The organism is Microbulbifer pacificus (assembly GCF_002959965.1).
Lineage (GTDB): Bacteria > Pseudomonadota > Gammaproteobacteria > Pseudomonadales > Cellvibrionaceae > Microbulbifer > Microbulbifer pacificus_A.
The window spans coordinates 115,344-173,014 of sequence record NZ_PREV01000027.1 but is presented as its reverse complement, the minus strand read 5'-3'; the positions used below and the strand labels follow the sequence as shown (position 1 = coordinate 173,014).

Here is a 57,671-nt window from a genome sequence, read left to right as displayed (position 1 = left end):
CTTCCAGGGTGAACTGGGTACCCAGTTCTGCCAGGGTTTCGTCGTCCACCACTTCCCAACTGCGGAACGTTTCGTAATCACCGGTGCGACGATCAATGATCACCTGAATGGTGGAATCTTCGTCGTAGCGCTTCTTGGTGGCCGTTGCCAGGGCCGCCTCGATTGCCTGGAAAATAATATCCCGGTCAACGCCTTTCTCGTTGGAAACCGCCTCGGCTACCAGCAAGATTTCTTTGTTCATGCAGCTGCCTCTTCAAAAACGCTACGTGCTTTTAATTCAATGCCATGGTGAGCGACACGTGTGCCATTCCCACCTGCTACTTCTGCATTGCCCTACAAAATAATCCCGGAAAGCCCGGGCCCAAATACCGTTATACCCGCATTGGCAATTACCTGAGCGGGCAGTGCGGCGAATGCGTTACTTCTTTTTTCCGCTCTCGAACTGCGGAATCACATTCGCCCGCTCGATGCTATCGATCGGCAGCAGGTATTCATTTTCACTGTCGATGCGCAGGACGACTTCGTCGCCCTCAACACCCGCCAGCAGGCCACGCCACTTGCGCTGACCCTCCAGAGGCATGCGCAGGCGGACTTCCACCTGAGCACCAGTGAAGCGCTCAAACTGTTCAAGCTTGTACAGCGGACGATCCATACCCGGAGAGGAAACCTCCAGGGTGTAATTACCGCTGATGGGGTCTTCCACATCCAGCACCGCACTCGCCTGGCGGCTGACCTTCTCGCAGTCTTCCACAGTGACGCCCTCTTCCGCATCAATGTAAATGCGCAGCAGGGCATTGCGGCCGTGGGTCTGATACTCAATCCCCCACAGTTCACAACCCAGTGATTCAACCACCGGAGCCAGAAGCTCTTCCAAAAGTTCGCGTTTGCTTGCCATATCACCACTTTGACCCGCGATCGTGCCGGCTGTATTGCCGACCACCGGGGCGGATACGCAACTGCCGGAGCAGATTGCAAAAACAAAAAATGGGCAGCGAAGCTAGCCCCACGGCCCGAATGAGAAACCGCGGCGCCGACTCCCGGCCCATTCGGATGGCAAACCGGGACGCACCCGTTTGCCGCAGATACGAAAAAGCCCCTAACAGGGGCTTCAACTGCGTAGTCACAAATTATTGTGCCTACAGAATTTGGTAGCGGGGGCAGGATTTGAACCTACGACCTTCGGGTTATGAGCCCGACGAGCTACCAGGCTGCTCCACCCCGCAACAACAACTCTGGGATCTCACAACCACTTACAACTTCAGAAGTATAAATGGAAATTTGGTAGCGGGGGCAGGATTTGAACCTACGACCTTCGGGTTATGAGCCCGACGAGCTACCAGGCTGCTCCACCCCGCACCAACAACCCTGGAAATCGACCTGGTAAGACTTCGACTTCCTGCGGTGGGTGACCCCAACCGCTCAGAGGCTGCGCATTCTATTGATCGACCCCGGGGGAGTCAAGTCACTTCTGGCATTTAATTACACGCACCGGCCCATCAACAGAAATTAAAGACTCAGCAGACATCCGCTCTCAAATGTTAATTGTTAAAGATTCTCATTTTCTTTATGATCGCGACCCAAATTTACCGGGTCCAATGGACACCCGGGCGGGTACATCATCTATCCCCGCCAGTGTGACGCAAGTCGATCTGCCACACCCACACCATAAACCGTGGTTCACAACGTTATTTACTAACCGATTCCCCGAGGAGTTCAGCATGCGCGGGACACGCACTTCACTCGCCCTGGCAATTACCGCCGCCAGTTCCATCACCGGCACCATAGCCAATGCCGCAGAGTCCGACGCGCACATCGCCGAGGAAGTCGTGGTCACCGCCAGCCGCACCGAAAAGCCCCTGAGCGCCATCCCCAACACCGTTACCCTGATCGACCAGCAGGAACTGACCAAGCAGATGGCCGCCACCAGCGACCTGTCCACCATCCTCGGCAATCTGATTCCGAGTTTCTCCCCGAGCCGACAGAAAATGACCAGCGCCGGCGAGAGCCTGCGCGGTCGCAAGCCCCTGTACCTGATTGACGGTGTCCCCCAGTCCAACCCTCTCCGCGACGGCGGCCGCGACGGCCACACGATCGACCCGCTCATGCTGGAGCGTGTGGAAGTAATTCACGGCGCCAACGCCATCCACGGGATGGGCGCCTCCGGCGGTATCATCAACCTGGTGACCCGCACCCCCAGCGACGAATTCCAGCAGAGCCTGCGAGTGGAATCGAGCCTGCAGCCAGAGGAGATCGGCGACACCTTCGGCTATAACGGCAGCTACAGCCTCTCCGGCAGGGTAAATGACATCGACGTCCTGGCGAGTGTGACCTACCGCGACACGGGTATCAGTTACGACGCCAACGGAGAAATTGTCGGCTTCGACAATACCCAGGGCGATACCATGGACAGCGAAACCGTCAATGCCTTTATCAAGACCGGCTACAGCTGGGATGACCAGCGCGTACAGCTCACCATCAACCACTATCTGGTGGAAGGTAACAACAACTGGCTGAGCGTCGACGGAGACATTTCCGAAGGTATTCCCACGACAGCCATCAAAGCGGAGGTGCCGGGCAAGTCGCCGTCCAATGAAGTCACTACGATCAATTTCCAGTACGCCAAGGAAGATTTCTTTGGGCAGAAACTGCGCGCACAGGCGTTCTCCCAGGATTTCGCCGGTACCTACGGCGGCACACCCAGTGGAACCTTTCAGGACCCGGCTTACGGCGAAGAGGTATTCGACCAGTCCCAGAACAATTCGGAAAAACGCGGTCTGAAACTGACCCTGATCAAGGACGACATCGCCGGCGCACCGGTAAGCCTCGCCTACGGTGTCGACCTGCTGCAGGACGAAACCTGGCAGCAGCTGATCCTTACCAACCGCGCCTGGGTTCCGCCCACCAAATACAAAAGCATCGCCCCTTACGCACAGGCGGAATTCAGCGGCATCGAACGCATGACCATCACCGCGGGTGTACGCCACGAGATTTCCGAGCTACAGGTGGACGACTTCACCACGCTGTATTCCTACAACGGCGGCCAGTTTGTCGAAGGCGGCAACCCGGAGTTCAGTGAGACCCTCGGAAATATCGGCGCGACATACGCGTTCAACGACGCCCTGCGGGTCTACGCCAACTACTCGGAAGGTTTCTCCATGCCGGACGTGGGACGCGTACTGCGTGGAATCGATGAGCCCAATCTGAGTGTGGAGAGCTTCCTCGACATGCAGCCAATCCTCACCGAAAACCAGGAAATAGGCCTCGACTTCCACAACGATACGTTCACTGCCCAGGTGGCCTATTACACGTCGGATTCAGATTTCGGCCAGCGTTTGAATCTCGGAAACGACGGTATCTACAGCGTCAGCCGCGAGAAAACCGATATCGACGGTCTGGAGTTGCGCGGCCAGTGGTTCGCCACCGACGCCGATACCATCGAAGCGCGTTACGCCTATACCGAAGGGCGCTACGACTCCGATGACGACGGCAAGGTGGATACCGATCTGGACGGCCGCAATATTGCCCCCAATCGCTTCAACCTGAGCTGGGCGCGTAACTGGAGCGACGATTTCAGTACCCGCGTGCAGGCCAACTGGCTGCTGGACCGGGATTTCAAAAACAGCGCGGGCGTGGTAACCAAGGAATTCGACGGTTACACCACCATCGACGCCAGCGCACAGCTGAAAGCGCTCGGCGGGGAGTTCGCACTGGGTATCCAGAATCTCACCGACGAAGACTACTTCACCTACAACTCCCAGACTGCGGGTAACGATATCCGCAACTTCAAGGGCCTGGGGCGCGCGGTGAACCTGTCTTATTCGAAAGTGTTTTAATTTTTTACCTGCAACCCGTTCGCCTGTGAGCAGGCGAACCCGGTTGGACGCTTACACTGATGCGCAAAACCCTTTTCGTCCTGCACAAATACGCCGGTCTCACCCTCGGTCTGCTACTCGCACTGATCGGACTCACCGGCAGCCTGCTGGTGTTCGATCACACGCTGGATGAAAAACTCGCACCACACACCACAGTGTTCAACCCAACCCGTCAGCCAGCCCGTTACGCGGATATTCTCGCTGCGGCGCAGGCGGCGGTGCCGGGTAATCCCGCCCCCACGAGACTGATGACCCAGTACCAGCCCGGCAGCCCGTATGTGGTGCGTCTTCCCTCCCGGGAAGGCTCTCCCGGTCCAGTGGAAGTCAGCGTGTCGCCTACCGATGCGGAGGTGCTTGCGGTGCGCACCTGGGGTACCACCAGCTACACCATGACCTGGTTGTACCGCCTCCACTACACCCTGCTCGCCGGGAAAACCGGCAAGACGGTGGTCGGCTTTATGGGCTTGTTGCTGATGGCGTTCTGTATCACTGGCGCGGTACTGTGGTGGCCGAAGGCGCTCAAAGCCGGTACAGGCCGCTGGAAACGCGCCTTTACCATCTCCCGCCGCGGCAACCGCTTCCGTTTCTATTTTGATCTCCACAAGGTGTTTGGCATCTATTTTCTGCCATTGCTGTTGATGACCAGCTTTTCCGGCGTGGCGCTGGTATTCCCGTCCCAAGTTGAAACGGTGGTGGGCAGTCTGTTCCATGTCGCCCCTCGTCCAACCCTCCCCGGCTCGCACACAGACAAGGGCGCGCCAATTTCTGCGGACCAGGCTGTCGCCATCGGCGAACAGGTATTTCCCGGCGGGGTGCTGAAACGCATCTATCTGCCGAGGGACAACAAAGACAGCTATGGCCTCACCTTCCGCGCCGCTGGCGAAGTCTGGTCCAACTACGGCGCCAGCATCGTGCGTATTGACCAGTATTCCGGCGAAGTCCTGATGCACCAGAACGTCACCGAAATCCCTCTCGGCAACAAGATCCTGCGCTGGCAATTCCCACTGCACAACGGCGACGCCCTCGGCATCGTCGGGCGCTGGCTGGTGTTGCTCACAGGACTCACACCCACACTCCTGTTTGGCACCGGGCTCTACCTGTGGTGGCAGAAGCGCAGGCTTCGAGTCGGCGCCAAAACCCGCCTGTCACACAGTTCCCGTAACGCCGACAACACCCCCGAAAGCGTTCCCTCTGACAAGCCCGTGGAAGTCTGAGCCAGGTCACAGCCGACGGGTGCCCGCTCAACTAAACTGCGACCGCGTCTGCAGAATTACTGCCGAAACATAGGCAGTATCTGGCGCGGAAATTGAATCACGGATGTAGATACTCAGGACTACCACCAAGGATATGGAGTTCCCGCGTGAAAGCTGTCGGTCTTTTTCAGTACCTGCCCATTGATTGCGAAGAATCCCTTGTCGACCTCAACGTCGATCAACCGGAACCCGGCCCCAGGGACCTGCTGATTGCCGTTAAAGCCATCGCGGTCAATCCGGTCGACACCAAGATCCGCGCGCCCAAGCCGGATGCCGTTACCGAAACGTCCCCCAGAATTCTCGGCTGGGATGCCGCTGGTGAGGTCATTGCGGTAGGCAGCGCGGTGAAAAACTTCCGCACGGGCGATCAGGTGTATTACGCCGGTGACGTCACACGCCCTGGTTGCTACAGCGAGTATCAGTTGGTGGACGAGCGTATCGTCGGCAGAATGCCGCGCACGCTGGATCACCCGGCGTCTGCGGCCCTGCCGCTGACCAGTCTCACCGCCTGGGAGGCCCTGTTCGACCGCCTGGGAATTTCCAGCGCCGGCGCCGACGCGGGCAAGTCTATCCTGATCATCGGCGGCGCCGGTGGCGTGGGTTCCATCGCCATTCAGCTCGCCCGCTCACTGGCCAAACTCAAGGTCATCGCCACGGCCTCACGCACCAAATCCAGTATCTGGGTAAAACAAATGGGTGCGAGCCATGTGGTCAATCACCGCAACCCGGTGGATGAGGAATTGAAAGACATCGGCATTCCGGAGGTGGACTACATCCTGTGCCTCGCCGATACCGACCAGCACTTCCCCGCCATGGCCAGCGCCATCAAACCCCAGGGAAAAATCTGCTGCGTCGTGGACAACCGCGAACCGCTGCCGCTGAATCTGCTGAAACCCAAAAGCGCCACCTTTGTGTGGGAATTCATGTTCACCCGCAGCAGGTTTGAAACCGAGGACATGGACCACCAGGGCTGGATACTGAACCGGATCGCGGAACTGGTGGATAACGAGACTCTGGTGACCACGGTCGGCGACACCGTGGAGCCCATCAACGCTGCCAACCTGCGCCTCGCCCACCGACAACTGGAAACCGGGCGCACCATCGGCAAGATAGTTCTGGCGGGATGGAATTGATTTTATTTGGATAGAGTCTTTGGAAAGCGCACCGCCGGGCGCCGTATGACGCCCGCGCAGTAGCTTTGCAATGACTCTTAGAATTTGCCGATCATGTTGATGAATACCCCCTGGCTGTCGTAATCCAGATCCGTCAGGTCATCGGAGAAGTCGGTAAAGTTGTAACCGATACCCGCCTTGAAATGCCGTCCCATCTGGCGGTACAGCGCCACTAACGCACCACTGCGGCTATCGCCCGCTTCCGGCAGGTCGAGCAGGCGGCCTTCGATCAGCAGATCCCACTGATTCACAAAGTGCCAGTCCGCGCGCAGGACATACAGATGCGCGTTGCTGTCGAAAAACTCCGGATTTTCACGCTCCATACTCAACTGCCCCAAGCGGTAGGCGTACTTGGCGCCGAGAGTCCAGCGCTGGGTCAGGTCGTAGTTGGTGTCCACGGAGAAAATGTGGCTCTTCTGCACGAAATCGATGGCACTGCTGTTGCTGCTGGAGGTCACCAGCACCTGATCACTGGTGGGCACGTTGTAGAAATAGGTGTACTTCAGCAGCGTGTTCCAGCGGTCGTTCTCCACCGGGCGGTAGGCATAGCCCATTACACCCTCGGTGAATTTACCGTCGTAGAACTGTCCCGCCGAGCTCTGGCTGTCGGAGTAGTTGAGTTTGCCGACGAGACGCCAGTCCGGGCTGATCTGGAAGCTCAGGGCATTTTTCAGCAGCCAGGTTTTGCGCTCGTTTTCCAATACCGTCTCGGGATCGGACAGGGTCTGCATATTGTCGATGCGGTATTCCAGTGCGCTCGACAGACGCAAGTCGCCATCGTTGAAACCCATACTGGCCCCCATGGCACGGCGCTCGGTCTCGGCACCGGTGCGAGGATCTTCCAGGGTTCCCGCCTCGAGAGAGGTGCCGTAGTTCCACTTGTCGCTCGGCGCCAGGTCGATACCCAGGGCGTGAGTAAGGCCAGTGGACACATCGCCGTGGGTGTAGCGCTCCTCGCCGTAGATACTCGTGGTGTCGGAGAAGCGGCTGCGGAAACCGCTGTTGAGGTTGCCCTTACGCGCGCGTACGCCGGTGTCGGTGCGCTCGTTGTCGAGGGTATAGTTCAGGTAGAGATTGGTGCGGTCGGTCACCAGGAAATCCGTACCGAGACGCGCGGCGTTGCCGGTGTCTCCACCGGAGAGTTCGCTGTCCACGGTCAGACGATCACTCACCCGGTAGGCGCCACCAAAACCGACGCGGTTGTTTTCATCCCGGTTGCCAGACAACTCCGCGGTGCGCTGCACAAAGCCGAACGCACTCCAGTTCGCGCCGGAGTCATAACCGGCCTGGATGGCCACGTCGGTGCGATCGCCCTGTTTCTGGGTAACCGGCACCACCGGTGACAGGTCCTCGCGGGAATCGGAACGCGCAGCGGCCGCGAGACGCCAGCGCTCGCTGAGGCGATAGCCCAGCTCCACATCGGTTGCCGCCGTCTGCAGTCCCTGCTGCTGTTCCTTGTTGTCCATTTTCAGACCTACATCGAAACGCTCACCGATGGGCAGATTGATTACCGCTCCATACTGTTCGGTTTCCTGGGTAGCCAGCTGGCCCGGCGCGGAGAACCCCGCATCCCGCTGCTGGGCGTAAATGGACATGGAGCCGCGCGCGCCCTCAAAGAAATCTCCCATTTGCAGCGCGGCTTCGACCTTGTTCGCACCGGCCTTGGCATCCGGGTCAAACGGGGTCGGATCAACGCCGCCCTGTTCGAACCCACCCTGGTTGAAGCTGTACCCGCCGTCGAGGGAAGAGAGGTTTTCCAGGGTATTGCCCTGACTCTCAGCCACTTCCACTTTCATCCAGGTACCGGCGGTTTTGCGCAGGGTCAGGTCAACGCCATTGAGTGACGACTCGTTGTCTTCCTCATCCTGCTGGCTCGCGCTCATGCCAATACGCACATGATCACCCACCCAATACTGGGCGCGCCCGCCAACCGCCAGGGTATCGAGATCATCAAAGCCCGGGGTGTACTCGTAGCGGGCCACCAGATACTGCGGATTGCCGTTGTAGGAACCATCCTGCACGATCAGGTTGTCATTCGCGATGGCAGACAGCGGACGGTTCAGCAGTACGCGGCCCTGAATGTAATCCACGTCGTAGTCGATTACCGGGGTAAGGTTTTTCACCCCCAGCACCAGGCCTGAGTTCTTGTCCCGCACTTCCACACGCAGGCGCTCGGAGCCGGTGAGAATATCCTGGTGGCGCAGGTAGTAGAGGGAACCGCCGGTACCGCGGAACTCATCGCGACCGGCAATGGTGCCTGGCTCCGCGCTGAACGCATCCATTTCGAAACGCTTGTCGCCGAAATCGGTGACGTCATCGGTCTCGAAGTGGAAATTGGCCCCATAGAGTGCGCGATCGATATGCGCCAGTTCGTTGTCGGTGTAAGACGCCTTGAAGTTACCCCAGAGGGCGTAATCGTCGTAGTTTTCCAGCTTGATGAAAAACTTGCCGGACGTGGGCGCGTCTTCCACAACCGTGGAATCATCGCCGAAGGTCGGATAGTACAGATCGCTGTCGAGACGGCGGAACAGCGCACTGGGGTCCTTTTCCATGAAATTCGTGAAGAGCTGGTCGATGGGCCCCTCTTCCGTATCCGCACTGGCGGACAGACGCCAGCCGTCGCCGAAACTGCCGCTGGTGTAGAACGCCAGGCGGCCATCGTAGCTCGCAGAATTGTCGTAGTGGGTCTGGTCGCCGGTGACCAGCGCCGCCGGGCCATTGGTGTCGTCGCGGGCGATGGTTACGTCGGCAATGCCCACGGTAAACCAGTCGTCGCGATTGAACTCCAGGTCGCGCAGGAACAGCTCGCCGTTACCCTGCTCATCCAGCACCGCCACTTCCACCGTGTGCAGGCCCTTGGTAAAAATTTCCTCGGCGACGAAATCGCCACTGCTGCTGACCGGAATTTTACGGCCCGCCAGCCACACGCTGTGGTTGGCCGGGATCTCCGCACCGTTCACCAGCACCGCGTTGCCGTTTACCGGAATATTGCGCTCCGCCAGGCGATTTTCACCATAGCCGACGAGCAGTTCTTTTTCGGTGGTGGCTTCCTGCAGTTGCGGTTCGAAGTTATCCACCAGCCACAGGGTCTGCGGGCGGGTTTCGTCGAAGCGCTGTTTCCAGTCGTATACGCGCAGTACGTACTGCAGTTTTTTCAGCGGAGCCTGGAAGCTGTCGAAGTCTGCGTCCCAGCTGCCCTCGCCGTTCTGGTCCAGGGTCACCACCGCCAGCGGTGCGTCGCGCAGGGATTGCTGCTCCTCGAAAATACGCACTTCCGCGCGGGTAATGAACGAGGGGTAGTTGGTGTAGCGCTTGAACTGCACGCGACTCTCCACCAGCTCTGTTTCCGGATCGTCCGCGTAGCGGATGGTGCTGGGGAAGGCGGTGACGTTGAGGCGCGGCTGCATCGACTGGTTGTCGAAGCGGAACTGGATGTTGGCATTTTCCAGCGCCACGTCGGTACAGCGCTGCAGGTCCGCGGAGTTCTTGTGCGGATCGTATTCCGGTGCACCATCGACAGTGATACGCATCAGGTTCAGGGCGTAGGGGTTGTGGGCCAGGGCTTCCTGCTGCAGGCGCTCGATCTCCAGACGGTCCTGTTCAGCGAGAACCGCCAGTTCATCGTAGAGCACCTGTACTTCCACACGGGCGCCGTCCATGTGGATAAACCCGGTCTGCACCACATCCTTGGATTCCACATAACCGCGGCCTTCAAATTCCACCTGGTTATCGTCGAGGCCGAGCTTTTCCTGCACCAGCTCCATGGTTTTTTTCGCCCGCGCGGACGAAAGACCCACATCATCGCCGTAGACCATCGCCTCGCGGCGTTCCATGCGCTTGTTATCGCTGTAGCCGACAAAGCTCAGGCGCACGTTTTGCTTGCCCGCCACTTCTTCCATCAGGCGCTGCATCTGCGCCAGCTGCGCGCCGGAAATTTGCGGGTCGCCACCGTCGAGAAAAATCGGCGGCACATCGCCGGTGGGGGATTCGTGGGCGATGGTAATGGTTTCCGCGGTGGCGGATTCCGGACACGCCTGCACGCCGTCGGCGGCGGTCTCCAGTAAATCGTCGTACCAGAATTCCACTTCCACCCGACGGTTCAGAGAGCGGCCCTTGGCGGTATCGTTGGCGGCGATGGGCTGGGTCGCCCCCTTGCCGCTGCTGGTCACCATGTATCCCGGCAGGTTCAATTGGTCCGCAACGGCCAGGGCAACGCGGCGCGCCTCCGCGCGCGACAGCGCCATCTGGTCGTCATACAGCTCCGCCGGGCCCTCCGGCAGCGGCGCGCCGTCGGTATGGCCGACGAAGTGAATGGTGAGATTGGGCCTGTCCAGCAGGGTATTGCGCACTTCCTGAATACGGCGCACAAACGCCGCCGGCAGATCCACCTGTCCAGGCTGCAGACGCAGCGGCGATACCAGATTCTTCAGGCGCGCGCGCTGATCCGTGCCCGCGGTGTAGCGCAGTTTACACACCGTTTCCTGACGGCAGACTTTTACCCGGTTGAGCTGCAGCGCCTCCGCACGACGCTGGGCATCGCGGGCTTCCTGATCCAACTCGAAATAGCGCAGGGCCACCTCCACCCGGCGGTTCAGTTCGCGGCCCTTTTCGGTGATGTTCTCGGTCAGTGGCTCGCTGTCACCGCGCCCCTCCACCACGACGGCGTCTTCCGGTATTTCCAGTGCGGTCTGGAAATACTCCGCCACCTGTTGCGCACGCGCCTGGGTAAACGCGGTTTTATCCACGTACTCAGACTGCTGTTCGTCACTCAGTGGATCGCTATCGGTATGACCGGTAAAAATCAGTTGCAGTTCATGGGCATTGCTCAGGGCAGCGAGCCGTTCCCGCAACTGTGCGATCAACGCCGGATCAATTTCCTCGTCCACCTCGCGATACAGCAGCGGCGGCAGCACGTCTTTTTCCAGCACCGCCTCTTCAGGGGCAATAAAGGATTCCGCATCCTGTACCCACAACTGGCCGACGCTGGGAATCAGGGTGGTTTCTGTATTACTGCCCAGCGGCTTTTCGGTGTATTCACCCCCGCTCTCCACTTGTGGCGAGAGGCCGGGGATCAATTGCCACCAGGCAGTTTCTTTTTTGCTTTCTTCCTGCGCGAGCGCCGAAGCACTCACAAGCGCCACCATGACAATGGCCAGTTTATTTTTAGAAGGACGGAGCATTAGCGGGCGCCTCCCTGATCATCACTTCCGATCATGCGGTTAACACTGCGTTTGAGCCCGTCCAGCACACCGCCACGCTCGGGCGGCGCACCACGGCGCCAGAAAATTTCAGTTTCGATATTGAGTGGGTAACAGCAATCCAGTGCCGCCCAGTCCTCGGCGATACGGGCCTTGATGGTTTCAAGGCGCGCGTCTACCAGCGATGGATCTTCGTTTTCCGCCAGGTAGGACAGACGCAGCACGGACGGCGCTTCCTGCAGGCGTTCCAGCAACAGTTCCGTACGCGATTGCCACTGCGGGCGCAGCTCACTGGTACCGGGTTCGAACACCGCTTCCGCCAGGTCCAGACGCACCACACGATGCAGACTGGTACCGAAGTTGAACTCCAGCATCTTGCCTCGGGTAGCACGTTGAACTCGCGGGTTTTCCGTGGTCAGGCGGTAGCCGGAAGGCAGACTGCGGTCATCCAGCTTCAGTACAAAGTTGGAACCACGGTCCGGGTTCGGTACCGCCGCACAGGTAATGTGGAATCGGCCGTGGGCATCGGCGGTGGCCTTGAGGCCGTTCGCCGTCACCACGCGAGCCCCGGGCACACCGCCTTCGCCCTGGTCCTGGTAACCGTTCAGGTTCTTGTCATCGAACACCTTGCCGATCACGTCGGTACAGTCGAAGGTCGGGTCCGGTACCACGCGCACCGTGGCCATCGCTTCACCGGAGGTCTGCTGGCCGGAGAGTTCGTTGAACATGCGTGCGCGGTTGACGTATTCGCCCTCACCCACACCGGAGCCCACTACCAGCAGCAGTTTCAGACTGTGGGTCTGCTCCGGCTCTGCGCGGAGGCTCGGCCACTGCAGCTGCAGACCGTTCACTTCCGGCTCCACCGGCAGGCCGTCCAGGTTCGCGGAACCAGCCACGTACTTGAAGCCTGCGGGGAAGTAATCCACCAGCTGCAGATCCGTCAGCGGCACCGGCAGCGAGTTGCTGAAGGTGATGGTGTAGGGCACCAGCTGGCTGCGAGTCACATTCAGCATGGCCGCGGTTTTGGTCAGCGCGAGTGCACCTTCAAGCTGCGGGTCCAGCGCGATGTGGTTGTTGAACAGCTGGCTGCTTCCGGGCTGATTGGTATCGTCCAGATTGAGGCGCAGGTAGTAGTCGGTCTCTGCACTGCGCGCATCCAGATCAATGGATGGCGGCAGTACGGAAATCTGCACTTCGCAGTGATCCGCAGTACCCGGTATCGCGTCCGCGGTACTGCCGAGACACGCGGCAACATCGAAGCTGCCGGTATCGACACCCGTCTGCGGCGGAATGATCTGCGACGGACCGGAAACGTAATCCTCGCTCGGCACATCCACTTCGATCAGGTAGTCCGCGTTTACCGCGCAGGCAGCGCTGCTGAAGTTCACATCGAACTTGTAGAAACCACCGGTGAGGGTGACCTGGTTCTGCTGCTTGGGATCTTCGAAACAGCTGTCCGGCAGCGGCTGGCCGCTGGACGCCTGCAGCATGCGCACACGGGCGCCATTGATCGGCGCACGCAGTACGGAATCGTAGATCACACCGTTCGGGGTGATCGGCAGATTCAGGTTCTGCGGGTTGGCCCCGGAGCCCACGTAGATATCGCGGATCTGCTGCGGACCGTTGGTGTAGTCGGAGCTTGCGATACCGAGGGACGCGGTGGAGTCCACGGCATTGGGTGCCAGGTAGCGCAACTCGTAAGCGGCACCGCCCATGTTCTCGCCGTCCATGTTCGGCACCAGACCGTCGAACACGAAGTAGCCATTCTCATCGCTCTGCACGGTTTCCAGCAGCGCACTGTTAAAGTACAGCGATACGCTCCAGTTGGTGAGCAGCTGCTCTTCACTGTCGGCGGTCTCGCTGAAATTCACATCGTGCCAGAGGTAACCGGACAGGTTGGCAATACCCGGGGTACCGCCGATGTCGATGGCCACGGTGGCCTCGTTGTAGGCGGGCGGATCGTTCCATTTCACCTGAGCGGTGTTCACTACCGAGTAACCCATGGCCAGGTTATCCCCCAGCTTGGCTTCGAAGCGCAGGGTGATGGATTCGCTCGGCTGCAGGTCTCCGTAGTTGGTACTGTAGTCCGCGGTGATCAGCGGGCCGTCCACCATTACACCGTTGGCCTGGCCGTTCAGACGCGCGGAGTCTGCTACATAGGTGAGCACGCCTTCACCGGCCACCAGCAGGTCATCGTAGATGGTCACGAGGCTCGCGGGCACGGCACTGATGTTGGTCACGCGCACGATGTATTCCAGCACCTTGCCGGACTCCGCCGCGCCACCGCCGACAACCGCAACTTCCTTGGTAATGGAAAGCTGTTGGGCATCGCCCACGACCACTTCGGTGGGCTGGGCACCATTGCTGCTGTTGCCATCTGCATCGGTCAGGGTCAGCGGCAATTCGAGGCTGTAAACATTGCCCTGGTTGCTGATGATGGTGCCGCGCTCGGTATCCGCGTTCACCTTCACATCAAACACGATGGTGGCAGTCTGCGCGGTGGTAAGCACCCCCTCACCTGCCGCGGGCAGCGGCGGTGTCAGGTTTTCACTGCTGATGGCGATACCGGTAACCAGCGGTGAATCCACGCCGTTGTCCGCGATCGCAAAGCCGTTCAGTGTGGTGCTGCCGGGAACGTAGGTGGTGTGCTCGGGCACCAGATCCACAAAGCGCGCCTCCGTTGCATCCTTGCCACCCATATTGCGGATGGTGATGGTGTAACGCAGTGTGTCCTCCGGGTCGACGATGCCGGCGCTCATGTTGTCCACTGCCAGCTGTACGGTTTTCTGTGCGCGCAGCAACGGAACATTACCGACGATGTCGATGGTGGGGTCGTCGGCCACTTCAGTGGTGGGGTCGTCAGACGGCTGCTCGTCGACAGGAGTATTGCCGCTGCCCGCGCCGACACCGTTGGCAAAGCCCTGGTTGGATATCACCGTGCCGTCGTTGACGTTGTTGATGGTCACATCAAAGGTGATTACCGCAGCCTGCGCACCGCTGGCGGTTGGGTCCGCCTGCAGTTCACCGGCTTCCGCACCCGGGGAGTGGATCACCAGAGTCTGCACCAGCGGAGTACTGCCATTGACGTCTTCCAGCGCCGCGCCGTTCAGGGTGGTAGAACCGGCAACGTAGGTGGTGTTGGCGGGCACCTGATCGCGCAGGCTGGCCTCCAGCATGTTTTCGTTACCGATATTTTCTACCCGCAGGGTGTACCGCAGGGTATCGCCCGGCATCAGGCTGTCCGGCTCGCCGGTGAGATCCTCGGAGAGTTTTTCGACCTTCAGCACCGGTGCGGATTCGATCATCACGCGGGTAGGGTCTTCATCTCCCGTCACCTGCGGGTCGGCAGCGCCGTTGATGTTGGGGTCGTCACTGTTGATCAGCGGCTGCCCCGGCAACTGCACCTGCGCCTGGTTCAGCACGGCGGTCCCGTTGTCGATCACGCCCACCAATTGCACCTGATACACCAGCTGGATTTCTTCCGTACCGCTGCCGGCGCCGCCCAGAGTCAGGCTGCGCACATCCACCAGACCGCTACCATTGGCACCGCCAGTTGCGGAGGTCGCCGCAGTATCCGCGCCTGCCGGTGCGGAGATCAGCTGCAGTGTGCCCGGCGCGAAGAATGCCGGTGCATTCAGTCGGTCCAGTTCATCGATCACAGAGACGTTTTCTACCTCCAGATCGCTGAGGTTACGCAGCGTCACGGTGTACTGCAGCAGATCACCGGGAGTGGCGGTGGTTGCCGGGCTGACACCGGTGGTGATGTTTTCCACTACTTTCTCAAACAGCACGCTCGGCACTGCGGCGGTAACAGTGAATACGTCCTCATGGTCTTCCACAGACGGTGTGCCATCGGGCGGATTCGCGGCATAGGCGCGCTCGTATATACGCGCATCCGGACCAGTGCTGTCCCAGCTGTACCAGCGCTCGACGCCGGCGACATTATCGAGCGCCGTGCCATCCACGGTGTTGTCGTCGAGCCACGCATCGTAGGCAAACTGCACATGGTAATCCGCGGCCACAGGCGCATTTGTACCTTGTGTAGTAAACGTCAGTGTGCAGGCATCAGCGTCAAACGCGACGGTGAAATCACTGCCTTCAGTGAGGGTCGACACCGCATTGCCACCCGCGTCCAGAATGGTCGCGGCGAAGTTGGCCGGCGGCGTTGCACACAGACCGCCCTGCGCCGTGCTGGGAAGGAAGTCGCGCACGGTGAGATCCCAGGCAGGACCGGTGCCGCGGTTGTGCACATCCAGCAGGAAGCGCCCCGACAGGCCGGACTGGATGGTGCTGGCGCCGTTGGCCATGGATTTGGTCATCACCAGTTCGGTGGGCTCCACCACGGTCATATCCGCGGTAGCATTGCCGCCGCCGGCACCCTGGCCGCTGGCCGGGTCATCATTGACGAAGTTGTAGCGGTAAGTGGCGCTGCTATTGAACGTCTGGCCGTCCGCATTCGGTGGATTCACATCCCGCAGGCGCACGATCACATCCACTACCGCCTGCTCGTTCGCAGGCACATCGATGCCGTTGGTGGTGTCTTCAATAATCAGCTGATTGCCGGTACCGGTATTTACCGGCGCAAAGCTGGCGCTGCCGGAAACTTTCTCGGCCGAGACAAATACCAACTCCGCGGTGTCCGGCAGATCGATGACCACCTGCACATCGTTCAGCGCGGCCGCCTGGGTGGTGGCCGGAATGGTAATGCGATAGCGGAACGGTTCGCCGATCGATGCCGTTTCCTGGGTGTTGGCGATATCCAGATCCACCGCACTGGGTGTGCTGAACGCGACACCCTGTGGTGCCGTGGGACCATAGTCTTCGCGCATGTCTTCGGCCACATTCACCGCCGCCAAGGTCGGCAGCGCGTCCGCGGCGAGAGAGTAGTAAACCTCGATAAAAGCGCCGTTTTCGATAGAGAGACCGGCACCGATATCGGCATCCGCCTGCAGGCGATAGGTCATCTCCAGAATGCCGCCGGCGGGAATCGCATAGCCACTGCCAACGAAGTCCCAGCGCACTTCACCGGTCGCCGCGTCGTATACCGGGGTCACATTGGCTACACCGCCACCGTTGATGGTGGTGCTTTCCACCATCACACCTGCCTGGCGCAGTCCCGCCGGCACCAGATCGCGCAGGGCCAGGTCATAGGCCGGCGAAGAGCCGGTGTTGGTCAGGGTAACCGTGAACTCGACGAGTTCATTCGGTTCGAGCACCGCATCGCCGTTGGCGGCCGTGCCCGCGATGGCCAGTGCCACCTCCGGCTGCAACAGCTCAACAGTCTCTGCCGAGGTCATGCTGGCGCTGCCGGCGGCAGTCTCGAACACGTACTCCGCGTTATTGGTAAGCGGCGTGCTATTGGCGGGCCATGGGTGTACGTCCTGATTAAGAACACGCGCCAGATAGTGGATCACAAACGCATCGTTCGTCGCGTCGTTATCACCCTGGTTAATCAAATCATCAAGTTGCCAGCTGACCGTCGTGGGACCGGACGCGGGGTTACCGGACTGTACCGGTTCCATCACCTCGCCGTGACTGAACGGTGCAACCGCCGCAAACGGAGCACTGGTATCGCCGTTGATGGAAACGGTGCGCTCGAACACCATGCCTTGCGGTAAGGTATCGGTCACGGCCGCATTGGGGTGGGCCCCCTCCTGCAGGTTCACCCGCAGTTCAAATTCCACCAGGTCGCCCACGCGCAACTGCTTGTCGGCTGCGTTGTAGCTGTCGCCTATATGCCGTTTTTCCAGGGTGGTGGTATTTGCCGTTACCAGTGCGGCGGTGGTGCCATCGATAAAGTAATCGTTGAGGCCGCCGCTGCCATTGCGCTCGTAAACACCGCTGTTGTCGTCGTCGAGGCTGGTCCACTCCACGCGGCTCACCGCAGAGAGGTCCGCACCCGCCAGCACGGTTTCCAGCACGCGTACATCAAATACCAGCGTGGCGCTGGTGCCGAAAGCGATATCGAGATCCGCCGTAGCTACATCCCAGCGCAGCGCCTGCGCCGCCGCCTGCCCGTCACCACTGATCACCGGATCGACTATGGCCATACCGGCAAAGGTCGCACTGCCCGGCACGAACTCGAGGCCGAGGGACAGTTGTTCTTGCAACAGCAGGTCGAAGGCGTCCGCACTGTTATCGGCGATGCCGGCCTCGGTCAGATCCAGCGTGAATCGCAATACGTCACCTGCGGCGGGCTCGGTACCCGGCGCGGTCTGGTTGACGACGGTTTTAGCCGCGCTCAACTGCGGCTCGATCACGGTCAGCGTGGGCGCCGTTCCGGCACCGCCGTCGATCTGGGTTCCGCCATCGGTTTCTGCGTAGGTAAAGCTCGCCACATTGTCGAAGTTGTGCCCCTCCTGCGCGGCTGCGTTGTTGGCCACGCGCGCGCGGATCTCGATCTGCGCGCGGCTACCCGCCGGCAGCAGATCCAGTGCCAGCGCGATGTTGTTACCACTGGAATTGTCGGTAACCGGCAGTCCGCCCAGCTCCTGGATACTGATGATTTCCAGGCTCGGGTCGAGCACATCGCTGACAGTCAGGTCGTAAATGGCAGAACTGGTGTTGGTGGCCGGCACCAGCAGCTGGTACACCACTTCTTCACCGACAACCGCGGTGCCATCGACCGGTGCCAGCAACAGTTTCTGCAGCGGATCGAGACTGACCGGAGCTGTGGACATCAGGTACGGTGCCGGCAGTGTTACGGGAGCATATTTCTGCGCGTTGCTCGGCGGCAGTGACCAGTACTCATCGATGACAAAACTGTTCTGCCAGTTTCGGTCGCCACCCACATCGGTGTGGAAGCCGATGTCGTAATTCACGGTGACACACAGGCCCGAATCCAGCGGCACATTCAGCGCGAACGCCATATCACCATCGCGAGCTGCCGCGGGCGTGTAGGTGTAATCGCTGGCCGCGAGCACCGCACCATCGATGCTCACCTCGAGGTTCTGGATCGAGGTCTCGTCCATTTCCCAGGCGAGGTCATCAGTGAGTTGCACACCATAAGCCGGTGCCGCACCGCTGTTACAGGCCTGCAGGCTGAAGCGCATTACATCGTTGGCCAGGTCGCTGACCAGATACGGGCTGCTGCGGCCGTCGCGATCCGTTTTGGTCAGGCTGTCGATGACCGGCTGCAGTACCGTTATCGTGGCCGAGCTTTCCAGTCGCGCCAGTACCGCAGGGTCGGTCGGCGGATTGCCACTGCCATCGGTGTACGTGAGGTTTGCGGTGTTATCGAGCGTCGTGCTCGCCACATGAGGAATACCGCGGTCTTCAGTCACCCGCGCCACATATTCAATAATCAGTGGTGTGGCAGTGCCGAGCTCGCGGGTCACGTTGCCGAGATTCCAGGTCAGCGAGGTATCTCCGGCCGCGGGCTGGCTCACCGGCGTAAACATATAGCCACCGGCGGCGTCATCAATACTGAATGACTCCAGCACCAGACCGGTGGCCATGGTATCGGTGACGACCACGTCATTAGTGGTGCCCGGCTGCACATTGACTTCGAGACGGTAAGTCACCGTGTCCCCGACGCGCACAGTGTTGTCCGCGGGGTCGGCGTAGCTGTCACTCACCACCCGTTTCTGCAGACCACTGTTGTCTACGGTATTGATGGCCGCCTGCGCCGGCCCCGAACAGTAATTGTTGGGATCGGTAACACTGGGGCAGCCGCTGCCGTGGCGCTGGTATATGTCCTGGCCGATGACGTCGTCATTCAGGGACGTCCAGTCCACGTAGGCTTCGTTCAGCACCGGCTGACCGAACACCGACACCACATTGGCGCGATAGGTTATTTCCAGCGTCTGACCCAGCGGCAGATCCAGCCCGTTGTCCGCATTCTCACGGCCCCATACCAACTGATTCGACGCGGGCGTCGCGGGTGTCGCGACAAAGCCGGCCACGGCGGTGCCGTTGATGGTGGCCGTCGGTGCTACGGAAGAGTCGAAGCGCACTTCCGGCGGCAGGATATCCAGCACATTCAGGTCGAAGGCGTCGACCGTCGAGGCACCGGTGTGACGGATGGTCAGTACATACTCCAGTACATCCCCGCCCTGCGCGAGGCCGGCGGATCCTGTGGTGTTGGTGACCGCTTTCAGAATCTCAAGCTCCGGTTCTACCGCGGTAATTGCAACACTGGTATCGGTGAGCGCTTCTTCCGCGCCGGTTTCACCATTGCTGTAATTCAGCGTGGCTTCGTTGCGCAGGGTATCTCCATCTTCGGTCTCGACAATTTCATTATCGATACGCGCGAAGTAGTGAATGGTGATGGTCGGAACAACCGGAGTCGCGCCCGCATCGTCCTCACTTGCGGTATCCACGGTGCCGATGTTCCACACCACATCGCCGGTCGCCTCGGCGGCGGGAACGCCGTTGAAATTACACGCACCATCCACCGGTGCTGCGCCATTGATCAGCTCGATGCCAATGTAGGTACAGCGGATATCGTAATTGGCATCGCGGGCCATCACGTAACTGGTACCGCCCGCTGCCAGGCGGTCGGTGATACGCACATTATTGCTGATGCCATCGGGCAGAGTGATTTCCAGCTGGAATTCGCGGTGCGCACCAACAGTGCGGTTCTCCGCCGTAGCGCCATTTACGGTGATGTCCTGCTTGGTAATGGCGAGCGCGGCGAGCTCTATATCGACCGTATTACTGCTCGCCTCGTAATCGTTGATGCCGTCACCGGCATGGGGCAGCTCGCCGATACGCTGGCCGTCCAGGTCGCCGTCGATGCCAATCTCGCCAGTAGGATTGAGTGCAGTGCTCTGCCCCGGCAGGGAAGTCCAGGCGGCGTGGGCGATATTGCTCAACTGCTGCAGCGGCTGAGCCGTATCGTCGATGCGGACCTGGAAGCTGAACTCCCGGCTCGCACCGGGTGCCAGCGGGTTTTCCGGATTCCATACAAACACCGGGCGATTTGCACCAAAGGTAGCGGTATCCACACTGTCTGGCAGTGTAGTGCCAGTAACGCTGGTGTCGACGAACGTCATTTCGCTGTCGAGCAGATCGTCCCAGAGCCGCAGGTTGTAGGCATTGGCGGTGCCATTGTTGGTTGCGGTCAGCGTGATGGTAACGAGATCACCCGCATCCATATCTGCCACGGCATCCCAGCTTTTGGTCAGCGCAATAAGCGGTTCAGTTACCTGCACTTCAACCTGGCCGTAATCCAGGCTGTGATCATTGTTGGCTTCGTCACGCCATTCCAGGGTGGCATTGGTGGCAGGCTGGCCGTTAATCAGAGCCGTGCCGTCATTATTTGTCGCGCTGTTTTGAACCCGGGCAATAAATTTCAACTCGAACGTGAAACGGTTCGGGTCGCGGTCCGGCGAAGGATTGGTAAGCACCACATCGCCGAAAGACCACTGCACCTGGCTGTCGCTACAGACAGGCGTAACATCACCCACATTGGATAGATTCGGACGCTTGAACCCGGCGGCACTCCAGGGCGCATCGGTACTCAGATCGATGGTGGGTGCATCCGCACACACCAGGCCCGCGGGCAGTTGATCGGTAACCGTGAGGTTACGCAACTGCGCCACCGGCAATTCGGCGGTGAGTGTGTATTCGATCTCCTCGCCGATTTTAACCGGCTGAACACCACTGCCCGCGAGCGGTGTTTCCGACAGACCGGTGATGGTTTTCGGCTCGGTGGTAGGCTCACTAAAGGTCAGCGATGCCTGTGCTTCGGTATTGGCATCCGCTGCCGCAGGATAGATACGCGCGCCGCCCAGCTCACCACTGCCCGGCATGATAACGGTCTGATTGCTGTGCTCATTGCCACTTCCTTCCAGCGAGTCGTAATAGGTCACAGCAACGGTATTGGTGAGAACTTCCGACGGCGCAATACGATCGTCCGGATCTACGCGGTAATACATATGCGCGCTGGCACCCGACTCCAGGCGACGCAAACCGATTCCGTCCACACCCTGAGTATGGGAGAAGGTGATGGTGGTACCGTTGCCATCGTTCATGACGTTGCCGACGATAACGCCCTCACCATCGGGATCGGCGCCATCCACCAAGCCATCGCCATCGTTGTCGATGCCATCGGTATTCAGGTCTTCAATAAACAGTAAATCCGGCAGGGAATCTTCTACGGTCAGATCGTAGACCGGGGGCCGCGGATGACCATCTGCGGAGGTTTCACTGTTGACGGTCAAACGGTAAATGTAGTCATTGGTGGTCACCGCCCCCTGATAATCATCCGTCCATCCGGCACCGCAGGCTCCCGTTGCCGCATTGAAATCAGAGGCTGCACAGATTTCCTTCACCACATTGATGAGTGGTTCGGTCACCACCACATCCACACGACGAATGGGCTCTTTGGGGTAACCCACGGTCTCGCCACCGCCATAGCTGCCGAACTCGTACTCTTCCCAGATGCCAGTGTTGTTGTTGAAGAAAACCCCTTTAAACGAAGAGTCCAGCACATTGGCACTGTCACTGCCATGCAGGTTGGGCGCGGCGCGGTTGTTCTGGGTTTGGTTCAGTAAACGGCTGGTATTGTTGATCGTGAACCACTGATCGATGTCGATAACATAGTCGCTATTCGGTGCACCGCTGAAACCCGATGCCTCGGTACCGGTAAAGCGCCAGCCGAACGGACTGAATTCACCCAGTGCGGTGGTACTCGGATCATTCGGTGCCTGGGTTGCGCCGGCTATCTGCGACGTCACCAGCGGTGTGGTGCTGGAAATATAGCCCTGCCCGTTCGGGATCAGATCCAGTACCTGGATATCGCGCACACCGATAAAGTTGAAGCCGCGGGAGTCGAAACCAAACCAGCCACCGGTCTGGATGCGTACGGTACATTCCTCACCGATCTGCACATGCTCGGCGGACTTGGTCTGACCGGGGAAAGTATTTGCCGGGGCGCGAGTGACGGCAGCGGCGTTTTCGTTGCACACCCCGAGATCCGGCACCCCGCCAAAATTGCCGGAATCGGTATCACCGGCGGCCACCTGATCTTTCTTCAGGTTGAAACCGATCCCGCGCGACCAGTGTGCATCCAGTGAGTAGAGATTGCCGCGATCCACTTCGCCGTCGCTGCGGGTGTTACTGGCACTGCCCGGAGCCGGGAACCACAGCGGATGGCCATTGGTGATCCCGGTGGGATTATTCACGGTGATATTGGAAACGTTGCGGTTACCACCGTTATTGACCTGATTGACATTGGTCGTGCTGTAGTTGATTTGCGCCGGTGTGATTGCGAAATCACTCAGGGTGAAGATCTCGCCCACCACATCTGCACGGAAGGTCAGATCGTCCGCGGCAATACCCGCAGGGTTGGTGGTTTTATTAACCTCGAACTCGAACGTCACGCTGGCGCCCGCGGCCAGTGATGCATTGAACGGTGATCCGCTCGGCTGACACTGATACACGGTGCCGTTGGTCGGAAGCAGCATATGCATCTTGTCGACTTGATCCGGTGCCGGGTTCACCGCCCACACCTTGTAGGGATCCGGGTGCCCCATGGGGCGACCGTTGCCGTCCACACTGGTTTGCGCAATCGGCACCACGGCGCAGCTGAAGCCCATCGGCGGCGTGTCATTAACCACATTGATGGTGGCACCAAAGCTGATGAACACACGGAAGTCCCGCGCTTCATCGCCACCGCGGTTGGTCAGAGTGACCGACAGCGGCGTGGTCTGGCTGCGGTCGTCGGTAATGATGAACGTGGGCTGGTCGATATTGACATCCAGCTCTTCCGGCGAGAACTGTACCGGAGTGCCCCCGCTGTTTGCCGCGAAGGTATTGTTTTGACCGTTGCCGGTCATACGGGATTGCAGTACACCCTGGCCGTTACAGAGTGTCTTGACCTGCATTTCCACAATATTGTCCAGACCGCTAAAGCCATTCAAATCCGGATCGGTTTTTTCTCCGGGGCGTTTGAACAGAGCAACGGCCGGGTGTTCCTCCAATACGTCCAGGTCCGCCGCACGATCAAAATATTCGGCCGCTTTCATTACTACCGCAAAGCGGATCACCACTACATCGCCATGACGCATCAGGCCAGTGCTTTCCTCGGCCTGGTCCGCATCGGTATCCGTGGTACTGCTGGTTAGCTTGAATTGTGGCTCGGAGTTATTCAGGTAACTGGTGGTATCGCTGATGTCGCCGGGGATCGCCCCCTGGGCATTGACCCACTCCAGCGTGTCTACGCGCCCCGGGTATGTTCCATAGAGGGAATTTTGGGCTTCAATTCTGGGCGCGTAGCTGGGATCCACCACATATTCGTCCGGCAGCTCATCGCGCAGATGCCAAGCCATGGATGGGTCAAACCAGACGGTGCCTCGCCCTTCGTTGCGCAGGGTAATGGTCATCAGGCCGCGCATGCCCACAGGGCCGGTGCCGGTAATACCGGTGAGTTGGCGCTCCACGCGCAATGCACTGGTACCGCCGTTGAGGCCGTAGTAGGTATCGAGACGTGCGGTTTCCGACTGATTGGAATCAATACCGCCGGGAGGCGATTGAACCGCACAGCCAAATTCCACATCGTTAAAGGTGTTGACCAGCTGGCCAGCCGTACAAGAGCCGTTATTGCGAATCTTGCCGACCACATAAAGATTAATATTGCCGCCCTGGCGGATATCAATGGCGTCGTTAGAGGTACCAGCCGCAACCGCATTTACGGTACCGGCATAGGGCGTGGGAATATTGTCGTTGTGACCAAAGGGGGCATCCACATCCCAGTTGCTCAATACCGTGCCAGTGGCGGCATCGGTGGCAACGCAGCTGGACCCGACAGGAAGCGCGCCGTTGTTGGCTGCAACCGTGTCGGCAGCATCCGCGGAAGGACAGACGTAGTTTGCCGTCATCACATCCGCGCGGCTCAGCAGATCGTCGATACGCAGATCCTGCAGCGGTGCGTCACCGGTATTGCGGACGTTGATTCGCCATACGATATCGTCGTCGTTGTGACCAAACACCTGGTCACTGCGGGTATCGCGACGCTGGCCGCTGTCGTAGTTCCAACCCTGTTTGTTAAGTACAATTCCCGGCTCGCGGATATCCACACTGCCTGTGTGCTGGTTTTGGGGACGGTTGTAGTTTTCCCAGAAATCGGTGGGCGGATTATCCGCGTTCCCCGGAAAATTGTCGTACCAACCGTTATTTCGCCAGTTATAACTACGACCAGGATTATCGTTACAGCCGTCCGCCATCGTGTAGTTGATGGTGGCCGTGGCCTGGGGATTGGTGTTGAAAAGCGATTCCGGGCTATTGGTGGGTCTGCGGTGTACGGGTATACGCAGCGTAACAACCTGGCCAGGCGGCAGGTCTGCCATATTGTTCACGGAAATGGTGCTGGTACCGCTGAGAGTTCCGCCCAGCGGCAGCGACGCCACAACCTCCGTATACAGCTCCAGGCCATTATTCAAGCTAATGGTTACGCCGCCTGAATTATTGAAATCCAGTGAAGGGTTTTGCGATCCGTAATTCGGATTGCGACGGCTCTGAGTAACATCGTACAGAGCAGGGCCCCCCGGGCCCGGCGGGTTGTACCACTCCTGAACCACCTGCGTTTGATACGGCTGATCACCATCGGCAGCATTGGTACCCCTGCGGTACGGGTTGGTGATCTGCACTTCCACAAACCCATAGCCACAGAACTCACAGTAGCTGTTCTGGACGGTCACAAGTCTGCTGGTCGGATTCTCCTGGCCGACCACACACATGTTGGTATACGCGGCCAACGCCTGCCCCGAACACAACAACAGCGCAGCAGAGAGCAACCACCGCACAGAATGTCCCAGTGCCGCCAGTGCATTTCCGAATGATTTTCGCCCAGTTACTTCAGACTTCATCGCGTTCCGCTGCCAGTCAAAATTGTGTTTCGAGAACTGCCGCACAGGCGGCAGCACCGGGGAAGGGGCCGGTCGCGGAACTTTATTGGAAGGGGGTAGTTGGCACCGTGAAGCAAGTCAAACTTGTTGTGCAGCGGGAGGAACTTTTTCTACGTTTGCCAAACAGTTCTCAGGTAAAGCTCAGGTAATTTGTGAACTTTCTGAAATGCACAGGCTCGCCCTTCGCATTGCGAAGGACGAGCCTTCCGTACGGAGCTGAAACTCCGCTTTCCGGGTCAGGCCGCCGGGAGGAAGTCGATCGGATAGAGGATGGTGATGGTCGGCACGCCGGCCTTTTCACCGAAGTTGAACCGCTTCACCCTCGCCACGATCTGCGCGTTGAGTGCCGGCGAATCCATATCGCTGCTCTCAACCTTGGCCACGGATACGGAACCATCCGGCAGGATGGTGATTCGCAGCACCATTTTGCCCTGCAGTGCCGGGTTGTTGCGCAGTTCACGGTTGTAGATCCGATACAGCGCCGATTTGTAACGGTCGAAGACGATCTGGATTTCCTCGTCGGTACGGGACGGGCCCACGCCATCGCTGAGCGGCCGGTCTTCGCCGGCGAAGTCGCCCTCGGTGCCGATACCGCTGGACACGCGCGAGAAACTTACGCCGTCCAGTGCCGTACCGACACCACCGGCATTGCGGCTGAGCGCGGCGGTATTGATACCGTCGGAACCGGATTTCGCGGCGGCAGTGATCAGTGAGCGCTGACTGCGACTCTCCTGCTTGCCAGTGGTACTGAGCTGGGTTTGCTGGCCGAGGCGCTTGTCGAGATCATCCTGGATGAGATCCTGGAAGTTATCTTTGAACGCCAGCACACCGGCGCGCTCCACTTTTTTGCTGACCTGTTTCTTCTCAACATTGGATGGCTTGGGTTCCTCCTTCGCCACTTCCTGCTTCGGCTTCTCAGGTTCCGGCTTTTTCTCGTCCGGCTTCTTCACCACCTGCTCCGGTGGAGGCTTGGGCTTGGTCTTCTTCTCGAGCACCAGCTTGGCCAATCGCTCGGGCACCTCTACAACTTCGTTTTCATCGGGTTCGGGCAGCTTCCAAACATGGATACCGAAACCGAGGAAGAACGCTAACAGCAAACACGCGAGCAGACTGATGCGGAAGCGGCGTTCATCTTCACCATTGGTGTTCCACGGCATGATCGCGTTGCGGAAAGCGGAGTCGCCCAACTCACGCGTGACCTCATACTCGTAATGGACGTCCTCTTCCGCTTGGCGAATCTCGCGAAATTCCGCATCCAGGTCGAACAGGTCATCACGGCAGTCTTCCATCTGGTCCTGCAGCTTACGCTTGCGCTCGTGCAACAGGTTCAGATTGGCATGGTAGATGCTGACGGTTTTCTGCAGGCGATGAATCAGTGCCTTGGAAGCATCCTGTTTGTAGTGCTCCGCCCAGAACAAATCCCCGGCACCCGCCTCCTCGAGCTTGCCGAGGCGATCGGAAATCTCGTCCAGCAGCTGGTGCTTGGCTTCATCGCGGCGCAGCGCATCCAGTTTGCCGTCTAACTGGGCACACTCACTTTCGAGCGTGGCCAGCTGCTGGCGAACCGCTTCCTGCTTCGCTGTCAGTGCCTGTTTTTGCTGATGAAAATTATTCACAAACGCTCACTAACTCTGAGATGCTTTTTGAATGACCGCCAGGGAAATACGCGTGTATCCGGCATTGGTGCAGCTGGACATGACTTTTTTCAGCACGCTGAATGGCACACCGCGGTCCGCGAGGATATTCACTTCCGGCGGCTCCGCCAGCAGTTCCGCGGCTTCGGCGGCGACATCTTCACCGGCGGCGGCGCGCTCTGCCAGCTTGGCCTTGGCCTCTTCCAATTCGGTGCCTGCCATGGTCATCGCCTTGCCTACTTCCTGGATCATTGCCTGCTGAATGGCCTCGATCACCAGTTCTTCACTTTGGAACAGTTCCTCGGTGGTCATCACCGGCTTGGCTTCGATCAGTACTTCATCGTGGGTGACCATCAGGGTGACGGTTTCCCGCGGTTTGGATTCCACTACCGAATCCGGCAGGGTTATAACCTTGGGCGCTTCAATGGCTTCGTTGCTGGAACTGTTGGTAAGCAGGAAGAACACCAGAATCGTGAACACGTCCATCAGCGATGTAAGGTTCATGCCGGGTGTTTTGCGCTTACGGCTGCGCGCCATGCGCTTCATGCGTCTGCTTTCACGTTTCACGGCGCGTCTCCCAGGGAAATATCGGGAAAGAGTTCCATTGTTTCAGGTTTTGCATCCGGGTCAGGTACGGCGCCCTCTTCCAGCTTGGGCATAACCTGCGCACTGCGCACGGTATCCATGACACCCACAAGATGTTCATAGGCGACTTCCGGCTCCATCAGTAGTGTGGAATCGGTCTTTTCCGGATACGTCTGCTTGATGCGGATCAGTTGTTCGCGCAGCTGTGCAAGGTCGTACACCTCTTCCGTCGGCGGAACGATGGGCATACCGTGTTCGTCGACGGGTGTTTCCGTCGGTTCGCCTTCCCCTTCACTTGCCCCGGCTTCTCCCAGGTTCAGATTGGGGAAGCGCGCGACCACTTTGCTGCCGTCGCTGATTTCCAGTACGTCTTTACGCACCACCACTTCCAGCGTTACGCCGGGGTCATCCGCACCGCCACCGGCACCGGCGGGCATATTGAGTTCCAGAATGGTGACCCGGGAGAACACCGCGGAAACCAGCAGGAAGGGCACCAGCACCACCATCAGATTGAGGAAGGCGGTGATGTCCAGCTCCGGCGCTTCTTTGGATCTGCTGTGACGCCTGTTTCTCATTACGCGGATTCCGGTTTGGAATTTTTATCAGCACCCGCTTCCGTCGCGGCGGCTTTCTGCTGTGCCTTCTGGGTTTGTTCGATGTCACGGTTGACCGCTTTTTCCGGTGCCTTTTCTTCCGCGGTGACTTCGCTGCGGCGGCGGGTGCCGGAGGACATGATATTCAATGCCTTGACGGAGACCATTTCGAGGCTGTCGACAATCTGGCCGGTCAGGGAGTTAAGCAGTGCGTGCACGATGAGCAGTGCAATACCGACCATCAAACCGAACGCGGTGGTGTTCATGGCCACGGAGATACTGGCGGAGAGCAGGTCGGCTTTTTCCGCGGGGTTGGCGTTGGCTACGGCGGTGAAGGCTTCGATGAGGCCCATGATGGTGCCGAGGAGGCCGAGCAATGTGGCGATGTTGGAGCCGAGCGCGACGTAGGGAGTGCGTTTTTCCAGCTGTGGAATGGTCTCCATGATGCTTTCTTCCATGGCGATTTCGATGTCTTCGCGACGGCGTACGGCGCCCTGACGTTCGAGACCCATGGCGAGCAGTCGGCCTACGCCAGTGTTGTCGTTCTTGACGAGATTGCGTGCGCGGTCAAAGTCGCCGGTGTTGAGTACCGGCTGGAGCTTCTCCCAGGTTGTGCGGTTGGTGTGACGTTCGTAGACAAGGCGAATATAGCGCTCAATCGCTACCGCGGTGCCGAGTGCGAATACCACCAGAATGGGGTACATGAATGCACCACCCGTCTGGAAAAACGCGACTACGCTGTTCAAGAAATCCATCATTTGCCCCTCTTGGTTTTCTTTCTCGGGTCCGCGGTTTGGTTCCGCTTTACCTTTGGTTTCTGTGCTTCGTTGTTGAGTTTGTTTGAGCTCTGATTGGAGCCCGGTGGCGGCGGACCACCAGGGGAGAGTTTTCAAAACCGCTGTGAATACATCCCTGTACGCTGCGTCGGCAACTTCCCTGTTGCCGACGCTTTTGAAAACTCTCCTCCGGCACCCCGCCTTCAATTCGAACTAAATTACTTCGTAAGCCTGTTGGCGTTACTCGTCCGTCAGGCTGAGCTGGTAGAACTCCAGCTCTCTTGAAAACACTTCTTTATCCAGTGGTTGCAATCTCGGGTCCAGCAGGCTGGAATTGAGGCCGCTTTCTACACCCACTTCCGAACTCTTCCACGGCACAATGTATAGAGATTTGGGAGCCTCTTTGTTGCCGATGATGGAGATACCGGAAAGCTCCTTTACCTCTTTGTCGACTTTTGCTTCGCCTTCTTTCTGTTCGTCCTGTGCATTTACCGAAGCCACGGTGAGCAGCAGGAAAACGACGACAATGGTCTGCGCTGTGTTTTTCATCAGTTGGCTCTCCGCTTGAGGTCGGTTACCCAGATGGCGACTTTGGAATCTTCAGGTCGATACTTCAGGTACTGCTCGAATTGTGCGAGTGCACAATTCACATCCTGGAGATACAGGTCGCAAAGGATGCCGAGATTTTTGATGAGCGGCAGGTTTTCCGGGTGCAGCTGTAGCGACTCGGTGTAGGTTTTTCTGGCTTCATCAAAGCGACCCTGACGGCGGTAGAGTACGGCGAGTTCGTTACTGGCCACCGGGTCCAGCGGGGCGGCACGCAGTGCCTGGAGGAAGGACTCCTCCGCATGCTTTTCATCGCCGGTCCGATAGTGGGCGATACCGAGGTTGACGTAGGGGGCGGACAGGCGCTGTTCGCGCTCGACGACGCTCTGCAGTAGTTCGATGGCTTCGGGATAGCGCTCGCCTTGCAGCAATTCCACCGCTTGCAGGAAGTCGCGATTGACGCTACCTGAAACGCTGACGTTCATCGGGTCAACCGGGCGGCTGGAGGTTTGCGGTCCGCTGGCGCAGGCACTCAGCAACAGGACCAGCATACAGAAGGCAAGGCGCGGGAGATGTGCGAATAACATTAGCCCTGCTCCTCCTCGGTGGTGTTTTCGGCGATGACAGCCGGCGAAGCGCTTTCTTGTGTCTGCTCAGGATCCGATTGAACGTCGGTGGCTGATGTCTCTTCAGCCTGGGGCACCGGAACAATGGTCATTACGACATTTCCCGCATCTTCGATGCGCTCGTACCGCGCGGGCACGAGGCCGGCGAGCTGGTCGATACTTTTTGCAACCCAGCTGTTGTAGATACCCGCAGTCATCAGTTCGATATTTTTCTCGTGCACGGAGATGGCGCGCTCTTCGAACGGGTAGATCTGTTCTTCCAGAGCCAGTTCGTAATCCTCAAGCTCCATCGCGTCGAGGTTGGTGGGGCGCTCGGAGTCCTTCAGGGCACGACTGAAATGCAGGTAGATTTCGCCGAGATAGAAGGTCGCCGCGGCGGTGACGTCGGCTACCTGGTAATCGATCAGATCGGTAAAAGCGCTGGTGGCGGCTTTCATGCGGGCGCGCTTGGTGTTGAGGTTCTGCTCCAGCGGAGCAACCAGCGCGATTTCCGCGAAGGACTCGAATTTGGGTTCCGCCAGCTTGAGTGCGGCGTTGCCGGCGAGATAGCGGGTACGATCATTGCGCTCGCTGCCACCGCGCGCTTCGAGGCGCACCATGTCGTCGAGTGTATTGAAGTAGGCCTTTTTGTTGCCGCTGTTGAGGTAAATGTCGGCAATTTTCTGCCGGGTTTCCAGCGCGGGCTCCATGGGGCGCGGGAAGAGTTTGACGTAGCGGTTGAGGGCCGCCAGTGCCTTGTCGTAGCTCTTCGCTGCACTGTACAGGTCTGCGGCCTGGGTGAGCGCTTCACGGCGCACATCTTCGTCTTCGGATTCGCGCTCGATGCGCTCGAATTCAGCCGCGGCCAGCAGCAGCTGCCCGCTTTCCTGGTAGACCACCGCGAGCTTCTTGGTGACTTCTTTCTGTAACTCGTGTTGCGGATGGTTGTTGCGAAACGCCTTCAATACGTCCGCGGCACGGGTCCAGTTTTCCAGTTGGATCAGGGAGGCGGCGGCGTCGTACTCGGCGGTAGCCAGAATACTGGCCCCCGGTGCGGCGTTGCGAATACGCAGGAAATGCTCCGCGGCAGTCAGGTGGTCTTCGGCTTTGCGCGCCTGGTCGCCCTGCTGGTAAATGGCCGCAGCCAGGTTGTCCACCAGTTCTGTGCGGTCTTTGGCGTCGGTCGCAGTCAGGTTCAGTGCCTGGCGGTACCCCGCTTCGGCATCGGTGTAAAGCTCGGTATCAAACGATGCGTGAGCCACCAGCAGCCAGGCGGACCGGCGGATTTCCTGATCCGCTGCGGGGAATGTTTCCAGCAACAGGCGGCCGTTCTGGATGGCCTCCGGGAAACTTTTCAGCTTGTACAGATCGTCTACCGCACCCAGCAGAATCTGAGGGGCCTTTTCATGCTGCGGAAAGGTTTCCGCAAAGGTGAGGGACGAGCGGATGATCTCCTTCTGTACGGCGGCCTTCTGCGCGATGCCACCGTCGGCGAGATCGTTTTTCAGGTGTTCGCGATAGGCGAACACGGCGGCGTAACCCGCTTCGCTGGCCTTGCTGTTCTGGGAGAGAGGGTTCTCCGTGTGGCCGGTGTAGTGATACGCCGTGCGCTCGTATTCCACCGCCGCATTGAGGAAGTCCCTGTTCTCCAGCATCAGGCCGGCGAGCTGGTAGTTGATTTCCGGCGCCTTGGGTTTGTCCGCAAAGGACGCGAGGTAGCGGCGGTACCAGTGGATGGCCTCTGCGTAGTTTTCGCTACGTTTCCTGGCAAAGTCCTGATCCTTCGCTTTCACGTTCTGGTAAGCGGCGTGATAGTGACTGGCCAGGTCGATCAGGTTGGTTTGCAGGAATTCCACCACGGTGGTGTACTCCTGAATGTCAAATACGGTCCAGTACTGCGCATCCAGCGCATAGGTATTGGCAAACGTTTTTTTCGCATCCAGCACCAGACGAGGGAAGCCACCCTTCTGGTAGATCTCGATCACACGGATGGAAAAGTCCGGAGCCACCTTGTGCAGCGGGTTGCGCTCCACAAAAGCGTTGTAGGATTCCGCCGCATCCTGGTAGCGCCGCTTGTCGAGGTAGTACTCACCTAGGTGGCTGTACACATAGGACTCGTAATCCCGCGCGCCCTTGCGAGTGAAGAAATCCACAATGGATTCCGCACCGCCGAGATAGGAGAAGCTCAGACTGATAACGCGGAAAGTATCCTCGATATGCTTGCGCTCGGTCTCGTTGCTCTGCTGTTCGAAGTCGTAGCCCTGGGCCACTTTGTAGTCGAGCATACGCACAAAATCGTCGAGCGCCATCTCGTACATATCCTGCTTGAACAGGGCCCAGCCGCGCTTGTACATGGCAAGCTCATAGAAACTCGACATCTCTCCCATGTCGATCACACGGCCGTAGGACTCCTCCGCATCGAGGTATTTCTTGCGGGTGAAATAGTATTCCCCCAAGCGGAAATAGGCTTCGTCCAGATGGCGGGACGCCGGATACTTGGCAACCAACTGACGCAGGATACCGACGGCCTCCTCGATTTCACCGGTTTCCTCATAGGCGCGGGAGAGCTGGTACATGACCTGGTCATTGCGCTCGTACAGCGGATACTGCACCAGCAACTTTTTGTACAGGGCAATAGCCTCGCGGGCATTCGCGGCGAGCAACGCATCCGCGTTGTCACCCGGCACGGCAACCTCCGATCCCCCCTCTAATCCGCTCAGGTCCACGGTGCCACTGGCGCGGGACTCGAAATCGGACTGGCTTTCACCGTTTATATTGGCAACGCTGTCCAGTGCGATCTCGGAGGCAGTTGCACTGGAGGCAACACCGGCCACTTCCGGCGCGTCCAGTTCGGCTCGCGCCGCCACGGTCTTTTTGTTCGCGAGCCGGTTCGCCGCGACAACATCTTCTTCAGACAGGATACGGGTTTCGGTACTGCTCGGCAGAATACCCTCTTCCGCGCGGTGCGCCTGCTTGATCTTCAGGTCGGCAATACGGCGGATGGCCTCTGGCGTGAGCGCAGTTTCCGGTGTTTCCTGCAAATATTTCTGGTAACTGGCGAGCGCCTTTTCCAGACTGCCATCAATATGGGTTTCCTGGATCTTAATATCGACTTTCTGCAGACTGCCGATGGTCTTTCCGCTGTTACTGGCACAGGCCCCCAACAACAGTGCCACGGACGCGGCGGTTGCCAGACCAAATGTATTAATCGCCGCGGAGAGCTGCTTTTTATTCATCACCGGCGGCCTCCGCTTCCCGAGCGGGCGCTTCCGGCTCTTGTGCGTCAAGTTCTGGGGGATTGTCAGTGGGCAGCGGTTCCCCATCGGGATTGGCCACGGGCTCAGCCTGCTTCAGCTGCTCCATCCGCTGCTCATACTCCTCGACTTTGCGCTGATCTGCGCGCTGTTCCTGCAATTCGTTAGCGCGATCGTAACTGTCGGCCAGGGCAAAGCGGGCCTTGATCTGATAGCTCTCCAGCTGCGCGCGACGCTGATCCAGTTCGTTGATCGCCAGCTGCTCCAACATGCGCCCCTGACGTGCCATCAACTGCTCGATGCGATCCTGAGCGCGATTGAGACCAGCACGGAGGCTTGTGATCTGGTCGGTATACCCTTCGTAGCTGTGCGTTGCCGCCTGGCGGGTGCGCACGTAGCGCTGATAGGTTTCCTGTAACGTGGCGATTACCGTGTCCAGTTCCTGCAGGTGTTTGTAGGCTTCGGTCAGGCGTGTATCAAACTCGCGAGACAAGCGAAACTTGAGTACCCCTTCGAGACGCCGGATACGCGCGTCCGTTTCCTCACTGTTAAGGGTGGGGTTGTAGGCAAGGATTTCACGGATCTGCTGCAGAATCAGACGGGACTCGGTTTCATCACTTTTGGCCAGTAATTCCGGGCGACGATTGACCAGCAGATTTTCAATACGCGCCGCCAAATGCTGACGCTGCTCCAGGCGCATCTTGATACGGGCGTCAACCTGGCGAAACTGTACATCCAGCCCCGGCAGGATCGGCTCGTAGTAGCCTCGGCGCAACGCGATGATTTCTTCAAACGCATCCAGACTCTGCAGCCAGTCTTTATTACGCTCCAGCAGGTCATTCAGATCCTGATAATTGCGCAAAAATTCCTGATAGTCGTTGGACGCCATCAGGTCCAGCAGGTAATGGGTTTCTGGCGCGCCCGGCAGTTTGCGCAGCTCCACCACCCAGTTTTTTACCTGGCTGGCCTCCTTGCGGCGCAGCGCCTCAAGCAACTTACCCTCACGGATGCTGCGAATGGATTGGGTGAGTACGTCTACCTGGTCCCCGAACAGGTCCAGTGCCTGGCCGTAATTCACCGCTGCGGTGCTGTGCACATCCAATTTGCCATACGCATAGGGCACCGCAAGCATAGCCTCCTGCACGGCCGCATTGGTGGACTGACGCTGGGTGAGCAATTGCCAGGGTACCAGCGCGCGATCGAAGCGGCCCGCGTTGGCCTCCACCCAGCCGGCACCCAGCAGCGCCTGATTGGAGAAGGGGCCGGAGAGCTGCACGCGATCAAAATAGGTGCGCGCACGCTCGTACTCTTTGGCTTCCATCAGCTGGTAGCCGAGCAGCAGGTTGGTTTTATCCTGCAATGCGCTCATGGCATCGCCACTGCCGGCATTGCGACCGAGGCCGTCCAGCTCCAGCACCCCTTTTTCGGTTTCGCCCGCTTTCAGCAACGCGATACCCAGATTGTATTCCACGAAGCCAGACAGGGATTTTTCGCCCTTCAGGTCCTTCAGCAGAATCACCGCTTCCTCAAAGCGCCCCAGTTGCATATACACCCGCGCGCGCAGGAATTGCTCTTCCGAGCGTACACGCTCGGGCACTCGCCCCTGGATCAGTTCCAGAGCGTGCAGAGCATTGGCAAACTGCTGCTTGTGGTAGTGAATTTTCGCCAGACGGTAGGCGGCTTCGTTCTTGATGGGTTGCGGCACATTGCCATTCAGCACCTGCTCCATGGCGCGACCGGCTTCCCGGTGCATACGGTAGGAGAGCTCGAGATCCCCCACCGCGAATTCCGCCTGGCCAAAATGCAGACTAAAGGGGTCCAGCTCGGGATCATCCAACAGGCGAACCTGTTTGAGTTCCGTGTCCAACCCGGTAATCGCATCAAAATAATTGTCCTGATACGCATCGAATAGCGCTTCACCGAAAAACAGATCGCGCAGCGTTTGGGTCTGCAACGCGCTCGGATCAGACTCGCCGGGAGCTTTGGCCTGCGCGGGCACGGCGCACAGCGCAGTCAGCGCTGCCCCGGCAATCGCACTGGCCAGACGGGAAATCATGCTTACCAGTCCTTGAAGTTGATAGCGGACTGATTGCCGGCAATCTGAATCTCAACGAATTTCGGGCCCACCGCTTTCTCAACGCTGTAGCTGGCCGTCGCGCGGTACTCCTTGCCGGACTTGGACTTGCCGAAATAGGTCACTTCCAGTGGATGCGCGCCGGTCTGCACGTTGGCAGTGTGAATGCGCTGCACCCCACCCTGCTGCAGAGCTTCGATTTCACGATAGGTGTAGAGATGGTGGGCGACGATCTGGTTGTCGAGTTTTACTTCGACGGATTCCAGGCTGAATTCCTTGCTATCGGGAAGCGAGACAAACAGAGCCACCTGGGTATTGGAGGGGAACAGCAGCTTTTCTTCCAGGCGGTTGAGCTCAGATGTGAGACCGATCACATCTTCTTTTACGTCCTGGATCTGCTCATCAAGGCCACGGATTTCTTCCCGACTGACCTCTTGCGCATTGGTCACTACCGCCAGCATCAGCAGAACGGTTGCCATCAGAATTCTGTACATATCCCTTTTACCTCGAACCCCAACCCTTTTTTTATTGATCGAAAAATCCGATCGAATTCATCCGACCAACGTCGAATACGAGTACTTAGCGGGGCGATTGTATGGCAAGCCGGGCGGGGGGATATGTGAGGCGCTTCAAAACTCGCGCAGAGAGTTGGATAAGAATTTTTTCTTAAAATTCAAAGGACAAGAGAAAAAAGCTCGATTATGTGACAGGTTTCACGACCCTTGCGCAAAGCACCATTGTGCACAGGATCACAGTTTCCATCGTTACCACGGAACCAGGTCAAATTTCACACCGATAAAATGCGAGCGTTTCACACAATACGAGGATTAACGGCAAAGCGAGTACTTACTTAAGAAGTTCTCGCCAGCGTGAATGTACTTCACCATTTTTTCAGCGCGTCTTCATCACTGTGGCGAGCTTCGACCCAACTGCCCTCCTTGGCGCCCTCGCCGATTTCCTTTTTCCAGAAGGGCGCGCGACGTTTGAGAAAGTCCATGATGAAGGCGCAGGCATCCAGCGCGGCCTGGCGGTGGGCCGAGGTTGCTCCCACAAATACGATTTCTTCTCCGGCACTCAACTGGCCGAAGCGATGGATCACCCGTACCCGCCCCAGCGGCCAGCGCGCGGCGGCCTGACGCGCGATGTCCGTAAGCGCCGATTCGGCCATGCCCGGATAGTGCTCCAGCTCGAGCACGGCAACGGCTCTACGCCCTACGGAATCCGCCGGGGACACTTCAGACCCTGCCGGGGCATCGTCGGGGGCTATCGGGGAGAAATCCCGCACATTACCCACAAACATGGCGGTGGCGCCATCCGCGCAGTTTTCACTGCGCAGGCGATGGTATTCCGTACCCGGATCGAAACCTTCCGCCTGCACGGATATGAAAATCTCGGCAGCCACGTCAGCCTCCTGTAACCGGTGGGAAGAAGGCAACTTCGTCGCCGTCTTTGATGGCGGCCTGCATGCTTGAGAGCTGTTGGTTCAGGGCTACCTGTAGCTGCTCGCTGGCGAGCGCAGCCTTCCATGAGCCGTCTTTCTCCGCGAGCCTTCTGCGCAGTTCAGCGATACTGCCTATACCCACCGCGTCCAGCTCCAGGGTATCGCAACCGAGTTGCTCTCTCAGGCTGGCGAAAAACAGTACCCTGATCACGAGCGTTCCTCCGGCTTTTCCGGCATCCAGTGGCCGCGTTTGCCGCCGGTCTTTTCCTGTAGCCTGGTGGGTCCGATCACCATGGCGGGGTCGGCCGCTTTACACATGTCGTAAATGGTGAGCGCGGCCACGCTGGCAGCGGTGAGCGCTTCCATTTCCACTCCGGTGCGGCCAGCTAGGCGGCAAAAGCTGGAAATATTCACGGTATTGGCCGCCTCATCCAATTCGAAATCCACCTGCACTTTGGTGAGCGCCAGTGGATGGCACAGAGGTATAAGGTCGGCGGTCTTCTTGGCGGCCTGAATTCCTGCAATACGGGCAGTGGCGAGTACATCACCTTTTTTATTGTTGCCGGCTTTGAGTTGCGCGAAGGCTTCAGAAGACATGGCGACGGCGGATTGGGCGCGCGCGGAACGGTCGGTGATGTCTTTGTCAGTGACATCGACCATGCTGGCTTCGCCTTTCTGATTGAGGTGTGTGAGGGTCATTTTTACAGCCTTGAGCGAATTACTTTGTGAGGTAGCCGACGAAGTTACACGGCATATGCGACGCGGTGAGCTGCTCTCTCAGTAATTTGGTCCAGCCGGTTCTGCAGGCGCCGGTGGAGCCGGGGAGGCAGGCGACAAGGGTGCGATTGGCGATTCCGGCGAGGGCTCTGGATTGAATGGTGGAGGAGCCGATTTCTTCATAGCTGATGGAGCGGAACATTTCGCCGAAGCCGTCGATGTGTTTGTCGAGTAACGGGGCGATGGCTTCGGGGGTGGAGTCGCGGCCGGCGAAGCCGGTGCCGCCGGTGGAGATGATGACGTGAATCTCTGGGTCGGCGATCCAGGCGGAGACTTTGGCGCGCAGGAGGTATTTGTCGTCGATGACGATGGCTTTGTCGGCGAGGGTGTGGCCGTCTTCCTGCAGGGCTTCTACGAGGTATCGTCCGGAGGTGTCGTTTTCTTCGGTTCTGGTGTCGGACACGGTCAGGATGGCGATATTGAGTTTCTGGTTTTTGTTTGTTGGGGCGTGAGACATTTTGTGCTCCGTAGCCTTGGGTGCTCTGTTCTTGGTTTCGTGGCGGTTCGGCACCGGGGGCGGGTTTTCAGGACCGAGCTAGGCGCCCCCCTGCGAATCCATCCCTGGGAGCTTCGTCGCAAAGTACCCGGCCGCTTCAGCGCGGCGCCTTCGGCCCTGTTTGCGACGATCCTGAAAACCCGCCCCCGGCACCCAACCTTCAATTCAAATTTTGGTACTTCGTTAGCTTTTACAACTACCCGCCGATGATCGAGAGGTTTTGGGTTCCCCCCGTATTTCCCTGCTGCAGGTAGTGGCTGACTTCTTTGCTGCCGATCAGTGCCCGTACCTTTTCTGCCAGTGCGTCGGCGTCGCCAGTGCGGATGGTTTCGCGCAGGTCGAGGCCGGTGTCGGAAAACAGACAGAGATGCAGTTTTCCCTGGGCGGAGACGCGCAGGCGGTTGCAGGTGGTGCAGAAGTCTTTGCTGTAGGGGGTGATGAGACCGATGCGGCCGGCATAGTCTGGGTGAACGTATTCTCGGGCGGGGCCGGCGTCGAGTGTTCTCGGCAGCAGTTGCCAGCCGTTCTGAATCAGTTGTTGTTCGATATCACTGCCACGCAGGTGGTTGCTGGCGAAGTAGTCGCGGTTGTCGCCGGTCTGCATGAGTTCAATAAAGCGCAGGGTGACCGGGGTGGTTCGCAGCCAGGTGAGGAACTGCTGCAAGCGGGCCTGGGCACCATCGGAGAGCAGGACGGCGTTTACCTTGGTTTGGATGCCCAATTCCAGTGCGCGATCGATGCCGGATCGGATTTTGGGCAGGCAGTCGTGGCCGGTGATGCGGGCGAATTCGGCGTCGTTGAGGCTGTCGATACTGATGTTGAGCTGGTCGAGGCCGCTCTGGAACCAGCTGTCGATGACACCGGGGAGTTTGTACCCGTTGCTGGTGACGGCGACGCGTCGGATGCCGGGGGTGGTTTTGGCGCTGAGGATAAGTTCCGGCAGGTCTTTGCGCAGGGACGGTTCGCCGCCGCTCAGGCGCACTTTTCTGGTGCCGAGCTGGGCGAAGGCGCGTGTGACGGTGGCGACTTCGGCGACAGTCAGGTCGGGCGACTTCGGGGTGGCCTGGTAACCATTGGGCAGGCAGTAGTCGCAACGGAAGTTGCAGACGTCTGTTACCGACAGGCGCAGGTAGTAGAAGCGACGGCCGTGACCGTCTTCCAGTATTTCGTTCTGTCTCATCACCTTTCCAAATACGGGAGGCCGTTCGGTTTCCCTGGCGACCCTGGCGGGCTGCGGTGCAGTCCGCGGCCAGTAGCACCTATCCGGAGACTTAGCGCTATTGGCTCGGTGTTGTTAAATCAGTTTACTCTCTGCCCGAGAATAGACATCAAGTCGATGCTGGCGTCTCTCGTGCTCAGATCCATGAGGTTTTCCAGGCTGTTCAGGTGCGTAACTATGGCGTCCCTGGCACCCTCTCCGTCACCGGATTTCAGGCACTCCAGAAGGCGGGTGTGGTCACCCTTCAGGTAACAGGAGGCCAGCCCCTCTCTCTTGTACAGCGCGATCACGATGGAGGTGCGCAGCACCAGATCCGTAAGGAAATTGCCCAGCACCCGATTCGGCGACAGATCCGCCACCATATGGTGAATGGCGATGGACTGCTCGATACGCGCGGGCTCATCGCCGACCTTGTGGGCATCGATCTCCGCCTGCACCAGTTTCGCCATCGTCCTGAGCTGAGCGGTGGTCAGTTTGCCCGCCAGCAGTGCACAGACTTCCCCTTCCACCAACCTGCGGGCCTCGAAGGTCTCGCGGGTCTCCTCAATGGAGGGCGCGCGCACCCGCGCCACCTGGTTGGGCGACTGGATGATCACATGGTCCGCATCCAGCCGTGTCAGCGCCTTGCGGATGATCGAACGGCTCACGCCAAAGATCTCCCCGAGGGTAACCTCCGGCAGGCGGGTGTTCGGCGGCAATCGCTGGGTCAGTACCGCTTTGCGGATTTTGTCCACAATCTGCTGATCGGTCACGCGACCGCCCGCTTTGACCTCTTCCAGAACCTCCTGTCGCCAGGACTTGCTCATGCTGTTCTTCCGCTGGTAGTGCCTGATCTGCATGGGCCTGATGTCCTCAGGCAGAACTCATGCAAAATGGCAGCCAAATTATCTTTCTATATGTCGCCAGCCAGTGTATACGATCTGTTTAGCGGAATGTACTCAATTCCCGACTTCCAGGATCTTCAGAGTATTGGTACCACCGTGGGACTGCATCAGGTCTCCGCGGATCAGGATCACCTTCTCTCCCGCCTTGACGATATCCCGGGCCCGCAGTGTTTCCAGCGCCCGCCGATTCAGTTCCCGGTCGCCCTCCCCTTCGCCGGGAACAAACAGCACCGAGATCACCCCCCGATACAGGGCCATACGGCGCTGGGCGACGGGGTCGTGGGCGAGCCCGACAATGGGCAGGCCGGAGCGGATGCGCGAGGCGATCAGGGGGGTATAGCCGGTCTGGGTCATGCAGGCGATAGCGGTAACATCTTCGAGATGATTGGCCGCGTACATGGCAGACAGGGAGATGGTTTCGTCAATCCGGGTAAAACCCTGGTGCATCCGGTGTCCGGACTCCTGCGCCGAGCGCTCGCGCTCGGCCCCGAGGCAAAGCCGGGTCATGGCCTCCACCGCCTCAACCGGAAAGTCCCCCGCGGCGGTCTCCGCCGAAAGCATGACCGCATCTGTGCCATCCAGTACCGCGTTGGCCACATCAAACACCTCCGCGCGCGTGGGCAGCGGTGCGGTGATCATGGTTTCCAGCATCTGTGTGGCCGTGATGACGGCGCGGTTCAACTGCCGCGCGCGTTTGATCATACGCTTCTGGACGCCAATCAGCGCGGCATCGCCAATTTCAACGCCGAGGTCGCCGCGGGCCACCATCACCGCTTCGGACGCGCGGATAATGTCGTCCAGGACATCGTCATTGGCGACGGCTTCGGCACGCTCCACTTTTGCCACCAGGCCGATGTGCTTGCCGGCCTCTCCGAGCAATGCGCGCGCTTCCTCCATATCCGCGGCGCAGCGCGGGAAAGATACCGCCAGGTAATCCACACCGATGTCGATTGCGGTCTTGAGGTCGGCCTTGTCTTTGTCGGTCAGCGCCGCGGCGGAAAGACCACCGCCCTGTTTGTTGATGCCTTTGTTGTTGGAGAGTCGGCCTCCCACCACTACGGTGGTATGTACTTCCGTGCTGGTAACAGTGTTCACTTCCAGCACCACACGACCATCATCCAGCAGCAACACGTCGCCAGCGGTAACGTCATCGATCAGCTGCTTGTAATCGCAACCGACGCGTGTCTCGTCGCCGCCGCTGGAATCCAGGTTCATGTCCAGCACAAACGGCTGGCCTTCCCGCAGGAAAACGGCACTTTCTTTAAAACGCGCGATACGGATTTTCGGCCCCTGCAGATCGCCGAGTGTGGCTACGGTTTTTCCCAGACGATCGGCGATTTCCCGCACCTGCTGCAGGCGACGGCGGTGATCGTCGGCAGTACCGTGGGAAAAATTGAGCCGCACCACATCCACGCCGGCCTTGAGCATTTTTTCCAATACGCCGTCTTTGTCGCTGGCGGGGCCAAGCGTGGCGACAATTTTGGTGCGACGGATGGGGTTGGCCGTGCGTTGGTTGGCGGGTTTCTGGCTCATCGGGACCTCTATTTATTCAATCTGGCGTCATTCAAGACTACATAGTTTGCCGTGAAGGCGCTGATGCCGGGGACAACTTTGCGAGACCTTCAAAAACAGGATGTTTTTGCAGTGCCCCCAGGGATGGGTTCCGGGGGGCGCCTAGTTCGGTCTCGCAAGGTTATCACCGGCAGCAGTGCCGCCTCGCGCACTAAAAAGAACTGCACGCCCTTGTACTATTTTGACGCCGGCAAAATCAGGATGGCGCGAAAATCATTTACGTTGGTGCGCGTGGGGCCGGTAACAATCAGATTTTCGAGCTCTGCAAAGAAACTATAGGCATCGTTATTGGCCAGGTATTCCCGCGGGTTGAGGGACTGCGCCTGCATCTTCGCCCAATCGTCCGGGGAGAACAGTGCCCCTGCGTTATCTTCGGAACCGTCGATGCCGTCAGTATCCACCGCAAGACCATATATCCCCTGAGCGCCGCCCAGCGCGGTAAACAATCCGAGCAGATATTCCACATTGCGTCCACCGCGGCCATTTCCTGTGACGGTAACGCTGGTTTCTCCACCGGACAGGATCAGCAAGGGATGGGTGATTTCCCGCTGTGCCCGAAGCGCAAGCTGCGCATGTTCGCGACCGAGCGCCCGCGCCTCACCTTCGAGATTATCGCCCAGTACCCGCACGTCGATACCCGCGGCGATGGCGGCATCACTGGCGGCATTGAGCGCGTCGCTGGCTTTGGCCAGTACCCGGGCGGTGTCGCGGCTAAAGTCTCTGTCGCCGAGTTTGGGGGCCTTTTTGCCACTTTGCAGGTGTGTGCGAACGGCGTCATCAATGGTGATGTTATAGCGTTCAAGTATTTCCAGCGCATCCACCGGTGTAGAGGCATCCGGCAGGGTTGGACCTGAGGCGATAAGCGTCGGGTCATCGCCGGGCACATCGGAAATGAGGTAGGTGACTACGCGCGCGGGATGCGCGGCGGCGGCGAGACGGCCACCTTTGATGGCGGACAGGTGTCGGCGCACGGTGTTGATTTCGCGAATAGGAGCGCCGCAGCGCAGCAGTGCCTTGTTGATGGCCTGTTTCTGTTCCAGCGACAGTCCGGGGGCAGGCAGGGTCATCAGTGCAGAGCCGCCGCCTGAGATAAGGGCTATGACGAGGTCGTTTTTACCGAGGTCTTTGACGGCGGCGAGCATACGTTTCGCGGCGATTTCTCCCATGTTGTCGGGCATGGGATGAGAGGCTTCGAGGACTTCAATTTTTTTGCAGCTGGCGCCGTGTTCGTAGCGTGTGACGACGAGGCCTTCGATTTCGGCGCGCATGTATTTCTTCGCCCAGGCTTTTTCCAGGGCGGCGGCCATGGCGGCGGCGGCCTTGCCTGCGCCGATGACGATGGTGCGGCCGGTTGGGGGCTCGGGCAGGCGCGAGGGGAGCAATGTGTCCGGGTGTACGGAGGCGATGGCGATTTCAGACAGGTCCCGCAGCCAGGCGATGTAATCCGCGGGGCGGTTGAGGGACTTCATTTCGGGCAGTTTGTTCATCGACAGTGACCTCACTCTTGTTATTTGTGGCGCGCCAAACAGTCCAGCTATCAATAGCGGGCGTGGTAGCGGCTGAGCACTGGGTGGAAGGTTTCGAAACCGCTGTGAATACATCCCTGTACGCTGCGTCGGCGACATCCTTGTCGCCGACGCTTTCGAAACCTTCCACCCAGCACTCCGCCTTCACGTCAAATTTCTGCACTTCGCATCTGAATAAATCTTTCGACAGTGTAGTGCCGTCTCAGGTTATTTGACTTTCAAACCGGATAAGGGAAACGTGTCCGACAGCTTGACTCACGGAGAAGAGCCTTACTGGGGAGTCCGTGGACACGCCTCCCTTATCCGGTCTGTTTTGCGCTCTCATACATGAGCAATGCAAAAAGGGTTCCGGAAAAAGCCGCTGGCGACGGCGATTCTTCGTCGCCAGCGGAAACACACTGGGTTCTTTACTTACATTCTGTCGTTACTGACCGATCTCGTGATCCGCCAGTTTCTCCAGCGCACGCACGATGCCGGAGTGATCCCAGTCGGCGCCGCCGTTAGCGGCGCAGGCCTGGAACAGTTGCTGGGCATTGGCGGTGCCCGGCAGGCTGAGGTTGAACGCGCGGGCACTTTCCAGGGCCAGGTTCAGGTCCTTCTGGTGCAGTCGGATACGGAAGCCGGGGTCGAAGGTGCGTTTGATCATGCGCTCGCCGTGCACTTCCAGGATTTTGGAGGAGGCCAGGCCGCCCAGCAGGGCTTCGCGTACTTTGGCCACATCGGCGCCGGCTCTGGAGGCAAACAGAAGGCCTTCGGAGACGGCTTCGATGGTGAGTGCGACGATGATCTGGTTGGCGACTTTACAGGTCTGACCGGAACCCTGGGGGCCGATATGGGTGATGGTTTTACCCATGATTTCGAGAATCGGCTTTGCGCGCACGAAGCCTTCCTCGGTAGCTCCCACCATGATGGTCAGCGCCGCATTGATAGCACCACCCTCACCGCCGGATACCGGCGCATCCACGTATTCGCCGCCGGCGGCGGCAATGCGCTTGGCGAACGCCTGTGTCGGCACCGGGGCGATGGAGCTCATGTCGATCACCAGGGCACCGGGCTGCAGGCCTTCGACGACACCGTCTTCGCCAAACAGGACGGATTCCACGTCCGGAGTGTCCGGTACCATGGTGATGATGATTTCGCAGTTTTCCGCCACGGCTTTCGGGCTGGCGACAACCTGCATGCCTTTTTCGGCCAGGGCGGCATCCAGCGCGCGCCCGCGATCATTGGTGAACAGCTCGTGGCCTGCGTCCAGCAGGTGGCCCGCCATTGGGCGGCCCATGATGCCGAGTCCGATAAATCCGATCTTGCTCATTTCTCTCTCCAGGATTTTTTACATTTATTGGTTTACGGCTTAACCGTGTGCCGCATCCAGCCAGCCCAGGCCTTCGGTGGTGGTGGTTTTCGGCTTGTACTCGCACCCGATCCAACCTTCATAACCGAGCTTGTCCAGGTGCTGGAACAGGAAGGGGTAGTTGATTTCCCCGGTGCCCGGCTCGTGACGGCCAGGGTTGTCCGCGAGCTGAACATGGGCAATATGTTCCAGATGCTTTTCGATGGTCGGCGCGAGATCACCTTCCATGATCTGCATGTGGTAGATGTCGTACTGCAACTTCAGATTGTTGCTGCCCACCTCATCGAAAATTTCCAGCGCCTGCTCGGTGCCATTCAGGAAAAACCCGGGAATATCGCGGGTGTTGATGGGCTCCGCCAGCAGCAGAATGCCGGCAGCCTGCAGGTTGTCGGCGGCAAAGCGCAGGTTCTCGATCAGAGTCTGGCGTGCCTCTTCCTTGCCCACGCCCGCCGGCGAGATACCCGCGAGACAGTTCACCTGTTTGCAGCCCAGCGCGGTGGCGTACTCGATGGCTTTGGCAACGCCCGCCCGGAACTCCTTTACACGATCCGGGTGACAGGCGATGCCGCGCTCACCCGCGGCCCAATCGCCGGCGGGGAGGTTGTGCAGCACCTGGGTCAGACCGTTGTCGTCCAGGCGCTGTTTGATTTCCTGCACGCTGTAATCGTAGGGGAACAGGTATTCCACGCCCTTGAAGCCCGCATCAGCGGCGGCTTTGAATCGGTCGAGGAAATCCACCTCGGTGAACAGCATGCTCAGGTTGGCAGTAAATTTTGGCATTGTGCTTCTCCTGTCTTAAGTCAGTGCGGCGATAGAGGTGGGCGCGTCGCCCTCGCCTTCGGCCAGCGCTTCAAACTCGTTTACACCGTCGAGATCCACACCCATGGAAATGTTGGTGACGCGCTCGAGAATTACCTCAACCACAACCGGTACGCGGTGCTGCTTCATCAGTTCGCGGGCTTTTTCCAGTGCCGGGGCAATATCGTCCGGGTGGGTGACACGCAGCGCTTTACAACCGAGGCCTTCCACTACGGAAACGTGGTCCACACCGTAGCCTTCGATTTCCGGGCAGTTGATGTTTTCAAACGCCAGCTGCACGCAGTAATCCATATCGAAATTGCGCTGGGCCTGACGGATCAATCCCAGGTAGGAGTTGTTCACCAGTACGTGGATGTACGGCAGGTTGAACTGGGCACCGGCGGCGAGTTCTTCCACCATGAACTGGAAGTCGTAGTCACCAGACAGCGCGACAATTTCCGCTTCCGGGTCGGCCTTGGCTACACCGAGCGCTGCGGGAACCGTCCAGCCCAGCGGGCCAGCCTGGCCGCAGTTGATCCAGTGGCGCGGCTTGTACACGTGCAGGAACTGGGCGCCCGCAATCTGTGACAGACCGATGGTGGAAACGTAGCGAGCGTTTTTGCCGAAGACCTTATTCATTTCCTCGTACACGCGCTGGGGTTTTACCGGCACGTTGTCGAAGTGGGTCTTGCGCAGCAGGGTGCGTTTACGCTCCTGACATTCGTCAACCCATTGCGCGCGGTCTTTCAGACGACCGGCGGCTTTCCATTCGCTGGCTACTTCAATCATCAATTCCAGCGCGGCCTTGGCATCGGAAACAATGCCGTAGTCCGGGCCGAAAATACGACCGATCTGGGTGGGCTCGATATCCACGTGTACGAACTTGCGACCTTCGGTGTAGGTCGAAACATTACCAGTGTGGCGGTTGGCCCAGCGGTTGCCGATGCCCATTACGAAGTCAGAAGCCAGCATGGTCGCATTGCCGTAACGGTGGGAGGTCTGCAGGCCCACCATGCCCGCCATCAGCGGGTGATCATCCGGGATAGTGCCCCAGCCCATCAGGGTGGGAATTACCGGTACACCGGTGATTTCCGCAAACTCGGTGAGCAGATCGCTGGCGTCCGCATTGATCACACCACCACCGGCAACCAGCAGCGGCTTGTCGGCCTCATTCAGCATGGTCAGTGCTTTTTCAACCTGAGCGCGGGTAGCGGCCGGCTTGTACACGGGCAACGGCTCGTAGGTATCCGGATCGAATTCGATTTCGGTCATCTGCACGTCGATGGGCAGGTCAATCAGTACCGGACCCGGGCGCGCGCTGCGCATCAGGTGGAACGCCTGCTGGAAAGCGCGCGGCACCTGGGCGGGCTCCATCACGGTGATCGCCCATTTGGTGACCGGACCGGCAATGGCTTTGATATCCACCGCCTGGAAATCTTCCTTGTGCAGTTTGGATACCGGCGCCTGGCCGGTGATGCACAGGATCGGAATGGAATCCGCGCTGGCGGAGTAAAGACCGGTAATCATGTCGGTACCGGCGGGGCCAGAGGTACCGATACAAACACCGATATTGCCGGCCTTGGTACGAGTGTAACCCTCCGCCATATGCGAGGCGCCCTCCACGTGTCGCGCCAGGGTATGGTCGATACCGCCGACTTTGCGCAGCGCGGCGTAGAATGGGTTGATCGCGGCACCGGGCACGCCGAAGGCAACGTCAATGCCCTCTTTTCTTAACACGTGAACCGCGGCTTCTGCAGCTGTCATGCGAGCCATAGTTTTCTCCCACTGAAGTCATCACTTCAGAAATTGCTTGGTTATTCTTGCTTCCCGCACCGGCACCGTTTCTGTTCCCGGTTTCCGGCGTTCTCTCATCAGGCGGTCGCCATGGCCTCTTTGCCCACGACCACATCTTCTACATGTACCCGGATATCCATCGGGTACTCGTCGCAGTTTTTTCCTTTGCCACCGCGATCCACCACCACGAACTCGCCTTTGCGCTCGATCACCGATTGCACGCCGTGCCACAGACCCGCGCGGTAATTCACGCCCTGGCGTCCGTCGGTAATGAATGCGCGCACATCTTTTGGATCGATGGACTCCCCCTTCGGCGCCACCACGATGACAAAGCGTTCTTCGTGCATCGGAATGAACGCCTGACTGCCCAGCGGGTGCCGCTCCAGGTACGTCAGCTGCAGCGGCAGATCCACCGGCTCACTGATAAAGATGCTCACCAGTGGGCGGGCGTCTTCACCGAGGGTTTCGATCTGCACCAGGTCGTGATAGCGCTGCGCGCGTCCGCCGTTGATCGCAAAGGAATCCGCAGTGCGGCTGTCAATCACATCACCGTAGGGTGCAAAGGCTTCGGCCGTGAGCGGTTGTGCCTTGAGTTCGAGCATGGTGGTTCTCTCCATTTTTTACTTGAATTTGGGTGCGCCACTTCCGTGTATGCGCATAGCAATCAGCGCTGGCCAAATCCGCCCAGCTTCATTTGACGATTGACGTCTTTGTAAAGCAGATAGCGGAAGGGACCGGGGCCACCGGCGTAGCACGCCTGGGGACAGAACGCACGCAACCACATGTAATCGCCAGCTTCCACTTCCACCCAGTCTTTGTTCAACAGATAGGCGGCCTTGCCCTGGAGGACGTAGAGGCCGTGCTCCATCACGTGGGTTTCCGCAAATGGAATCACACCACCGGGTTGAAAAGTGACTATGTTCACGTGCATGTCGTGGCGAATATCTTCGATATCGACAAAGCGTGTGGTGGCCCAGCAACCTTCGGTGTCCGGCATTTCAATGGGCTGAATATCTTTTTCGTTGGTGACGAAGGCTTCCGGCACATCAATGCCATCGACGCGTTCGTAATATTTCCGGATCCAGTGAAAACGCAGTGTGGACGCACACTCGTTGCGTACCTGCCAGTCGCTGCCCGGCGGAATAAATGCGTAGCCGCCCTCTTCCATACGATAGCGCTGGCCATTCAGGGTGAGTGTCAGCTCCCCTTCCACGACAAACAGCACGCCTTCGGCATTGGGATCGGATTCCGGCCGCTCGCTGCCGCCGCCGGACTGCACTTCCATGATGTATTGGGAGAACGTTTCGGCGAAACCAGACAGCGGGCGGGACAGAACCCACAGACGGGTTTTTTCCCAGAATGGCAGGTAGCTGGTGACAATATCCCGCATTACGCCTTTGGGAATGACCGCATAGGCTTCGGTAAACACGGCGCGATCAGACAGCAGCTGTGTCTGCGGTGGATGACCACCTTTGGGAGCGTAATAGGTATGCATTGGATAGTTCGAGTTGCTCATTGCTGTTCCAGTACTGTGTCCAAACGGCTACAAACCAGTTTTCCATTCCCGCTCTGGGCGGGGAGTTTCTGTGCTGGGTGGTACGTCGCCCAGTGGCGGGCGATATCGACACGGCGGGTTACCCAGACCCGGTCGTGCTGCTCGATATAATCGAGAAATTTTTGCAGGGCGCGAAAGCGGCCGGGGCGGCCGATCAACCGGCAGTGCAGACCGACGCTCATCATTTTCGGCGTGTCTTCGCCCTCTGCGTACAACACATCAAAGGCGTCGCGCAGATAGTCAAAAAAATGTTCGCCCGTGTTAAATCCCTGCGGCGTGGCGAATCGCATATCGTTGGTGTCCAGGGTGTAGGGCACTACGAGATGGATGCGGCTCTCGTCATTGCTGTCCCGGTGTTCGGTCCAGAACGGCAGGTCGTCGCCATAGTTGTCGCTGTCGTAGAGAAAGCTTCCCTCATCCAGCAACAGGCGGCGGGTATGAGGACTGTCGCGTCCGGTGTACCAGCCCTGTGGTTTGTGTCCGTAGAGCGTTTTAAAAATTTCGATGGCGCGGCGCATGTGCTCGCGTTCGATGTTCTCCGGAATATTCTGGTAGTGAATCCAGCGCAGACCGTGGCAAGCGATTTCATGACCGAGTTCGCTGAAGGCGTGCGCCACTTCGGGGTGACGCTCGAGAGCCATGGCAACGCCAAATACGGTGAGCGGCAGGCCGCGCTTTTCAAATTCGTTCAGGATGCGCCAGACACCGGCACGGGAGCCATATTCATAGATGGACTCCATGCTCATATGCCGGTCGGCATAGGCTTCCGCACCAACAATCTCTGACAGAAAACGCTCGGAGTGGCTGTCTCCGTGCAATACGCAGTTTTCTCCACCCTCTTCGTAATTCAATACGAACTGCAGCGCGACCTTCGCCTTTCCAGGCCAGTTCGCCTGCGGCACGTCGCGGCCATACCCAATGAGGTCGCGGGGGTATTGATCCAGATCCAGTGCGCTCAAGTTTTGTTCCTTATGGGTTGCTGACTACTACTGGCAACTTCACCGGACGGGCTTTACCTGGCCGGCGATTAAGTACACCTGAAGATCATTTTTGGTCGACATTTCTTGTATACAAGATAACGATATAGTGTATTCAGCAGTTTTGCAATCGCCAGATTGAACGCAAGGGAAGTTTTTTTGCGGGCGCGCGAGTAGCTACGGCGATAGCCGCAGAGTCGGGAGGTAGTTATCGGAGAGAGGAGAGATGGCCCGAAAGAGATTCAGGCCGAAAGAGTGGTGTCAGCTACCAAAAATACTGTACAGATCAGGTACTTCCGCGGCGCCTTCGACAATGGACAGCGAACCTTCCACCGCCTTCAGATGCGCCAGCATGAATGCAGAGGCGCCCTCGCCGTCTCCCGCCGTCAACAGGCGCACCAGTTCGTCGTGGTCGTGAGATTCACAGCCCACATTTTCACTGGAGGCGTTGCCGTACACCGCAAGAATCAGTGAGGAGCGGGAGCAGAGACGACCGACGAATTCGGCAAGGGTTTTGTTACCGGACATGTGCGCCAGACGCTCGTGGAATTCAGACGAAGTGCGGATAGCAAGGCTGTTGTTACCGTCACGCAATGCCTGCACCTCCCGCTGCGCAAGCTCGCGCAGCTCGGCGGCGTCGCTCCTGCTGAGGCGGCTTGCAACCTCAGGCATCAGACCGCATTCGACCATCTGCCGCGCGGCGAACACTTCGCGGGCTTCATCCGCGGAGGGACGGGAAACACTGGCACCGCGACGGGGGGCGATCGTGACCAGCTGCTCCATGGCCAGGCGCTGCAGCACTTTGCGGATACCGGTGCGACTGACCCCGAAAACCTCCGACAGAGCGTCTTCACGCAGGCGGGCACCGGGCTTGAGTCGGTGCTCGACGATGGCATCGCTGATGGACTGATAGATCGCATCCTCGCGCTCGGTGCCTTCCTGACGCTTGCGTTTGGTGGGTGCGGGATCCGCGGTGGTCTGGGCCATTCCCCTTGGGTTCCTGTATGACGGCTGTGCTGCCAATAGTGGCGTTGAAAGCCGGCTATTGTATACAAACTAGGGGGCTGGAAACCAATCGATGTAAGAATCGTTGAAGGAGGGAAGAATCCGCCCTCCCGAGACTCGCTGTGAATACGTCCCTGTACGCTCGTAACCGGCATCCATGCCTCATACGGTCCCGGGAGAGGGGCATCCCTGCCTTCCACCCCGGTAGTAACTATTCCGCAGACCAGGCCGCAATCAGTGCGCGCTCTTCGTCGGTCATTCCGGTCATATTACCCAGTGGCATATAGCCGCTGGCAACGGCCGCCTGGATCTTGGCTTTGGTCTGTTCGATCTGTGTGCGGCTGTCGAAAGCGAAGCCGGCAGGTGGTGCGGCGAATCCCGGCTGACTTGGGCTCTGGGAATGACAGGATGCGCAGCGGCGCTCGACCACGGCATACAGCTCCCCTCCCCGAGAAGCTGCCGTTTCGTCGGCGGCCGCTGCTTCGGGAGCTTGCGCCTGCGCAGGTTTCACGTCGGCTGTTTCTCCCTGTACTTCGGCGGTACGCGCCTCGTTCACAGTTTCAAGTTCAACCTCCGCCTTTTCTTCAGCCCGCTCCGTGCCTTCTACTTGAGCGACAGGCACTTTTGGATTCGGTGCTGCCTGCGGAGTCGGTGCGGCCTGCGGAGAGACTATCCAGAAGGCAAGCAGGATCAACGCGGCCCCCGTGGCGGGGTAACCCGGTTTGATCTGGCCGGAATGCATCAGTACGAAGAACTGCCGAATCAGTGCACCGGCAAAGATGAACAAGGTCATGATGACCCAGGCGTGTTCGTGGGTATATGTGAATGCGTAGTGATTGCTGATCATGAGCAGCACCACGGGCAGTGTGAAATAGGTGTTGTGTACAGAGCGCTGCTTGCCGCGCTTGCCGTCAAGCGGGTTGGGCGCTTTGCCTTCTTTCATTGCATTGACCATACGGCGCTGGCCGGGAATGATCCAGAAGAAGACGTTAGCGGACATGGCGGTGGCCATTACGGCACCGGTCATCAGGAAGGCGGCGCGACCGGCGAAGAGTTGGGTACTGACATAGGCTACGGCGATCATGAGTATGCCTACGGCGATGCTCAGTATGCCGTCCCGCTCCATGTTAGGGCTGATGCGTTTACACAGTTCGTTGTAGATGACCCAGCCGGAGAGCAGGAAACCGACGGCTACGGCGTTGGCCTGCCAGCCATTGAGACCTGCGGCCCAGGCCCAGTCGCTCTGGGTGTTGATGAGATAGAAGGCCGGGTTGGTCATATAGAGCAATATGAACAGGGCGAAGCCGGAGAGCCAGGTGGTGTAGGATTTCCAGAAGGACCAGTGGAGGTCGTCGGGGAGTTTTTCCGGGCTGGTTGCGTATTTCTGGTTGTGATAGAAACCACCGCCGTGCACGGCCCACATTTCGCCGAAGACGCCTTTTTTACGGCAGGCTTCGTTTTCCGGTTTCTTAAGCCCGTTGTCGAGCATGACGAAATAAATCGATTCGCCAATCCAGGCGATGGCGGCAATCACATGCAGCCAACGCAACATAAAGTTTGCAAATTCCAGGATAAAAGTTTCCATAGCCCGTTCTCTTTCTCGCTTATTGTTTTCCAAAGCGGGAAAAACTATTTCCCCACTTCGCGGGCCCACCTTTCTCCGTATCAGCGGGTCCCCTCCCTTCACATCTGAGACCTGACTCCGAACAGCCTCAGATGTTAGCTATTGTTCGTTTAACTCCCCCGATAGGTGGAATAGCTGTATGGGGATACCAGCAACGGCACGTGAAAGTGCTGGGAAGAATCGGAAACCCCAAAACGCAGCGGAATCACATCCAGAAAACGCGGCTCGCCGTTGCGATTGCCCTGGCGGCGCAGGTATTCGCCGGCGTGGAATACGAGTTCGTATTCACCCACCAGAAACTCCTCCCCTTCCAGAATCGGGCCGTCGCAGCGGCCGTCGTCGTTGGTGACCACTTCTTTCAACCAGGTGCGGTTGCCACCGGCGAGGCGGTAGACCTCGACACGGATCCCCTGCCCCGGCAAGCCGCGGGCGGTGTCCAGTACGTGGGTTGTCAGGCGTCCCATCGTTTTCTCCTGTGTTCTTCTGTTCTCTCAGATTCTTTCGGCACTCGGTTTCCAGAGGATTCCGGGGACCTCTGCTTGTTGTGGATTTATTTTTACACCAAACATGGATACATATTCAAACACTTTGTGTATACAATTTGAATTTGCAAATGAATACATTAAGCTAGCGATACAAATAAAAGACCGGGAGAGAAAACAATGACAGAGACGACAGCAACAAACCGCCTGGCACCAGCGCCGGCCACTCAGAGTCGTGAGGATTTTGTTGCACGGTTTGGGGATATCTACGAACACTCCCCGTGGATTGCACAGAGAGCGTGGGACAGAGGACTGTCAGAAGACCATTCCGATCCACTGGTACTGGCAGAGGCGATGGCGCAGGAGCTATGGGGGGCGAGCGAGGAAGAGCAGATGGGCGTGATCTGCGCTCACCCGGATTTGGCAGGCAAGGCGGCGTTGGCAGGGGAACTGACCGACGACTCCACCAAGGAACAGGCAGGTGTAGGGCTCGACCAGTGCACGCCAGAGGAGCTGGCGAAGTTTGAGACACTGAATAACGCCTACAAAGACCGCTTCCAGTTCCCCTTCATCATGGCAGTAAAAGGCAGCAACCGTTTCCTCATCCTCGATGCCTTCGAAGTACGCCTGAAAAACAGCATTGAAGAAGAGCGCAGAACCGCAATCGAGCAAATCAACAAGATTGCGCGGCTACGCCTCGTGGACAGAGCACAATAGTCAGAAGTTAAGGACAGGTACTGGGGATCGGTTTTCAAAAGCGGCGCAAACCGGGCCGAAGGCGCCGCGTTGAAGCGGCCTGGTACTTTGCGACACAGCGCCCAGGGGTGAGGCAAGTGCTGGCGAAGCACTGCTTCGCGCAGCCGAACGACGCCAATCCTTGTTTGGCGGCCGGCCCCGTTTACGGGGGGTCACAGCGGTTTTGAAAACCGATACCCAGTGCCTGGTCGCCACAACATAACGAATATACATACCACCAAACCAAAAAAATGCCCGGGCATCACTGTCCGGGCATTTGTTATCGCGTGAACTCAGACGTTAGAAGTAAAACTTCACCAACGCACTCACGGCATTTTCAGTATCAATCGCGCGGCTGCCAAACTTGTTGCGCCAGTAGGAATACTCGATACCCGCGTACATCACCCCAGGTCTGTCGGTAAGACTGCCCACATCCAGAGTCAGCTGTGGATTGATGTGGGTTTCCGCGGCCTGGGCACCGCTCACACCGGAGGAGTAATCCGCAAATCCGTCAAACAGGAATTTGGCCGAGCCGATCTCAAACGGCGCGCCCCAGGTGACGGTCATCTGCCAGTCGTTGGGATCGTCAAAGGCAGTATTGTTGTCTACGTAGTAGACGTTGGTATTGAAGTACTGCAGCCCCGGAAGATCCCAGCTTACACCAACACCCGCCAGGTAATTGTCCGCATCGGCACCACCGCCAAATTCGTATGTTCCCGCCAGCAAGACGTCTTTGACCGGGCCAAACGTCAGCTCACTGCCAGTGAGCCAGCTCAGGCTTACACGTGGGGCAAACTCACCATAAAGGTCATTCACTCCAGCGTCCTCATCCTCCACCTGATAGCGGTCGATAAAGAAAAAACTGTCGCCCCAGTTATTCGCGGCGATGTTTTCAAAGGTAAATACGGTTGCATCTTCCTGAACGCCACCAAAGGTTTCGTACTGGCCACTGTGTAACAGGGACAGAGTGGATGTACCGAAAAAGCGTTCGGCGTGTGCGGCAGGTACGATAGCCGCGGTAAACGCGGAGGCCACAATGGCCTTGGTCAGGATATTTTTGATTGATTTCACAACTCAGTCTCTCAGGTTATTTTTATTTCGCGCGCTCGCGGCGCGCATTTAAAAAACGTCGTCGACTGCAAACTTCCAACAACACATTTCAGGCTCTTAACGGCCCTTGATTCTCAACTCGCAGGCAGCGCTCACCGGTCCGGGATGTCCGTCCCGACGGTGAGTCCGTTCAAATGGATTCGATTCGGAAGAAACGCTTTACAGGAATGCGAACTTGGCAATAAAAATTGCGCTCAGCACATACAGGCTGACTGAAATTTTGTCGTGTTGGCCGGTGAACAACTTCATAGCGGTGTAAGTCAGAAAACCCAGCGCGATACCGTTGGCAATGGAAAACGTCAGCGGCATCATCACCACGGTCACGATGGCGGGGATGGTATCGGTGTGATCCTTCCAGTTGATGTGCGCCATACCGCCCATCATCAACATCGCCACGTAGATCAACGCACCGGCGGTCGCATAGGCGGGAATCATACCGGCCAGGGGTGCCAGGAACATGGCCAGCAGGAAAAGCACCCCCACCGTCACCGCGGTGAGACCGGTACGTCCACCCGCGGCGACACCGGACGCGCTTTCCACGTAACTGGTGACCGGCGGGCAGCCGAGAAACGCGCCCATGACACTGGAAGTGGAATCCGCTTTCAGTGCGCGGGAAAGGTTTTTGATCCGGCCATCATCATCCACCAGATGCGCGCGGTGAGCGACACCCATCAGGGTACCGGCGGTGTCGAACATGTTCACGAACAGGAAGGCGAGGATTACGCTGATCATGCCCACGTTCAACGCACCTTTGACATCCATTGCCAGCCAGGTTGATGCCAGGCTCGGCGGTGCGGAAACCAGCCCCTGATATTCCACCAGGCCAAAGGCCCAGCCAACGGCGGTCACCGCCAGCATGCTGAACAGGATGGCGCCAAACATTTTGCGATAACTCAGAATGGCAATCAGCAGGAAACAGATCGCCGCCAGCAGCGCGGACGGATTGCTGAAGCTGCCCATGGAAAGCAAAGTAGCCGGGTTATCCACCACAATGCCCGCGGTCTTGAGACCGATCAGACCGAGGAAAAGACCGACTCCAGCCCCCATGGCAAAGCGCAGACTCATGGGGATACTGTTCAGCAACCACTCCCGAATCCGCGACAGGCTCATGATCATGAACAGGACACCGGAAAGGAAGACCGCGCCCAGCGCCACTTCCCAGCTGTAGCCCATCTCCCCTACCACGGTGTAGGTGAAGAAGGCGTTGAGCCCCATACCCGGCGCCAACCCTACAGGCCAGTTGGCATACAGTCCCATGAGGAAACAGGCCAACGCGGCGCCTATACAGGTGGCGACAAACGCTGCCCCATGATCCATGCCAGCCGCGGCCATGACGTTGGGGTTTACGAAAATCACATAGGCCATGGTAAAGAACGTGGTGAGGCCCGCGATGAGCTCGGTCTTTACTGTGGTCTGATGTTCGTTGAGTTTAAAAATCCGGTCGAGAATACCGGCGCTCTCTGAGCTCATTGAAGGCTCCGACGGACGGAGTACATGCTGGTCCTGCTTTAGCGTTTCCACAAGTGGTCCTCTCATTATTGTTGTTGGTACCAGAGAGCGCACATCTGTCTCAGGTAGGTGATGGCCTGGCCCGCCTTTCCTGCGCCTGTCCCCCTCATTAATTCGACTAAAAGGTCAAGAAGTAAGGCCTGAACCCATCCTATTCCTGTATACAATAATTGCAACAATAATTTAAAAAATAGTACATCGTGCAAACAGGGCCGGGATTCATCTATTAATTATGGGGATTAAGCGAAATATAAGTTGCGGTGTTCACAGGAAAACAAGGATGACTACATCATTTCACGCTGTACGATTTTCAGCCAACCCGGCCATCGTCACGAAACTTCCGAGACGCCCGAAAAATCTGCGCACAGGAATATCAAACGGGTGTCATCGCAATCGACACATGTCCCGACAGATATGACGCCAAATCCAAAGCACAAAAAAGGGGCCTCAGAGCCCCGAAAATTGATCAAAGAACAACAAAACAAAAGCGTGACAAATACTACTTGCGATGGCGGCACACGCCCGCGGCATAGGTTTCCTTCACCGCGCGGTCATCACCCAGGATCATCAGTGCGAAAAGCCGCTCCGCAAGCGTGGTCGCCTGCGCCATACGACGGCTGATCAGCGGCGTGGCATTGTAATCAAGTACGACGAAATCCGCGTCCTTGCCCGGCTGCAGATTACCGATCCGATCATCCAGGTACAGCGAGCGGGCACCGCCGAGCGTAGCCAGATACAACGCCCGGAACGGGTCGAGTTTTTTGCCCTGCAGCTGCATTACCTTATAGGCCTCGTTCAGGCTCTGCAGTTGCGAGAAGCTGGTTCCGGCCCCCACATCGGTACCGAGGCCCACGCGCACACCGCACTCTTCGAGCTTGTCGAGATTGAGCAGACCGCTGCCGAGAAACAGGTTGGAGGTGGGGCAGAACGCCACCGCTGAACCGGTCTCACCCAAACGCTGACACTCGTCATCGCACAAGTGAACGCCGTGGGCGAACACCGCGCGCTCACCGATCAGGCCGTGGTGGTCGTACACATCGAGATAGCCACTGCGTTCAGGGAAGAGCCCCCGTACCCACTCAATCTCCTGTTTGTTCTCGGAGATATGGGTGTGCATATAAAGACCCGGATATTCCTGAAATAGCTGGCCCGCCAGGGCCAGCTGCTCGGGGGTACTCGTAGGCGCGAAGCGCGGGGTAACGGCATAGTGCAGACGGCCCTTGCCGTGCCAGCGCTCGATCAGCTCCTTGCTGTCGGCGTAGGCGGACTCCGGGGTATCGCGCAGGTATTCCGGCGCATTGCGATCCATCATTACCTTGCCGGCGATCATGCGCAGATCAAGCTTTTGCGCCTCACTGAAAAAGGCGTCAATGGACTGTTTGTGCACAGTGCCGAACACCAGCG

Annotated in this window: 37 protein-coding genes, 2 tRNA genes and 1 riboswitch (2 of these 40 cut by a window edge); of the genes, 4 read left to right on the top strand and 35 right to left on the bottom strand. The window is 58.6% G+C overall.

Annotated features, from left to right (window positions below; all coding sequences use genetic code 11):
• From nusA to C3938_RS11565, 4 genes are all read right to left on the bottom strand, one after another.
• A protein-coding gene (gene nusA, locus C3938_RS11580; RefSeq protein WP_105103460.1) for a transcription termination factor NusA crosses the window boundary here: on the bottom strand, window positions 1–241 show its 5' end (the start). Its footprint begins 1,256 nt before the window's first position; 241 of the gene's 1,497 nt are visible here — the first part of the coding sequence; the start codon lies at window positions 239–241; the stop codon falls past the left edge of the window.
• Window positions 242–418: 177 nt separating this feature from the next.
• The gene (gene rimP, locus C3938_RS11575; RefSeq protein WP_105104487.1) at window positions 419–895 is read right to left on the bottom strand and encodes a ribosome maturation factor RimP; all 477 of its coding nucleotides are present in this window, start codon (window positions 893–895) and stop codon (window positions 419–421) included.
• A gap of 251 nt (window positions 896–1,146) precedes the next feature.
• Window positions 1,147–1,223: transfer RNA gene (locus tag C3938_RS11570), tRNA-Met, on the bottom strand.
• 56 nt (window positions 1,224–1,279) lie between these two features.
• Window positions 1,280–1,356 (bottom strand) — tRNA-Met (locus C3938_RS11565).
• A 362-nt stretch (window positions 1,357–1,718) separates the two neighbouring features.
• Between C3938_RS11565 and C3938_RS11560 the strand changes: the two genes are divergently transcribed.
• The 3 genes from C3938_RS11560 (at window position 1,719) to C3938_RS11550 (ending at window position 6,258) form a co-directional block, all read left to right on the top strand.
• Window positions 1,719–3,833 (top strand): TonB-dependent receptor, encoded by a 2,115-nt coding sequence (locus tag C3938_RS11560; RefSeq protein ID WP_105103459.1) that lies wholly within the window; start codon window positions 1,719–1,721, stop codon window positions 3,831–3,833.
• Between the two features lie 59 nt (window positions 3,834–3,892).
• Window positions 3,893–5,086 (top strand): PepSY-associated TM helix domain-containing protein, encoded by a 1,194-nt coding sequence (locus C3938_RS11555; RefSeq protein WP_105103458.1) that lies wholly within the window; start codon window positions 3,893–3,895, stop codon window positions 5,084–5,086.
• 146 nt (window positions 5,087–5,232) lie between these two features.
• Window positions 5,233–6,258, top strand: a complete 1,026-nt coding sequence (locus C3938_RS11550; RefSeq protein ID WP_105103457.1) for a zinc-binding alcohol dehydrogenase family protein — start codon at window positions 5,233–5,235, stop codon at window positions 6,256–6,258.
• A 77-nt stretch (window positions 6,259–6,335) separates the two neighbouring features.
• Here the strand turns inward: C3938_RS11550 and C3938_RS11545 are convergent, their stop codons facing one another.
• The 28 genes from C3938_RS11545 to uraH all read right to left on the bottom strand — a co-directional run bounded on the left by C3938_RS11545 (window position 6,336) and on the right by uraH (window position 52,895).
• The gene (locus tag C3938_RS11545) at window positions 6,336–11,477 is read right to left on the bottom strand and encodes an OmpA family protein (protein WP_105103456.1); all 5,142 of its coding nucleotides are present in this window, start codon (window positions 11,475–11,477) and stop codon (window positions 6,336–6,338) included.
• Window positions 11,477–25,243, bottom strand: coding sequence for an isopeptide-forming domain-containing fimbrial protein (locus C3938_RS11540; protein ID WP_158681661.1), 13,767 nt, complete (start codon window positions 25,241–25,243; stop codon window positions 11,477–11,479). Before C3938_RS11540 ends, C3938_RS11545 begins: the two co-directional genes overlap by 1 nt.
• A gap of 338 nt (window positions 25,244–25,581) precedes the next feature.
• Window positions 25,582–26,961 carry an AgmX/PglI C-terminal domain-containing protein gene (locus tag C3938_RS11535; RefSeq protein ID WP_105103454.1) on the bottom strand — a complete coding sequence of 460 codons (1,380 nt, stop codon included), beginning with the start codon at window positions 26,959–26,961 and terminating at the stop codon, window positions 25,582–25,584.
• 9 nt (window positions 26,962–26,970) lie between these two features.
• Entirely contained in the window at window positions 26,971–27,546 is a 576-nt protein-coding gene (locus tag C3938_RS11530) for an ExbD/TolR family protein (protein WP_233998847.1), read from the bottom strand.
• The gene (locus C3938_RS11525; protein WP_105103452.1) at window positions 27,543–28,139 is read right to left on the bottom strand and encodes an ExbD/TolR family protein; all 597 of its coding nucleotides are present in this window, start codon (window positions 28,137–28,139) and stop codon (window positions 27,543–27,545) included. The genes C3938_RS11530 and C3938_RS11525 overlap by 4 nt, the downstream gene beginning before the upstream one ends.
• Window positions 28,139–28,912, bottom strand: coding sequence for a MotA/TolQ/ExbB proton channel family protein (locus C3938_RS11520; protein ID WP_105104486.1), 774 nt, complete (start codon window positions 28,910–28,912; stop codon window positions 28,139–28,141). Before C3938_RS11520 ends, C3938_RS11525 begins: the two co-directional genes overlap by 1 nt.
• Before the next feature lie 261 nt (window positions 28,913–29,173).
• Window positions 29,174–29,482 carry a hypothetical protein gene (locus C3938_RS11515; RefSeq protein WP_105103451.1) on the bottom strand — a complete coding sequence of 103 codons (309 nt, stop codon included), beginning with the start codon at window positions 29,480–29,482 and terminating at the stop codon, window positions 29,174–29,176.
• Complete coding sequence (locus C3938_RS11510; RefSeq protein ID WP_233998846.1) at window positions 29,482–30,066, bottom strand: tetratricopeptide repeat protein; 585 nt, start codon at window positions 30,064–30,066, stop codon at window positions 29,482–29,484. The genes C3938_RS11515 and C3938_RS11510 overlap by 1 nt, the downstream gene beginning before the upstream one ends.
• Window positions 30,066–33,320, bottom strand: a complete 3,255-nt coding sequence (locus C3938_RS11505; RefSeq protein WP_105103450.1) for a tetratricopeptide repeat protein — start codon at window positions 33,318–33,320, stop codon at window positions 30,066–30,068. The genes C3938_RS11510 and C3938_RS11505 overlap by 1 nt, the downstream gene beginning before the upstream one ends.
• Complete coding sequence (locus C3938_RS11500) at window positions 33,313–35,394, bottom strand: tetratricopeptide repeat protein (protein WP_105103449.1); 2,082 nt, start codon at window positions 35,392–35,394, stop codon at window positions 33,313–33,315. Before C3938_RS11500 ends, C3938_RS11505 begins: the two co-directional genes overlap by 8 nt.
• A 2-nt stretch (window positions 35,395–35,396) precedes the next feature.
• A complete protein-coding gene (locus C3938_RS11495) occupies window positions 35,397–35,906 on the bottom strand; it encodes a hypothetical protein (RefSeq protein ID WP_105103448.1) in 510 nt (169 codons plus the stop codon).
• Window positions 35,907–36,292: 386 nt separating this feature from the next.
• Window positions 36,293–36,814, bottom strand: a complete 522-nt coding sequence (locus C3938_RS11490; RefSeq protein ID WP_105103447.1) for a molybdenum cofactor biosynthesis protein MoaE — start codon at window positions 36,812–36,814, stop codon at window positions 36,293–36,295.
• A 1-nt stretch (window position 36,815) separates the two neighbouring features.
• A complete protein-coding gene (gene moaD, locus C3938_RS11485) occupies window positions 36,816–37,064 on the bottom strand; it encodes a molybdopterin converting factor subunit 1 (protein ID WP_105103446.1) in 249 nt (82 codons plus the stop codon).
• Window positions 37,061–37,552, bottom strand: coding sequence for a cyclic pyranopterin monophosphate synthase MoaC (gene moaC / locus C3938_RS11480; RefSeq protein ID WP_105103445.1), 492 nt, complete (start codon window positions 37,550–37,552; stop codon window positions 37,061–37,063). Before moaC ends, moaD begins: the two co-directional genes overlap by 4 nt.
• A gap of 19 nt (window positions 37,553–37,571) precedes the next feature.
• The gene (gene moaB, locus C3938_RS11475) at window positions 37,572–38,087 is read right to left on the bottom strand and encodes a molybdenum cofactor biosynthesis protein B (RefSeq protein ID WP_105103444.1); all 516 of its coding nucleotides are present in this window, start codon (window positions 38,085–38,087) and stop codon (window positions 37,572–37,574) included.
• 235 nt (window positions 38,088–38,322) lie between these two features.
• Window positions 38,323–39,306, bottom strand: a complete 984-nt coding sequence (moaA, locus tag C3938_RS11470; protein ID WP_199775588.1) for a GTP 3',8-cyclase MoaA — start codon at window positions 39,304–39,306, stop codon at window positions 38,323–38,325.
• A riboswitch (molybdenum cofactor riboswitch) is annotated at window positions 39,291–39,429 on the bottom strand. It overlaps the preceding gene by 16 nt.
• The gene (locus C3938_RS11465) at window positions 39,426–40,151 is read right to left on the bottom strand and encodes a GntR family transcriptional regulator (RefSeq protein ID WP_105103443.1); all 726 of its coding nucleotides are present in this window, start codon (window positions 40,149–40,151) and stop codon (window positions 39,426–39,428) included. Its footprint overlaps the riboswitch before it by 4 nt.
• 132 nt (window positions 40,152–40,283) lie before the next feature.
• The gene (gene pyk, locus C3938_RS11460) at window positions 40,284–41,762 is read right to left on the bottom strand and encodes a pyruvate kinase (RefSeq protein ID WP_105103442.1); all 1,479 of its coding nucleotides are present in this window, start codon (window positions 41,760–41,762) and stop codon (window positions 40,284–40,286) included.
• Between the two features lie 215 nt (window positions 41,763–41,977).
• Window positions 41,978–43,288, bottom strand: a complete 1,311-nt coding sequence (locus C3938_RS11455) for a glycerate kinase type-2 family protein (protein ID WP_105103441.1) — start codon at window positions 43,286–43,288, stop codon at window positions 41,978–41,980.
• Window positions 43,289–43,751: 463 nt separating this feature from the next.
• The gene (locus tag C3938_RS11450) at window positions 43,752–44,639 is read right to left on the bottom strand and encodes a 2-hydroxy-3-oxopropionate reductase (protein ID WP_105103440.1); all 888 of its coding nucleotides are present in this window, start codon (window positions 44,637–44,639) and stop codon (window positions 43,752–43,754) included.
• Between the two features lie 39 nt (window positions 44,640–44,678).
• Window positions 44,679–45,458 carry a hydroxypyruvate isomerase gene (hyi, locus tag C3938_RS11445; RefSeq protein WP_105103439.1) on the bottom strand — a complete coding sequence of 260 codons (780 nt, stop codon included), beginning with the start codon at window positions 45,456–45,458 and terminating at the stop codon, window positions 44,679–44,681.
• A gap of 15 nt (window positions 45,459–45,473) precedes the next feature.
• Window positions 45,474–47,249: a glyoxylate carboligase gene (gene gcl / locus C3938_RS11440; RefSeq protein ID WP_105103438.1), complete on the bottom strand. Its 1,776-nt coding sequence runs from the start codon at window positions 47,247–47,249 to the stop codon at window positions 45,474–45,476.
• Between the two features lie 98 nt (window positions 47,250–47,347).
• Complete coding sequence (locus tag C3938_RS11435; protein WP_105104483.1) at window positions 47,348–47,872, bottom strand: ureidoglycolate lyase; 525 nt, start codon at window positions 47,870–47,872, stop codon at window positions 47,348–47,350.
• A gap of 62 nt (window positions 47,873–47,934) precedes the next feature.
• The gene (locus tag C3938_RS11430; protein WP_105103437.1) at window positions 47,935–48,786 is read right to left on the bottom strand and encodes a bifunctional allantoicase/(S)-ureidoglycine aminohydrolase; all 852 of its coding nucleotides are present in this window, start codon (window positions 48,784–48,786) and stop codon (window positions 47,935–47,937) included.
• Complete coding sequence (gene puuE, locus C3938_RS11425) at window positions 48,783–49,784, bottom strand: allantoinase PuuE (protein WP_105103436.1); 1,002 nt, start codon at window positions 49,782–49,784, stop codon at window positions 48,783–48,785. Before puuE ends, C3938_RS11430 begins: the two co-directional genes overlap by 4 nt.
• Window positions 49,785–50,063: 279 nt before the next feature.
• The gene (locus C3938_RS11420; protein WP_105103435.1) at window positions 50,064–50,789 is read right to left on the bottom strand and encodes a GntR family transcriptional regulator; all 726 of its coding nucleotides are present in this window, start codon (window positions 50,787–50,789) and stop codon (window positions 50,064–50,066) included.
• Between the two features lie 229 nt (window positions 50,790–51,018).
• Window positions 51,019–52,392 carry a urate hydroxylase PuuD gene (locus C3938_RS11415; protein ID WP_105103434.1) on the bottom strand — a complete coding sequence of 458 codons (1,374 nt, stop codon included), beginning with the start codon at window positions 52,390–52,392 and terminating at the stop codon, window positions 51,019–51,021.
• Between the two features lie 149 nt (window positions 52,393–52,541).
• Complete coding sequence (uraH, locus tag C3938_RS11410) at window positions 52,542–52,895, bottom strand: hydroxyisourate hydrolase (protein WP_105103433.1); 354 nt, start codon at window positions 52,893–52,895, stop codon at window positions 52,542–52,544.
• A 198-nt stretch (window positions 52,896–53,093) separates the two neighbouring features.
• On the opposite strand from uraH, the gene uraD reads away from it, so the two are divergent.
• The gene (uraD, locus tag C3938_RS11405) at window positions 53,094–53,630 is read left to right on the top strand and encodes a 2-oxo-4-hydroxy-4-carboxy-5-ureidoimidazoline decarboxylase (RefSeq protein WP_105103432.1); all 537 of its coding nucleotides are present in this window, start codon (window positions 53,094–53,096) and stop codon (window positions 53,628–53,630) included.
• Window positions 53,631–53,948: 318 nt separating this feature from the next.
• On the opposite strand, the gene C3938_RS11400 is transcribed toward uraD, so the two are convergent.
• The 3 genes from C3938_RS11400 to guaD all read right to left on the bottom strand — a co-directional run.
• Complete coding sequence (locus tag C3938_RS11400; RefSeq protein WP_199775587.1) at window positions 53,949–54,719, bottom strand: outer membrane protein OmpK; 771 nt, start codon at window positions 54,717–54,719, stop codon at window positions 53,949–53,951.
• A gap of 198 nt (window positions 54,720–54,917) precedes the next feature.
• Window positions 54,918–56,228 (bottom strand): NCS2 family permease, encoded by a 1,311-nt coding sequence (locus tag C3938_RS11395; RefSeq protein WP_105103431.1) that lies wholly within the window; start codon window positions 56,226–56,228, stop codon window positions 54,918–54,920.
• A 538-nt stretch (window positions 56,229–56,766) separates the two neighbouring features.
• A protein-coding gene (gene guaD, locus C3938_RS11390) for a guanine deaminase (protein ID WP_105103430.1) crosses the window boundary here: on the bottom strand, window positions 56,767–57,671 show its 3' portion. It continues 394 nt past the right edge of the window; the window shows 905 of its 1,299 coding nt (coding positions 395–1,299); its start codon lies off the right edge, out of view; its stop codon occupies window positions 56,767–56,769.

Coding starts and splice junctions, on each gene's coding strand:
- C3938_RS11545 (WP_105103456.1), bottom strand. CDS start 11,477: ATGCTCCGTCCTTCTAAAAATAAACTGGCCATTGTCATGGTGGCGCTT.
- C3938_RS11520 (WP_105104486.1), bottom strand. CDS start 28,912: ATGGATTTCTTGAACAGCGTAGTCGCGTTTTTCCAGACGGGTGGTGCA.
- C3938_RS11510 (WP_233998846.1), bottom strand. CDS start 30,066: ATGTTATTCGCACATCTCCCGCGCCTTGCCTTCTGTATGCTGGTCCTG.
- uraD (WP_105103432.1), top strand. CDS start 53,094: ATGACAGAGACGACAGCAACAAACCGCCTGGCACCAGCGCCGGCCACT.
- uraH (WP_105103433.1), bottom strand. CDS start 52,895: ATGGGACGCCTGACAACCCACGTACTGGACACCGCCCGCGGCTTGCCG.
- moaA (WP_199775588.1), bottom strand. CDS start 39,306: ATGAGACAGAACGAAATACTGGAAGACGGTCACGGCCGTCGCTTCTAC.
- C3938_RS11515 (WP_105103451.1), bottom strand. CDS start 29,482: ATGAAAAACACAGCGCAGACCATTGTCGTCGTTTTCCTGCTGCTCACC.
- C3938_RS11495 (WP_105103448.1), bottom strand. CDS start 35,906: ATGTACAGAATTCTGATGGCAACCGTTCTGCTGATGCTGGCGGTAGTG.
- C3938_RS11505 (WP_105103450.1), bottom strand. CDS start 33,320: ATGAATAAAAAGCAGCTCTCCGCGGCGATTAATACATTTGGTCTGGCA.
- hyi (WP_105103439.1), bottom strand. CDS start 45,458: ATGCCAAAATTTACTGCCAACCTGAGCATGCTGTTCACCGAGGTGGAT.
- C3938_RS11395 (WP_105103431.1), bottom strand. CDS start 56,228: ATGAGCTCAGAGAGCGCCGGTATTCTCGACCGGATTTTTAAACTCAAC.
- C3938_RS11500 (WP_105103449.1), bottom strand. CDS start 35,394: ATGATTTCCCGTCTGGCCAGTGCGATTGCCGGGGCAGCGCTGACTGCG.
- C3938_RS11455 (WP_105103441.1), bottom strand. CDS start 43,288: ATGAACAAACTGCCCGAAATGAAGTCCCTCAACCGCCCCGCGGATTAC.
- C3938_RS11415 (WP_105103434.1), bottom strand. CDS start 52,392: ATGGAAACTTTTATCCTGGAATTTGCAAACTTTATGTTGCGTTGGCTG.
- C3938_RS11450 (WP_105103440.1), bottom strand. CDS start 44,639: ATGAGCAAGATCGGATTTATCGGACTCGGCATCATGGGCCGCCCAATG.
- C3938_RS11525 (WP_105103452.1), bottom strand. CDS start 28,139: ATGAGAAACAGGCGTCACAGCAGATCCAAAGAAGCGCCGGAGCTGGAC.
- C3938_RS11560 (WP_105103459.1), top strand. CDS start 1,719: ATGCGCGGGACACGCACTTCACTCGCCCTGGCAATTACCGCCGCCAGT.
- moaB (WP_105103444.1), bottom strand. CDS start 38,087: ATGTCTCACGCCCCAACAAACAAAAACCAGAAACTCAATATCGCCATC.
- gcl (WP_105103438.1), bottom strand. CDS start 47,249: ATGGCTCGCATGACAGCTGCAGAAGCCGCGGTTCACGTGTTAAGAAAA.
- moaC (WP_105103445.1), bottom strand. CDS start 37,552: ATGACCCTCACACACCTCAATCAGAAAGGCGAAGCCAGCATGGTCGAT.
- pyk (WP_105103442.1), bottom strand. CDS start 41,762: ATGAGCCAGAAACCCGCCAACCAACGCACGGCCAACCCCATCCGTCGC.
- C3938_RS11430 (WP_105103437.1), bottom strand. CDS start 48,786: ATGAGCAACTCGAACTATCCAATGCATACCTATTACGCTCCCAAAGGT.
- C3938_RS11435 (WP_105104483.1), bottom strand. CDS start 47,872: ATGCTCGAACTCAAGGCACAACCGCTCACGGCCGAAGCCTTTGCACCC.
- C3938_RS11555 (WP_105103458.1), top strand. CDS start 3,893: ATGCGCAAAACCCTTTTCGTCCTGCACAAATACGCCGGTCTCACCCTC.
- C3938_RS11465 (WP_105103443.1), bottom strand. CDS start 40,151: ATGAGCAAGTCCTGGCGACAGGAGGTTCTGGAAGAGGTCAAAGCGGGC.
- C3938_RS11420 (WP_105103435.1), bottom strand. CDS start 50,789: ATGGCCCAGACCACCGCGGATCCCGCACCCACCAAACGCAAGCGTCAG.
- rimP (WP_105104487.1), bottom strand. CDS start 895: ATGGCAAGCAAACGCGAACTTTTGGAAGAGCTTCTGGCTCCGGTGGTT.